Source organism: Chryseobacterium sp. UF-81 (genome assembly GCF_058245105.1).
The window spans coordinates 576716-633639 of the sequence record NZ_JBSIBX010000001.1 but is presented as its reverse complement, the minus strand read 5'-3'; the positions used below and the strand labels follow the sequence as shown (position 1 = coordinate 633639).

Here is a 56924-nt window from a genome sequence, read left to right as displayed (position 1 = left end):
GGATTTTTAGGATCATATTTCTTGGGATTAGGCAGTACAGCAGCAATCCAGGCTGCGTCCGAAGCACTTAAATCCTTAGAAGATTTTCCAAAATAATACTGAGCTGCCGCTTCCACTCCGAACACCCCCTGCCCCATTTCAATGGAATTCAGGTATCTTTCCAGAATAATGTCCTTGCTCCACACTTTCTCGATAATGAAGGTGTAAACGGCTTCCAGTCCTTTTCTGAACCAGCTTCTGCCCTGCCAAAGGAAAATATTCTTTGCAGTCTGCTGGGAAATGGTGCTTCCGCCGCGGATCTTCTTTCCTTTCTCATTATTCTTCATTGCCTTCTCAATGGCTGTATAATCAAACCCGTTATGAGTAAAGAATTTCTGGTCTTCTGAAGCAATAACGGCTTTTTTAACATTATTTCCCATTTCATCATAGGAAATATAATCCCTGTGCAGCTTTCCAAATTCGAAAAGACCTCCAATCTGCGTAATGGTAACCGGCGGATTAAAGAATCTGCCCCAAATAATAAAAACTACATTCAGGACAAGAATAATAAAGACAGCCTGTTTAACTTTTTTCCACATAATTTTGTCTAAAAAGAACTGCAAAAATAAGCAATTCGCCCGAGTTATTGAAGCGCTTTCATATAGGTTAACTGATATTCCGGAAGAAGTTCGGGATGAAAGATCCTGATGTAATCTTTCAGAATAAGATCGGCCCGTACAGCACCGCTTTCGAAAAAGTCATTGGCTTTCAGTTTTTCTTTTCCGGCAACGGTATAGATCTTTCCTTTGTTGAATACCTCCAGCTTTCCGTAGAAAGGATTGCCGGCCAGCATTTCTTTTTTTGAAGTGTGATTTCCTGCATTTACCCAATACTGTACCTGGTGTGATTTGGCATACACTTCTTCAAAGCTCATCGTCAGAGCCTTTTCTTCTTTATTATCTTTCATGATGTAGGAAGCATTGGCATCTGTAATATAGTTGGCCAGAGACGTTTTTCCTCCCGGAAGATACCATACATCTCCATACATTTCATTGGCCAGCACCACAGGTTTTTCTTTGCCTTTCAGTGCCAGCTGCTTCAGGTCGTTATAATTTTTTTCAATTTTCTTATATTTATCTTCAGCCTCTTTCTCTTTTCCGAATAATTCCCCGAAAATTTTGATATACGCTGTTTTTTCTAACGGAAGCTGTTCCATATACTCATCCAGAAAGACCACCTGAATTCCGTTATTTTTCAGGAGCTGATAGGTATTGTCAAAACTTGCAATATAATTGGTGAAAACAGCATCCGGTTTCATGGAAACGATCTTTTCTACATCATATTTCTGCTCGCTTCCTACATTCTGTATCTTTCCTGCTTTTAAAAGGCTCTGGATTTTTTCTGAATAAATATATTCCGGACTGGAAACTCCTACAATCAGATTTTCGGCTCCCAGTTCAGAAACATATCCCGCCATGCTCGCATTTAAAAGGATAATTTTCTTAAACGGAGTCTGATTGGTCTTAAAATTATAAGTGAAATTTCCTGATTTGAGTTCCAGGATACCATCATGTTCTTTAAATTGGGTGCGGCCGGATATATTGGTCCAGTCCGAAGACGAAATTTTTTGTTCTCTTTTACAGGAGATTAGCGCTACAACTGCAAATAAAAGTAAAATTCTCTGTTTCATCTTTCAAAGAAAAGAAAAAAGTGCTATATTTGCAAACCTTAAAACATTAAGAAAACAACGGCCTCGTGGCGCAACTGAATAGCGCATCTGATTACGGCTCAGAAGGTTACAGGTTTGAATCCTGTCGAGGTCACAAAAACAACAGGTTAACAATTAGATCAAGCTCATTTCAACGTATGAAGTGTCGAGATTTAGGGGTTAACCTGTTTTCTTTTATCCCATTGTCATAAAGCCGTCACAACGATTCTGGTCATTTCTATTAATCTTAAAACAATTAAAATTATGACTCAAAACCGACCTTCATTCCTTGTCACAAAGCTTGTCACAAATACTAAATTTATGACAATTACCACACATTTTTATTTAAACAATTACAAAAGAAAAGATGGCAAATGCCAAATTTTTTATGATGTTTCCATAAATGGGGAACGAGATCGTATACCAACCGGTCTTTATATAGATCCTGATCGGTGGGACAATACCATTCGTAGAGTTAAAAAGAAGTTTGATACTGAAGACATCAATCTGTCTCTTGATAACATGGAATCAAAAACAACAGAAATCAAAACGCATTATCGCTTATCTCGTTCCGCTTATTTAGATGTAAAAGGATTCCGAAATGAATTTTTTAATAAAACACCAAAGTATGATTTCATTTCATTTGCAAAAAACCAAATAGAAAAGACCCCAACAAAAGAATCAACTAAACGTATGGAACGCAGTGTTATTGCAAAACTTGAAGCTTACGAAAGTACTATTTCATTCAACAAATTAACATTGGGATTCTTTGATGATTATAAAGGCTATTTATATAAAAAAGGAAATAAAACAACAACAATAGCAGGCAATATTAAAACATTAAAAAAATATATTAACATGGCCAAAAAACGTGGTTTATTCATCAATTTTGATATTGACGACCTTAAGGTTGGATCAATGAAGGGATCAAAAACAAATCTCACAATCCGAGAAGTCGAAATATTGAAGCAGTATTATTTTAGTGATAATATAAATAATGAACACATATTGACATTAGGATATTTTCTTTTCTCATGCTATACAAGCTTAAGAATTTCAGAAATTCAAAGGCTAAACAGAATAGATCTCCGAGGTGATGCCGTAACTTTTCATTCAGATAAAACGGAGAAAGCTCATACAATAGTCCTCAATAATACAGCAAAAGGTATTATACAGCGATATGAGCCATTATTTGTAACGAAAATAACCCCTGAATACATCAATAGGACACTAAAAAAAATAATGAAGCTACCTACAATCAATATAAAGAAAAACGTATCAATGCATACCGGCCGGCATACATTTGCCACCAACTTTCTTCGTAAGGGTGGCAATGTACGAGACCTACAACAAATCTTAAATCATTCAAGTATTCTAACGACTATGATTTATGTTCATATTATAGAAAAAGAATCAAATATGGCTTCTTTTATAATGGATTAGCTAATAGTTTCGGTGACAATATCTACTTGATAGGTATTGTCACCAACTTTATCTTTGTTTAGACTCACAATCAGATGAATGTTGTTATTACAAAAAATATGATCTTTAATATTAACCTGGCTAAAACGCTCGGCATTAACTTCTTTTTGCCATTGATACTGAACCCCTCTGGTTCTTTGACGTAACCATTGTAGGTAGTTTTTGTTAAAAAGTTCAGGATGCGAACAACCCGGTACATTCTTTGAATTATTCTGACCGTCAATTAGTCCTTCATAGAAAACCAATCCAATAACATCAGACGACTCTAATGCATCAATCGCTGTTGGAACAGAATTTTCTTTAGGTTTTGCAACAGGTAGTGGATATCCATTTATTTCAATCTCTGTAGTATTTTCATTTTTAAGACCATTCAACTTTACACCTTTATAATCATAATATACACTGTCCAATTTATAAGGTGCCGGCAGGTCCGGAAACTTAATCAAAAATGATCTCTTTTGGAGAAATGTCTTTTTTGGGTTTTTTATTGAAAATTCATTAAAATCCTGCACATTAGAAGGCTCATTCTTACCCAATCTGTTCATATAAATTTTAGTTCCAACAACATCCATGTCGTAATTAAACCAGTTCTTTATTCCATTTACATAATCACCAAAAGTCATTTCAGGTACGGCCCGGCTTAAATCTATCTCATTAAGATTATTAACCACTTTAGTATCTTCTTCGGTCGCGTTATCATCAGTTAGAACATCTGATGTCAACCTAAAGCTTATCACATCATAATCAGCCGCATCTTGGTTTAATGGAATATAATCTACAAAAAAAACAATTTTATTTGTGTTCAAATTTAATGGAACAGAAATATCGATAGGGAAAACTTTATCAAGAAAACCCTGACTATAATATACATTGTGTTCCCATATTACAGTATCATTAGCAGAAATTCTACAAATTATTCTGCCATAAAATGATTGAATTCGAAAAGAGCCCTGAACTTTGTAATTACCGGGCTTTAAATTATCAAAACTTCTATTATACAATCTCCTTCTTTTTTTCCATACAGTCCCATTTATCATCCCGTTCCACGGCTCATCATAATAGTAATCCATCTGCGTTGCTTTAGCTTCCAATCTAGTTTGAGATTTCATAGTAAAATAATCAGTTCCTGAGAAAACCCATCGATTCTGTAGATCAGGATCTGACAATATATCTCCCAATAAATCAAATCCCGCATCTCTAAAACCAACTTTTAGTAAATAGACCGGATGCGGGCAAGGATGCATAATATTTAGATTGAAAATATTTCCAGATCCATCAATATAATTTCTTTTCATTTTCGGAAGTTTATTCTCAACTGTACTATCATTATAATAACCATCAAAACTGTCCCAAATATCATCCGTGCCAAATTTCTTAGTATAAATTCTGGGGAAGTTATAGTTTGTTTGAGGCCACTTTTTTAATACTATTCCTTCGGCAAATGTATAGATATCTTCAACTTTAAATTTTTCATATGGAAGCTCGCTGAGCTTTTTGTCAAAATTTGGAATCTCCTCAAATCCATAATCTATCTGGCCAGTTAATACATAACCTTCAACGCTTTCAACCGTTAATGCAGCTTTATATGTTTTGTTCTCGTGAAAAAGATGTCCATCTATGATAACATCAATATCTTTACTTTCATCACTCAGATAGTCTCCAAAGGTTTGAAAAAAAATATCATCAACATTAATAGTGAAAGGAAAAAAGAATTTAGTAAAAATTCTGTCACCCATCATTGAATTTTGTTCTTGTGTACTAAATTTCAGATTAGACAAGTCAAGAACTCCTTTGTTGGTATAAAATTTTATTTCCATTATTCTAATAATAAAAAATCTAAATCAAACTGAATTAATTCTAAACTGCTATCCTTTGCTACAATTTTTTGCGTTATAACAAACCCCCTATAAATCTTATCATTAATCTCAAGATAGCATAATTTACTCATGATAATTTCTTCTATTATTTGTGTGCATTTTTCCAGAATAAAACCTGTATTTATGGTCCATATGGTTACTTTAGTCACATCATACTTTTCTTTAATAGATGAAAGAACATTTTGATCGTAAACATGACTGTATTCAGGAGTTTTCTTTAAATGTCCGGTAAAGCTGAAGGATTCCGGGCAAAGATTCTGATTTTCATACTGCAGGTTGATTACGTGAGGCCCATTATTCGGGATTGTATAATAGATAAGCTGCTTATCATCTGTGATTTGAAAAATCTTTTTCCTTGGGAAAATTATTTTATCTTCATCATCTTCTATTTTAACACGTGTAACTAATCCATCCGGTAAAACGTTCGGGGCTCCTATTCCTATTTTATTTGGTAAAATCAAGCCTTGGATATAAGTGAAAATGTATTTTGATCCTTCTACTCTTTGCTTTATCAAGTTATTGGAAAGCAAAGGAAACGCTGTGGGTTTTTTACCAGGGTAAAAATGTATTGCAGCAACATTTTCCGAGTGAACAACATTATAATCAACATCTAATTCTTCAACAAGAATTTTAACTTCCGCAGGATACATCCATATTTTATTATCGAATTTCCCCGGTTTTTTTTCTTCTTTAAGTATGCTTTTTTTCAATCTTAAAAAATATTGGTGAATTTTGCCGCCTAAATCAAAAGAAGCCCTTTCATTATAATAAGGAACCGTCAGCGGCACTACCATACTTACTGTTTCATCTTCACTTTGAAATTTGATAGATAATGTAGATCTTACATACCTGGAAGTTAATTCTCGTTTAATAAAATTTATTATTTTATTATCTAAGCAAAAATTATAAGTCTCCATTCCTGATAGAAAAATAAAACTGATCACTGATAAACTTACAGGGATGCTTATTGTTTTATCTTCATATTTTATCAAAATATTATCACTAATATCGCCTATTGGTAAGTTTGATGAATTTAAAGTTGATATAGTTATTTCTTCAGACTGAGATCCCGAATCCATCGAAAATTCAAGCCAGTATGGTCCTTCTATTGTAAAATTTTTGTTATACGGATTTATTATTTTTAACACTTCCTCTTTTACTTCACCTGCTGTTTGTAGCAAAGAAAAATTGAGATTTTTAGGAGTTATCATCATATCTCCATTAACCACAATTAAATTAATAAGGAACGATTTCACATTTACATAGGGCCCCCCAACAATTTTTTTAAAGATTGCAGAACTTATTTCATATTCACCCTCAAGAGGAAGATTAGAATTAGATATGAGAGGAGTTTTCTCTTCTAAAACCACTGAATTATTTATAATTGGATCTACATTTTTAAAGATTTCTAAATAATTGAAAAACCGTAGCGGGCTATCATTAACATTCCCACTGATATTTATATTTAAATCTCCTATAAGACTATTGTTTTGCCTATTAAAAATTAAAGTGTATTCATCCTTATCGGTTGTAATATTATCTGGTATTCCCTGAACATTTAAAGTAAAAAAAACAGACGCCTCATTTAAATAGGTAAGTCCATTATTACTAACACCATAATATGTGAAAAAAATCTCAACTGGATATGACCCGGCATCTAAAAGTTGTAGTTCTTTAAATTTAACAAATACGTTTTTGTTAAAATACCCACCTGTACTTATTAATTCATAAATTACTTCAGTTCCATCTGTAATTTCGATGGCATCTGTCACCGTATTATTAATATTACCGTATAAAACAATCTTATAAGAACTGTACATCCCTATACTTTGAGGTGATGCTGTTACATTTACTTTTACATCTGTCGGAAATGTATTTCCATGTTGCCAATTTACGGAAGTAGTAAGTGTAGATGCTTCTATATAATCAAAGGAATCCGGATTTTCTGGAAATTGTGCTGGCATATTAATGTCTGTTTTTAGTTAATAAATTTTCATATTCGTTTGTCATATCTGTAATATCTTTACCAGTACGGGCGGATTTTTCAAAAACGCCTCTGACACCATTATTTTTTAAGTAAAGCATTACCTCAGTATTATCTCTAATAATTTCCATTGCCTTAATTAGCATTTCATCATTACCGGAAGAAACAGCCTGTTTTGGAAGAAGTCCATTTTCAAAGCCCTCAACCCTTCTGATTTCTTCCATATACATATTTTGGATCTTAGGATCAATTTTTTTCATTGTTTTTCCCGAAACAACTAATTCAGGCATCATTGGTCCAGCCTCTCCGACCAACATCGTCGCTTCATCATAAATTCCTGTTTTAGAAGTCTTTTTTCTAGCATTAAACAATTTATTATCCTGCGACCTAATAACCGGATAAAAGCCATCTTCTGCTCCCGGAGCAGCAGGTAACGGTGTACTCATAATCGTTGCTAATTGTACCGCTCCCATTGCACCCGCCAGAACCGTCATTGCCAAACCCAAAGGAAAGAATGGCTGTGTCTGAGCAGCATTAATTACTGCCATCGCAACCCCGGAAATAGCTTGAGCAATCTGCAAATCTCGTTGACGTTTTGCAGCTTTATATTCAAGCTCAGCCTTTTTTCTGTCCAACTCTGCATCAAGAAGTTCAGTTTCTTTTTTATAGGTCTCCTGAGTTATTAATCCGGAATCCAACTGTGCTTTTAATTTCTTCTTTTTCCGATCACTGGAAACCTCCATTTTATGAAGCATCCTTTGTTCATTAGCTTGCACAAATCCAGAATAAGCACTAAACATATTCTGAGCAATCTGAGTTGCAGCACCGATTTTCTGGATTTTTTCAGAAAGATTATCTGTGTTGGTGAACATTGCCTTCCATTGATCTTGAGTAAGACCAAATAAATCGGCATTACCTGCGCCAAAGGAGGTGAGTTTTCCGCCAAGCTTTTGCTCATCGCCTTTTTTAATCTTAGCAATATCACCAATGATAGCTGCCAACTTATCTTTATATTGCTGAATTTGTTCAAGCTGCTCATCAGTCAGAAATTCGGGAGCCAATTCAGCAACCATTTCAAACATCGCAATTTGCTCCTGGAAGAATGTTACTTGTTCCTGTAAACTTTGCTTCTGATAATATTTTTCAATCGCAGCTTTCCCTTCTTCCCAATTAGTAATTAATTGTAAAGATTCTTCTGTGTAGCCTTTGGATGCAAGAAAATCTTTTTGCTGTCTAACTGAGACATTGGCGGATATAGTTTGATTTTGTTCTCTTGTTATTAAATTTAACCGCTTCTGTAGATCCTCCTCATCTTTTTTGAGTCCGATTTCCGTATACTTATCATCCAGGGTACGGAGCTTATAATTGGTCTTTTCTTTTTCAGCAATTTTAGTGTCTTCAACTAACTTATTTTCTTTCAGCCACTGCTCCTTAATTGCTATGAATTGTTTTTGAAGATCACCTTTTTCTCTTTTTATAATTTTGTCTATATCATCAAAGTCAGACTGTTTGTACTTCTGTTTTTCAAGCTCAGCCAGTCTTTTATCACGTTCTGAAATTAACAGCGCTTTTTCCTTTTCGTAACCTTCCTTCTGAAGTTCTGCATTGGCTTCTTGTTTTTGAGCTTCTAACTCCAGTTCTTTCTGATCATAATCTTCAGCATGATCAAGAATCTTCTTCCTCATAGCCTGATATGCATTTTCAGCTTTACGGGCTGCCTTTTCTTCATCAGTAAGTTTTTTCTTTTTTTCTTTATCGGGAAGAGGTGTATAATTTGATGTGACATCTGGTTTGTCCACTTTAGCATCTGCTATTTTCTTGACAATATCATCAATATTTCCATCGATTTCTTCAAGATCTTTATTTGTTTTTTCAACAAGACTATTCACTAATACAATGCCTCCCTTAGCACTCCCGTCAGGATTACGCATTGTTTTATCAGTTTTGTTTTTTTCTTGAGTAGTTTTGAAAATTTCCTGCTTACCAGCTAATTTTTCCCTTTTTTGATATTGTTCATCCAAAATAGCCTGTAGCGCCCTAACCTTTGCTGCAGCTTTTATTTTATCAATCAAAGACGAGTAAACTTTATCAAGTCTGGAAGTTGCAATAAATTCATCATCCAAAGTTCCTTTAAACTCCGGCGCAATCTTAATAAGTTCATCATATGCTTTCTTACGTTCCTTCAGCTGCGTATTTTTGTCTTTTAGAACACTAATAAGCGGTTCAACTTTAGTTTTGAGTTCTGCTGCAGATTTTGATTCTTCATCATTTATTCTTTTAGAAATATCACCTTGTAACTCTAATGCTCTGCTTTGCTTAGAACTAGCGGCCGCAGCCTCTTCTGCACTCGATTTAAATAACATGTAAGCTGTTACCACTGCCATCACAACTGCAACAACTGCTGCCCACGGATTTGCCGCTGTAACAAGATTTAATCTTTCCTGAGCAATAGTTTGAAGGTTGGTAGATCCTGTTAAACGAGCCAATGCAAGAGTACTGTAACCAATAGTCGCATTCCAAATATTTTGCAGAGTTGTACTTGCTTGATTTAATAAATTAGTTGCCTTCTGAACTATTGTATAAGCCAATAACCTTTCCTTAACTTTGGCAAGCGTTAATTCAGATAATGCTAAAGCTGTATTATATGAAAATATAGAAACTACGGCAATCGTAAGTATTTTAGTAAGAAATAGTAGTGATTCTCTAAAAAGAGTCACGCCTCCGGTACTATCTTCAACAACTCCTAAAAACTTACCAATAGTCTGAATTAACCAGTTTAAAACTTTTGCAACTTTTTCACTTGTGTAAATTTCTTTCCACTTTTTTTGTAGTTTTTCATAAATAGCAGCTGCATTATTATTTACTTTATTAAATTCATTTTGCAAGGAGGTAGCTTCACCCATAGCCTGACCTGAAAGCTCAATCGACTTTCTAAACTTGTCAGTATTTTCAGAAGCGGCGCCAATTACGGATATTACTTCACCACTATTTAATTTCAGCCCATCTAATATTTGAGCTAATTTTACAGGATCTAAGCCTTTTGCACCTTCAGAGAATTTTAGGAAAAATTCCAAAGGATCTTCATTTAAAAGCTTTTCAACTTCTTGCTGCGAAATATGCATTACTTTAGCAAACTCAGCAGTTTCTTTTCCAGCAGTACGTACAAAAGTCATGTACCCTGAAGAGGCTCTTTCTGCATCAATACCACTTTCTTCGAATGAAGCTCCTAAAGCTAATGTTTCAGCTATAGTTGGCTTCAATGCTTCAGGCAGCTGCCCCATTCTTAATGCAAAATCAGCAATATTCTCTTCTGATGCAGCACCCTCCGCGCCAAGTTCGTTTAAACCTGATCCGATTTCATTGATTGACTGCGCAATACCTAATTCTTTTGTTTCCTTGTATAGTCCTTTAATCTTACCTATTTTTTCCGCTACTTTTTCAACACCTCCTGCGAAGGAATCTCCTAAGGCAACATAAGCCTTGTCTACTTCTCTAGTGAAATCTTGGATTTCTGCTTTTGGAACACCCAAACGACCTCCAATCTCAGCTATTTTAAGAAGATCTATTTGATTGGTACGTGTATCGAAATCATTATAAGCGGCTGTTAGATCCTTTACTTCTTCAGTGGTCATACCTGTGGTTTTAGCCACCGCCGTCTGAGCATCTACCAATTTATTATTTACATCAACTACTTCCTGCATTTTCATTAAGAATCCAGCGACTGAAGCAACCGCCGCGACTATAACGCCTGTATACTGATTGAAGGTATCTAAGAAAGAGTCTTGTTCCGGTCCGGAATTTAATTCAGCTATTCTATTATTAATTTCATCAAGCTCAGCCCTTGTTTTATTAAGTGTGTCACCCTCAGTCATGTGCTTCATCGCATCCTTGAGATCTCTGGCTCTTCTAGTCAACTGGTCGGTCGTCATGTCCATGATCTTCATGGCGCCGATTTCATCATTAATCTTTGATCTATTATCTCCTAATGCTTCATTGGTAGCTTCAATCTCTTTTCGTAGGTTTTTGTATGCTGTATTAGCCTTATCGAAATTTTCCTGAAAAATAGTTTGTTGAGAGGTTAGACTATTGATCTCCTCGTTAATTGCTTTAGCAGCATCGCTGGCCTTCTGCTTAACCTTATCAATTTGAGCCTGAAGCTTTCCATATTCTTTTGAGCCCTGTTCATAAGCAGATTGCTTTTGGCGCAAGGCTTTTACTTCATTGATAACAAAAAGTTCACTTTCCTTAAGTTTGGTATTATACTTACTTATCTTGTCAGTGTTAGACTTCAAGATCTTCTCTTCAGCTTTACGCTGCTTATCTAACTCCTTTTCCTGCTGAATAAGATCCTTAAGCCTTACCGATAATACTTTGTTGGCCTGCTCAAGATCAAGCACCCTCTTCTGGGCCTCATTGCCATCGACAATGATCTTGAGCTTAAGTATCTCATCCGAAATCACATTTGCCATCTCTTTTTTTATGGGCAATGTTAGGCAGATGACCGTACAACCAACGTTACATCAAAACAGACAGGCTCCTAACTATCTATGTATGATGATGATAGGCATGCAACCTTACCAAAATCGTCAAATGTTGCAAAATCGGCCTTTCGGGGTATTTCACAGGGGTATTTTCTGCCCAATCAGCCATATTTCCAGCAATCTGGCCGATTGCAACGGCAAATTCGATTCTTGGCGGCGTCGGCCTCCCGCTGTTTCAACTTTATTTAATTTTTTTTGAAATAGGTTAGAATGTTGATTTTCAGAATATTGATAGAATCTATCAAATTTTCATTTCTCATTTTAGCCATTTTTTGATTCTAAAATCAGTTTTTTGCTAATTTTTATAATCTGATAAAAAACAGAAAATTGGCTTAAAAAATGAGAAAAGCAACTGCAATATAGTATTGCTAAAACACTATAAATGATATGATTGAAGTAGAATATTTTAAAATATTCTTAGGTTATTTTCGTGCAACAGCTCTAAATGTTGCAGAATACTATTTTTTAAAATCTTCTTTAAAAATTGAGTTGCTGGTATTGAAATTAATAAAATTGGGATTTCCAGTTTGGACAAAAAAAAACACTTCTACTGTGACGAGTAAAAGTGTTATAAATAATCATTATTGCTTTTGCAATCATGACTTCAACTTTTGCAAAAATACAAAATTATTTATGGCTGAAAATCATCATTTATTATCTTAATACAAATTAAGTGAATAAGGAATATTAAGCAGGTAGCATTTTTCTAAAATATTTATTTCTCTATCAATAATCCCTTTTACTTCGCAAAGAGCTTCTTTAAGACTTAAACCTTTTTTAATAGAACGAGAAAACATTGCATAATATTGAGCATCGCCTTGATATTGAAAAATCCTTGTATTAAATTGTTCTCTCCAATATTCTAGCCCTTCAGAAACAATGAATTGTTTATCCTCAATTTTTAATGCGATAAGCAGATACTTAAGAGATTGATAAGTTTCTTCATTATAATTAGCCTGAATTGCCATTTCTTTTTGATAATCATTCAGAAATATTGTTGCTGAAGCCGATAAAAATTTAAGACTTTTCATATCACGTAATTTTAAATCCATAATCACGAATTTACGAAATTATCAATTATCAGGCCCTGAAAAAGTTGATTTTTTATTTTGGTAGATTCTTAACCACGGACGTCTACATAATAGGTATTTAAGAGCATCTGATAAATTTGTAGAATACATCGGAAGCTTTTCCTTAGGAAGTTTCTCAGAAGATTTATCCTTGTAAATTCTGGAAATTCCTTTTGCATTTTTCTTCACGATCTGCTTAGCCACATTCATTGAAGAGATAAGCTGTCGGCATTGATATTTATCAATCAGTAAACGAGGCAGTTCACGGTAATTTTCATTCATTAAAGCCTTGACAAAATTAAATTCAAGCTGCTGCTCAATATTCCCTTGATTTCTTGACATCAGATTTACCGTCCAACCCGTAGAAGTTCCGTCCGGCCATGCCTCCAGAAATTTCTTCATTTCGTTTGCCCAGTCCCGCCCTACATCCTGGTAGGCGTTAGCGGATCTGTCAAAATAAAAATCAATGACTTTCTTTTTATGGTGCGCAAAGAACTTCAGAAAGCGTTCGCATATCTTTTCGGTTTTCTGACTTAGAGAATAGATATTCTTTAAAACCCTGATTGTTTTTCCCTGATGCTGAGCTACAACCATCGAAATCATATTTCCGAAATCGGCTCCTATTTCTAAAGGTTTATCTGCAATACAATATTTCAAATCTGTTGAAAATGTTTCAGCATCATCACCTGTGCGATAACGGTAGTAATTCTCCCTGATAATTCCATCATCGTAAATATGCCGATTATCAAATGCCAGATAGAACCTTTGTCCTGCCTCTACCATCGGAGCCTGTGAAAGTACGGCCGTATTAAATTCAATTTCTCCCAGAGCAGCTAACGCCGTTTTGAAATAATCAAGCCTTAAAATATTAACATTAACAAATGATGATGCTCTATAGAAAAATGTTGAATTTACACGCAGTCTTGTTTTCAGAACAGATAATTTCTTCATCTTATTCTGAAGCGTGGCTAATAATTTTTTGTTTCTTTTCTTCGCAGCCCGGATCGTACTGGCTAAAGTTTTATTAAGTTCAAGAGAAATTTGCAATAGATATTTAATCTGCTGCAGCTTCATCTCTTTTTCTTTATCCAATATCCAGTCATATTCTCCCGGCATTATAATGTTCGGATAATCGGTTGTAAAAGTTACTCCCAGGTAATAAGGAGATTTAGCAAACATGGTAGCATCACCACGGAGTGCCGGGAACAATCTGTCAATTCTATTTTTTTCCAGATATTTTGTTTCATCCCCAGCCAGATGCTGGTAAGAGTTACCGGCTCCGGAACTGGGAGTATCCATAGAAATATAATTGAAAAAATTACCGGTAAATGTAGAAATAGTGTGCTTATACTCGTAAGGGGTCTTGTACGGCTTTTTAAAGTGATCTGGTGGCGGTTGATCTACAACGTAGTGAATACCCTCTATCCACCCTTTACGATTCCAACCTTCAATAATAGCCGGAACAACGTTTTTTAAAAGATTGGTGTAAGTGTTACCCACCAATGCAATGTAGCTATGAGGCATCTCATAGCATATATTCATTAACCTTTCGGAAAGATAATCTGTCGTTTTTCCCGTTCCCCTTCCAAGTACCAGGAAAAGGTTCTGCGGCTCCATAAGATCGGTGATCATTTTAAGCCAGGTAGAATACCTGACTTCAACATCATCATAGACCGAAAGCGAATCAATTCGAACCGTCTGGTTTTTCATCATCAAATATTTTAATCGGCAGAATCATTGCTTCCTGCTTTATTCTATCAATAGCTTTAGGAGAAAGTTCTTTTGTATTTTCGTCTATCCAGTTTTCAATATCAGTAAGGTCTTCATTAACTACATCAAACTGCTTCATGTCCATGGTGTAAACTTTAAGAGGTTTTTCAAACATAGACTTAGGAAGTTCAGGCGGATCTTCTTGATCCAGCTGGCGAAATTTATAAGCTTTATCTGCAATTCTTGAAGCTTTTTCAAAATCAGAAGCATCTTTAGACACAGCTCTTGCCATTTCATAATCCTGATCAAGTTTTGCAGCATAAAACTTTCTCCAGGCTTTTTTTGATATCTTATCATCGGCATTAAAATACTCGAAAGACTCATTGTATACGTCAATTGCTTTAATTCTATTTCCCTTAAGAGATTCTTCAAAAGTAACCAAGTGTTTTACAATTGCTTCTTTGGACCCGTAGATATCTACCCGGTTCATCATCTGGTAAATTTTCTCCAAAAGATTTACATATTGAATAAACTCTTCCGGAGCAGATGTACTCTGTCCGGCTTCAATCCATTTATATAAATCACCTAAATTATAATCGGTCAATCTCTTCGCCATACATTATTCTTTTCCTTAATTCTTCAAGTTTCTGAGAATCTCTAAGTTTTGCTAATTGCTGTATTGCAGTAATACTTCCCGCAGATGCACTTTTTGAAAGCTCTATTCCAGCTTTCGCATCAACCAATAAAATCCCACGATCATAATGATAGCGTACCCATGAGTCTTCATGTAAGTACTCAGATTTCATTGTTTTTTTAGGAACATCAAAATACAGGGCGATCTTCTCAATGCAGTATCCTGCACCGGAAAGATCTTCCAACTCCTCAAGCTGTTCCTGCGAAAATCTTACCTCATAATCTCTCATTAATTCATATTTAATCCTTTATAAGAGAAGAAAGCCGGTCCCTTTTTAGGAACCGGTTTCTTTGCAGCGAATAAACTTTTAAGCATTTCCAGTGAAATATCAACCTGCAGATCATTTTCACAATCCGATCTATGTTCCAGAGATTTTTTCAACTCTTTTATGCTAAAAAACTTGTGCATCATAATTATTTTTTGGCTTTCAATGTTTTATCAACCAAAGCTTTTTCTTTTTTAAGTTTTTCAAGTCTGATCTTTGCAGCATCGACTTCTTCCGGATTCTTGCTGGTATTGATCACCTTATTTGCTTTTGAAATATAGGATTTAAGATTACTCCCGCGCGTAGCCAATTCTTCTGCAGTAAGCTTTGAAATTTCAAGCTCAAGATTATAATCATCAAAAATTTCATGCTTTCCAAGGATCTGGCCAGTATCTGCGTAATGCTGTAGTTCTGCATGAATCTCTCTGTTTAATTCAAAATCCTCCAGAACCTGATTGGCAATTTCAAAGATTTCATTATCGTCAAGTAATGGATCTGCCAGGGAAGCCACTTTAGTAAACAGTTCCTCGTGACCGGCTTTATAGTTTTCGAACGCTGTAATCGCATCACCAACTAAAATTTTATATTCTTTAGGGCAATCCGGAGAACGAAGGAAAGTATATTGACCGTAGAGCTTCATTCCTTTTTGCGCATCCTGAGAAATCTCAGATAGCAGCTCCTGTACCTTATCTCTGTTTTCTTCCATGAAACCTTCAAGCGTTCTTTCTTCAATAACCGGAGTGGTCTCTTCCTTATATTTTCGGATATCCTGATCTTTTATCCCAAAAGATTTTTTCAGATCATATTTTAGATTTTCTAAACCCTGTTTGGAATATCCTTTATTATTGTAGGATCTTACAGAGTTCCGGCTTGCGGGGTTCTGCATTAACAAAGCTAAGCCTTGATTATATTCTTCCTGCGGGGTAAGACCTTCAGCAGTTAGGTATTTCAATACATCTTTACTCATAATTATTTTTGTACAAATTTTGACAATTGCTTGCAATTGCTGTGTTACATTAAAAAAGCCTGTTAAAAAAACAGGCTTCATTTTTATGCATCTTTCAGTTTCCTGAGCAGATCAGGATGTTTGCACAATAATCTTAAAATTTTTCTGCTTGCAATATGAAATTCTGATCTCAGTATCTTTTCTTCCAGCGACAGATCTCCCGATTGTAAATTAGCATCTTCGAAAACATGAAAGATCATATCTTCCAATTCTTCCGGAGAATTTCCGATAATTAAATTTTGAAGTATTGAATAAACTTCATTTTCAGCAGGTTTTGTTAGTTCTTTTCTCATGATTTAAATCAAATTTTTGTGAGTAATAAGAACGTACAAGTTTAATATACGCTAAAGCAAAATTTCGCTGTATAGCATAATGTTCAGAACCAGATGGTAAAATTACAGACAATCTTACATCTCCCTTTTTTAAAACTTTATACCGGAAAGAACTGAGTTTATTTTTGCGAAAGAATTCGCATGGTGTATCTAATTTTTTAGGTTTATCAATAAAACCTTTGAAAGCCTCGACGCTGGCCAGACGGAAAACATCCATGTTCGATGGATTATCTTCTAAATTGATTGTGTGAGTCATACGACAATTATTTAAAAGTTTAAACAAAAAATACCCCCGGGGGAGTTGACTCACCGTTACGAGAACGCGTTAGGGTATTACTACTCCTATACTCCTGGGGGATTATTATATCGAAAAAATATTTGCTGGGTTTATTCCCGTAGCGATGAGTCGGTACAAATATAGAATGTTTTTTGATAAATACAAAATAATAATTATCTGTATTATTTTCTATTATTAAAAATCATAATATCTTCATACTTTGCATTAAGTGTTAAAGTAGTATTCACTGAAATAGTAGTTGAGCCTGCAAAAGGGTTTCTACAATAACCGTTAATTTCCATCCAATCACATAATTCAATAATCTGGCTTTTATTACTGGTAAAATAAAAATATGGACTGTCTTCAATTGTTTTTAATACATTCAAATAATCTGACAATTTCCAATAATCTGTACGAGTATAGGTACTAGAATCCGTTGATAGGTAAGGTGGATCAACTAAAAAAACTACATTCTCTTTATTTTTATATTCGACATGTAAATCTCTATAATCCTTTTTTACCCGATTAACTCCCTCAAGATATCCATCCACAACATAATCAGACAATCGAACTTTATTATAAAATGTCTCTTTTTGTAGTTGTTCAAAACTTGTTGCATAATTCATTGAAAAGAGCAAACTTGAGGATATTGTAACCCAATCTATGAATCCTTCTTCTTTTGAGATTCTCCCGATTATTTCTGAATGAAACAGATCATCCAACCGTTCTTTTCTTTTCTCAGATTTTACGCAAATTTTTCTTATGTCCGACAGCAAAGCATTTGTTTTGTCTACATTTTCCAAACGATGCGTATACCCATCAAAATCATTATAAATAACTTCTGAATTTGGATAAAACTGTTTTACAGTGTGGCTTAATAGTCCTGACCCCCCAAACAAATCCACATAGGTAGCATCTGCAGGAAAATCTTTTAGAGCTTCTCTAAATGTTTTTAAGAATTTTCTTTTTTGCCCCTGAAAAGGCAGTGGCGCCTGTACATAATTGTAAGTCATATTTAATTTATATTTAATAATTGTATATTTGCAGCTCCTACGGTATTAAGCAACAAGCCAGCAAAAGAAGATTTTTTGTCCTCCATTGCTGGCTTGTGCTAATTAAAAATACCGTAGGAAGTTTTTTAATTTTGGAGGACATTTTTTAGGTCCCCACTTTTTTATTTACCGTTCAAAAGATTATTTTCCTGAGCCATTTTTTCAAAGATTCCACGAATCTCATCCGTAAAACCGAACGATAACCTTTTCTGAATGTATCTTTTATGCCTGAAAATCGGCTTATTGTGAACCGGTAAGGATTTCTTTTTTACTTTTCCAGCTTTTCTTTTTTTCGTAGCAGGATTATATCCTTTTCGTGAAACTCTGGCTTTCATATCGAGAAATCTGAAATTAATATTATGAGTGTAGGTTAATGTATCCCCCGAAACATTCATACTTCTTTTGTTCCACCTGGCGGACCGAAAACCCTTCATTTCACGCTGAGTATCTGCAAGAATAGAGTCCGCCTGTTCCTGCAGTATTTTTGTTACAAATAAGCCTTCAATAATTCCGATATCAGCGGTTCTTCTTTCAGATAGTGACATATTATTCTGTTAAAATATCCATACTCCAGCCATTACACTGTGCTTTCTTCTTTACAGGATCAATCGTCATTGAGGTAACATCAATATTACTCAACATGGGATAGCATCCTTCTTCTATTTTTTCCAAAACAAAATTGCGAACCTTAAACATTATCCTCAAAGTCCTGTCATATAATGCAACATACTCATCATTATTAATCGCAGAATAATCTGTTTTTTCAACAATATCCAACTGGAATATAGGAAGTGTTTTGAACGCTCCAATTTTCCCCACATGCTCATAAGAAGGGATTACTCCTACCAAAACCATTTCAGAGGTCATCATTTCAGCAGCAAAATCTGAAAGGTCAGAATCGTCGATCAGACTTATAGTCTTGACAATTTCCGGGATTTCAGATTTTATTTCTGCAAGCATTTCCTTAAGCTCTATTGGTGTCATTGGTTTTATTTTTTTCTTTGTCGTCTAATTCTTTTTTCTTCAATTCATAGAGCCTTATTAGGACCACCCACAAATTTGTTCTCTCTACTCCCTTATAAGGACCGAAGACCTGGCTTTCCGCCATATCGGTAATTATGTTCCTAAAGCCGGTACCTGGAATCGTACTTTCGAAACCTCCTGTATCTGGTTGAAAAATAATAGATAAATCAATAGAGTTCCCCATTACCATAATTTCGCCTTGGAGTACAAATGACTGCATAGAGGAAAAGAATAAAAAGAAACCGTATAAATGACGGATATCAACATACCTGAAAATACCTTCAGCTCTTTTTTTCGATACGCGGTAATTATAATCTTCATTTTTTTTCAGATAAAAAATAGAAAAAAGCATTCGTAAAGATTTTATATCTCCCGTTTTTGAGTAATAAATATATTCATCAAGACCATCAATGTATTGACCAAAAGTAACATCACTAAAGCCGTCTTCCGGACCATAATAAGTGTAAAACAATTTGTATTTCGGAAGATAGTTTTTCGTGAATTCTAATTTTATTCCGGTAAAATTTCCGTCGTCATCCTTATCAAAAAAATTGTCTATATATTCAGAAAGCCTGATTATATTTTCATATTTTTCAGGACTCTTTTTTTTAGATTTCCTTAGGTTTAACAGTGGATAAACCGCCATATAACACAGCTGATCATAACTGATCTGCTTTTCCTGCGCCATCCATAGCAGTTTTGAAAAATCTGCATATTGTTTAGCATCACACTCCGCCAGGTTCTCCGGCAGATAGAGAAACTTTTTCTTCTGAGGTATTTCAATTGCTATCATGTTGATATAAAATTATCGTCAATATCAAAATCCAAATCAGGGAGTTTAAAATCATCCCCCAGAACCGTCACCCGAAATGAAGTCATTTCATTCTCTACTTTCTTAAGATATCGGTTACAATCTTTTTCGAAAACCAGCGCAAGATCTGTCGGTAACAACCCAGACTTTGATTTTGATTCGGAAGACACCGTACTTTTTAAAATCGATTTCGGAAACATCTGGATATCCAAGTGTTTCAATCCCCATTCTATAGAATAATAAACCGCTGCTTTCTGTAAATAATTATAGAGAACTTTTTTATCCTTCAATGCATTTCTATCATTATAAAGAGATCCCCCAATTCTTGACAGCATTTCAAGATCCTCAAATTCTCTTAACCCAGGTAAAAGATTCAGGTATAGAAAATAAGACTCGTTTAAACCATAATGCGCTTCAAACTCTGCCAATGTCGGCACTATGAGGCTGTTATGTTTGTACTTTTCAAGATTAATAATAAGGTTGTTCTTAACCATGAATTTAAAAAGGAGATTCATATGTTTATAAAAAAACCTCTCTAAAGACTCATCGTGATTGGAAATCTGCCATTCAAAGGCTCCAACCTCATATTCGTCACGTCTCATTGTTCTCCCCTTATTGGTCATTGCAAGATCTCCGGTAGGAGCATAATGCATATATGCTTTAAAGGCGATAGCAAACTTCACTAACTCATAAAATCTTTGCTGGTCTTCGGGAACTGATTCAACACTTATAGCAGAATAGTTATTTTCACCAATAATATCTACTATTTCATCTGTGGCAATCTCAAGCGATGGCCGCATTTTGTCCCAAGATAAATCTGTATCGATTATACCTATCACTTTTTTAAGTGCTGGGGGAAATCCTTCCTGCTTAAATAATAACTTCATTATCTTGGAACTTTTAAATTTCTTTCGTTTTTAGACATTTCTTCCTGTCTTTTCGTTTCATCGTGGTATAATCCCATTTTTAGATTTTTACCGGGAAAATTAGCCTTTATAGCAGCATTCATACACTCCATTATGACCATTTCCGGAAGATCGATGCCGGTTTGCAGATAATTGTTTAGTGCGTAATACTGCTCAGATCCACTATTACTTCCGGAATCAGAAACATTTCCTATGGCATTATGCACACCTACACCTGAAGCAGTAGACGTATCTGCTTTATTAGCAATGGAAATCTGAGCCGTTACAGTATCGCTCATCTTCTGGTCAATCACCTTTATTTCCCAGCCCATTTCAAGGACATTGGCTCCTTCTACCACAAGAACCTGCTCGGAATGCCAAAACTTCCCGGCATTCTCTAACCCGGATAAAACAACCTCTATAGATTTCAGCATTTTTTTCTTGAAGGACTTAAACATTGATTCTTTGTAATCAACACCTTTTGCCTCACATTCATCTTTGATTTCGTCTCTTTTCTGATCCCAATATTCTTTTGGTGAAGTGATATGATATTTTATATTTATTGAATTTTTACTCAAGGCAGCCAGAAACTTCGGAACATTCGTGGATTGTATAATCCATGGAATAGATCCTAAAATATGTGGTATACTAAAAAATGAAGATGCGAAAGTATAAAGGTTGGAATACTTCATACTCAGCGGGTATTTAAAAGGATCGTACTTATCAAAAAAAGGAAAGGCATCATATTTCTCCGGAAAATCTTCCTGAGCTAACAAAATATGAGTAGGAGTATTTTTCTTTCCCGCAACGATCGGTTTTCTATCCGGGGAAATATGCTCTAAAGATTTTATCATCGGAGCCCTTCCTATTCTCCAGGCTCTATTTTGGATTACCTTTGTAAAGCAGCTTTCGATATGCGAAAAATCTGTTGTACAACGTGCAATATAATTTTCATAATCCCAGGTATCCAACCATCGCTGAACTTCAGGATCGGTTTTATAAACCCTTTTAAGCTGACCTTCTTCATCAAATGTTTCTTCGTATAGTTTAGGGCCTTTTCCCCAATTCATACCTGTTTTCTTATTCAGAATGCCCGGGGCAATTGAATTAGAATATACAATATTTCTGATTTGTACCGGAAGATCGTTATTTTCACCATACGGAAAAACCCTCCAGTCTCCATGGACAGCCATAAAGGGAGAAGAGGAAAATACATCCATTGCAAAATAAGGGTCATTTTGCTGTCTCTTTTTGTCAATTACTTCAAATGTAAAAGCACTCTGCCCCCCGACTATGGCATCATCTCCTAAAAACTCTATCATGGCTGATTCGTAAATTATTATTAACTGTCATTAAAAGCGGAACCCAGAACTGCCTGTACTCTCCTGTCCTCAGGTTTTGATACGCTATAAGATTCTTAGCGTATTTTGATTTATTTTTAGGTAATCCCTTTGTTAAAATCGCCTCTTCCACGACCACCAAACCTTCTGATGATCTCTTCGACCTGTCACAGCTTATGAAACTAAAACTGAAAGGAAAATTTTCAGCCGAAAGTCTTCTCATTAATTTTAAAGCATCGTAAACATTTATTTGTTCCATAGAGCAAAAATATCCTGTACATGCTCACTTTATTGTTACATCAAAAAAGCCGCATTTTTAATGCGGCTTTTAAATATTAAAATAAATGCGAATTATTTTCTGGAAGCTTCAACCAAATAAGTTTTATCAGCTTTTACTACCCTCAGATTAATTACTGAATCCTTAAGCGCAATCCAATTCGTTGCTTCTTTTAAGAATACTGGAACAGCTCCCGCAGGAGTGTTTTTCAATACTAAAGGAGCAGTACCCCCACCACCGATTAAGGTAACAATCTGGTCATGATCAAAGTCGGAAGAAACAAATTCAATATCTGCAGTAACAGTTGCTGCTGCCAATTGATAAACAGGACCATCAGCTTTCGAAAGTGTTACATTTTCATCAGCTACAGCTTTTGGCTCTGTAAATGAAACATCACCAGTATAAAATTTGATAAAATCTCTGTTTATCTGTTCCTGCTCAAAAGTTAAAGTATTAGTGTTCCCGTCTTTATCATCTTTTCCTGATACAGAAAGAACCATAGGATGACATTCTGACCCCATTACCTTCATTTCTTCTTCACCACCACAACCTCCATAGATGATCACAAAGCCTTCTCCCGTGAATTTTTTTATAAAAGAAATAGCTTCTTTAGTTGTTCCCGGATGCTCACCAATATATTTATTCATAGCACCCTTTCCATCAGGATTCCCGGAAGACTCAAAAGTAGCAGCCTGAGTAGGAGCTGTCATATAAATTTTGAAAAAATTGGTTCCTGGTTTGAATCCGAAGTTTCCAATTAATGTAACACCATCGGCATCAACGGTCGGCCACGAAATAATATCTTCAACCAATGCTGCAATAGCATTAGCTTTCTTTGGCGTGGGAGTACCGGCATTATTTTTTGATTTTTTTAAATCTGTTCTCATATTAAAAATGCGATTAACCTATACTTCGCGAGGTTTTTGGTTATTATTATTTACCCTCTTTCAACCTCATTCCAAGTTCCGTTGATGAAAATTAAGTCAATCCATTTAGCATGACCTTCCATCACATAATCAGAATTTACATTAATATTTCCTGCATCTTTTACTGTTAAAGCAGAACCAGCAGCTTCTCCTCCAAAAATTCGGATTGTATTCCCTTCAGAACCTCCTTTGATTTCAGCTAAATCAACAGCAGAATCACCCTTGTATATAAATTTATCTGAGTCTGAATAATCAATAGTAGCATCGGTAAATTCTACCTGATTAGAAACAGTTTCCGGAGCTTCAGTTCTTGCGATTTCTTTCCAGGTAGCTCCAACTTTGATCAAAGTCAAGGTTCCGCCGGATTTCAAATCGAAATCTGATCCAAGAAGCAATTCGGCATTTTTCTTCACCAAGGTATTTCCTGCCATGGAAATATTTCCTCTGATGAAAAGATATCTGCCAACATTTCCTTTGATGGAAGTAATATTTGTGGTAAAGTCTGCTGTTGGTGCAATTCTGTTATGATTCGCATTCACTACTCCGTTTCCGAAGTCAAAAACAGGAATGAAAAAGTTCTTATCAAAAAGCGGCTCCGTGTTCGACCATACTGCCTGAAGTTCATATTTTAACGGATTATCATCCGCAGTTTCCAAACCAATATGATTGATACCGATTCCCAACTTATAGTCTGCAAAAGCATAAACATCTCGAAGGAATCTTTCAAATGTTAACTTTGATTTTTCTTCAGGTTTAAACTCCAGCGGCTTCACATTATCCTTGAATGTGATAAAGAAGAATTTAGACCCTTCCATTTGGACCACCGGAACAAATTCAATATTCGGATAGTCACGAGGATTTTTTACTAAACCGGTGTAGTCATTATTTCCACCATAGATCTCACGATCTCTCGTTTGGTATTTTCTGATCCAATATGGTGACCAGTCAAATTGCAAGTCCATATTTCTTACATCCGGAGGTAATGCTTGTATAGCCGCATCTACGTAGTCACAAACGTTCTGCTCAGTTAATTCCCCCAGGTAATACGGTCGGAATTTATGGGTGATATCTCTGGCATCAAACAACTGTTTGAAAACGCCATTATTTCTGATTAAATAGGTAACCGGCTTATCGTAATCCGCCGGCTTTTCAGAGAATACACCTCTTACAAGTACATCAGCATCTTCAGATCTTGCTTTCTCAAGATATTTAACGATCACGAACTCAATAAAGCTCATTTTATAAGCCTGTGAACCCTCTCTGTTGAACTGATGCATCCAGGAAGTTTCCAACGCCTGAAGCTTCCAGTAGTTAAACTGTAAATCGATTTGAGTAGGACGAACCTCCATAACTTCCGGATGAATGGTCACGCCTCCTTTAGCCACCCAAACCGCTTTTCTAGGCTGAGTAACTTCTTCAACTGAAATAATAGCTGAAACCAACCGATCGGCAACTCCAAAAATCGTGTTTTGTTTCCACAGATCCGGCAGGTTATATTTTTTTTCAAAAAGAGATTCAAACTTTGAGGGGTATTCCGCCACAAAGCCTTTGATATCTTCATTCAAAGTATTAATTACCAAATCATTTTTGAAGTCAGTTTGTGGAGCTGACATTCCAGCAACAATCCTGGAATTCCATGGACGATCCATCGCAAATACCGCACCCTGCATACCCATAAGAAAACCTGCTACCGCAATAATTTTACCAGCACCAAAAACAGGGGCAGCTATATTAGTCGCTGCAGCAACGATGGTCTCCGGAGAATCTGCTAATTTTTCAATCAAACTATCTCTGGTGGCAACTTCCGCCCGAAGGCCGGTCACCTGAGTTTGAAGGTTTTCTACCTGAGCAGTAGCCACCGCAGTCTGCGCAGTACTGGCAACCAGTTCCTGCTGAACTTCCTGAAGTTGTGTTTTCGCATCGGCGACACCGGCGAGCTCTGCATTCGCCTGTTCAATGAGCGTGGCAGCTTCGGCTGTTCCTAAAAGACCAATGATCTTTGAATTTTGCTCTTCAGAAAGATCAACTTTGTTATCCTTCTGCTGTACTTTTGCGAGGCCTAACAACCCCGCCAACATAGTTAAAAATTTCATATTTATTTAGACTTTAATTTTTTAAGTTCTGATTTGGCGACTACCAGATTATAGGCATCATTTATATCGCCGATACTGTCTGCCAGTTTATTCTTGATGGCTTCTTCGGCTCTGTATGTAGCCCCTTTCAGCACTTCCGGTTTCACGCCTTTACGCGCCGCCATAACTCCGGCTTGGAAACGCTGGGCTAAAGGGGAAAGCTTTTCGATAAGCAGATCATATTTTCCGGCTAAAGCATCAATAAAATCCTGGTTCTTCTCTGAAGACTCTGGTGGGCGCACGATGATCAGTTCCCTTTCTGGCTTTTCAAATGAGATCATCGCGCCGATGGAGCCTACTTCAGCTGTAAGGTCATTGGAAAGCATAAGATGGTCTCCCAATAAGCAGGCTGCCCAATAATGCGCAGAATAAGCCTTGTCGATAAGACATACTACAGGTTTTGTTATTTTTTTTGATACATCTATAAAAAGAGGCATGGCATCGGCATTACCTCCATAACCATCAATGTGAGCAATGGTACCAAGTGAGTCAGGATTTGAATCGATTTTGAGAATTTCCTGGCAAATAGCATCGGCACCGTTTGAACACATGCCGGTATATTTTGTCATTACTCCCGTCATAGAAACAAATCCTACTTTATTTACCATTTTAACTTCGCCGGTGGACGGATCTACCTCGTTTTCTCCCATATAATAGGAAAGCTCCGGACGCTCCTCGTTGAGTTGGCCTCCTGAAAGCACGGTATCAAGCATTGATTTTAAATGACCATAGTCCTCCGTATGGAAGAGCCAAGTGCCGCCTAATATTTCAGACAATATTTTCATATCGCAAAACTATCGTAGAGCCTATGAAAAGTTTGTTACATTAAAAAATCACGGGATGTATTCTGGATGTGAAAAATTTCAACACAAAAAAAGTGCCTGACAGGCCAGGCACTTTATTCGCTTACTTTTTTCATTGTTCGATTACATAGAAACTTTTTCTATCTTTTTATTTATCGGATTTATTTACAATTCGTTGACATGTCTCAGAAATAGATTTAAAATCCTCCTCTTGTCTGCTTATCAGATCCTGTTGATCTTCTGATAATTTTTTATATTTTTCAATTATTCGATCCTGTCGCCTTGATTCCAGGTAAAAGGCAATTATCACTATAGAAATAAAAATCCCTGATATTATCAATAATTCTGTATTTGTCATAGTGTAAAAGTAAATGTTATTATTAATTTGCAGTTATGGTTATCCGTAGATATTATGTTGGATTAATTCCAAAAAGATTTAATAAAATTATTACTTTCAGACCAACTCAAAACTTTACACCTTTTTCATTCAGCAAATAAATTTCACGGTGTAATATTTTCTCTGTTAATTCTTCACTTTTGACAAGTTTCCAAACATATTGTAAATAATTGAATATATCTTTATCAAGTAATGCAGCTAAAAAAACATACAACTCTTGCCTTTCTTTATTTTCGAAATATTCGCTATCAAATGACATTAAATTGTTAGATTCTATTTCCCATTTGGAACGAAAATAACCGTCAAATTCGATCTTCCTATCCACAACTTCAGATTGGATTACTCCTATTGATGTTTCGTAGAAATCCACTATATCATCCGGGGCGTCCATTGCAAGATTTTCAAGTATCTCAAAAATATTATTGCTATCCATTAGAATAAAGTATTTGGCATTTTTTGTGGTTCCAGATTTACTGCAATTAGTTGAGGGTCGTAAGTTGGGAAAACGAACTCTTCAATAGTTTCGTCATTTAGAAACTTATCTGCCATTCTTGCATCCAGACAGATCGGCATTCTTAATTTTGAATTGTGTACAATAGACATGAGTTCATTTGCTGCAGTAGTGACTACACCTACTCCAATTTCCATATTTTCCCAAACGTCATAAAAACCCGCTAAATATAGATGGTCAACATCCTGCCATACAACTTCATGTTTAACCTTTATCGGAGTTTTTTTCCCGGGGTTTGACACATGCATATAATCGTAAAAACCTGTTATAGGTATGACGCATCTGTTATGTTGAAAAGACTTGTATAGTGAATGTGTTTTTTCTGCAGTTAGGTTAAGCCCTTTCGCAGGTTTATCTTTCGGAATTTCAGCATATAGCCCCCAAGTTCCGTGCGTGATCTTCCGGCCATTATGCTCCAACACTATTGGCATTGCTGGTCTTGAAAATGCTGACACAATCTCCGATTGCACATAACCGGATTCATAATTTTCCGCATCCAATTCCTGAGCAACTTTATCAAGATCTACTTTATTATTGTTGAATGAATAGCACATAATGAATATTTTTGATTCAAAAGATACAAATAATGTGCAATATCCTTTTATGCTTTCAATATTATTGATTCGTTGAAGCTAGAGGTGTACTTTGGTGAAAGATGTTTCTGCTCCATTTTCCAGGTAGTTTGGACATCCATTGATGCCAGTTTTACTTTTTGTTTTCCTAACCGATTATTCATACTATCCATTGCTTTCATAAGCGGAGAATGTATTTCATGATAATCAATATCAAACATGCTTGTCAATCGTTCAGTTTCCGGAACAAAGCTTCCCGTGATCACACCTGCTTTTCGGTACCGGAAACCCGGAATGAAAATCTTGTCAAGTGCTTTTTTCGCAAACTTAGAAATCTCTATTGCTGAGCTGCTTGGATTTGGAAGAGTAACAGTAAAAGAATTCGTATATTGCTGCTGATCCAGCTTGAATCTATCTGTCATCACAAAAACCGTTACATGTTTACAGCACGATCCCTGATCTCTCAACTTACGGGCACACTCTGAAGCAAAAGTAGAAACCCGCTCGTGTATATAATCATATTCAGCATGCCCACGATCAAACGTTCGCGTTGTGGCAATATTTTTCTTTGGCTCATGTATTGACATTTGGTATTGAGGTTCTCCAAGAAGTTCCTTTTTCATCCGGACCCCTAGGATTCCCATTTCCTTACGCAGGAAATCATCCGGAAGCTGTGTAAAATCCCATGCCGTATGAGCACCATAAGATTTAAACTTATCATGATACCTCCGACCGATACCCCAGATATCTTCCAAAGGAAACCATTTTAAGGCTGCTTCTATTTTTTTGGGGGAATCGATCATATAAACAGACCCCGTTTTGTCAGGGAATTTCTTTGCGATTTTATTAGCTACCTTGGCCAGTGTTTTCGATGGTGCTATACCAATACTCGTTGGAAGGTCCAAACCATGCAGCACATCTCTTCTAAGATCTACCATTCTTTGAAATGGGTCACTATATCCGTCAAGAAATAAAAAACTTTCATCTATCGAATAAACCTCTATATCATTACAGTATCTCTTTGTAATCTGCACTACCCTATTGCTGATGTCACCATATAAAACAAAGTTAGCCGAACAAACCACAAGACCATGTGTTTTTTCAAAGTGCTTTACTTTAAAGTAAGGCTCTCCCATGGGTATTCCCAAAGCTTTAGCCTCATTACTTCTGGCAATAGCACACCCGTCATTGTTTGATAATACAACAACCGGGCGCCCCCGCCATGCATAATTGAAAATCCGTTCACAGGATACATAAAAATTATTTCCATCAATTAAAGCTATCATAGTTTTCTCCAATTTCTAAATGTCCACGTAACCACACCCCAGAGAAAAAACTCTGTTTCCTCAGTAATATCAAAATCAGAATAATCAACATTTGCTGATTGAAGCTTTAGTTCCTTTAAAGTATTTCCGGCTCCGTACCTCGGCTTGTACCTCTTAATGAAATACTCATCCTGAATAATTGCTGCAACAAGATCATTTGGCCGGGCCTCAATTCCTTTCTGAATAAGGCACCAGTCTTCACTGAGAATGCCAATATCTTTCAATGAATCTCCGGAAATCCTTCCCGGAAATGTTGTAACTGGATCTTTAACCAAAAGTTTCAAGAAATCAATTTCACCTTCCGGAAAATCAAGAGCAGCACTGGGAAATGCTTGATAACCGCCTGCTTTCAGCGTCTCTCTAAACGGCTGTAATATAAGCGGCTCAATACTTTCCAGGTTAAATAACTCTAAATTTCCGATACTTTTCATATCACAAAATTATAAACTTTCTGATCTTATTTGTAACATTTTTATGTTAAATTATTGTCAAGCAAATCAAAAACCTTTATACGACAGAACTTGACGCATTAAAAAGTTATCCACAAAAAAAAATCCCCGCTCGTGGGGATAGATAAATACATCTCATTTTTTTAGTTAGACGAATACTCTTCATAAGCTTTTTTCATGCTTATGTTGTAAGGTTCCCGACCGTATTTTCTGGCAATTTCCATGAATCCGGAACCATTATAAATTTTTGCGATTGTAAACCAATCTTTATCTTTTATGGCCTGCTTTAAATTCCTGTCAGTATCAATGAATTTTGCAATTTGCCAGATCTGATTTTCTAATGATTCTTTTGCATGATCCCACATTTCCCCAACTGTAGCAAAACCCAGCCTTTTAAAATGGAAACCCATAACCTGGCCAATCCCTATTGAAGTGCTTTCCATGGCAGCATCTGGATTTTTTTTAAATGCATCATTGAAAGCCTGCCATTCTTTACTCTGTACATCTACTTTATTAAGGGACCAGACCCCGGACGGCGCATAAGGCGCTTTCTTTCTGAACCAGGCTGGCTCAAACTGTATAATTATTTTTCCACTAATTGGGGCAAAGCCCCGCCCACCAGTTTCAACTTTAATAAACGCAAGCATCGCCGATGAATCAAAACCGAACTCTGATGAAACATTTTCTGTTAATTGTATGATTTGTGTATTCATTTTTTTATTTTTAATTAAAAATATTCAACATCCATTTAGGAATATAACTTTTAAGTATTTCCCATAAAGCAGCACCAGCCATCAAAGAAATAATTACAATCCAGATTAAAGTACCAAATGAAATTCCCTTCCTGTCAGAAGATCTTTTTAATTTTTGACTGGTCGTTTCTAAAAGAGACAAAGATTTTTTATTAACTTTTACCAGCTCATTGTTGTTCCGGACAAGCTTTAAGTTTTGTTTATAGATAGAATCCTGAATTTTTACTGACGCCCTAAGCTTTTGTTCCAGCTGTTCAGACCGAATTTTTAAAAATTCTTTTTCATTGGAAATCTTAGAATAATTTTCAGACATTTCCATTTCTGATTTCTTTTGCCCATTTGGGTAGTACTCAGTTTTCTTTAGTGATTTTGAATTGTTCTCAGATTTTTCTTTCTGATAATTCGATTCCCTATCTTCCACACTGCTTTTATTTTCAGCCTCCTTTTCCTGTGAAATTTCCGTTTTCTTTACTTCGGTTACAGATTGTTTATCTGAAGATGAGTAAACCGCTTTACTGTTGTTTTCTTCGGATTTGTTCTCCTGCTTCGAGTGTTGCAGAGTTTTTTCATTCTGAACATTCCGGGAACCACATCCCACCATAAAAAGAAATAATAGACTAATCCAGATACACCTTTTCATTACCTATAATTTTAAATCTACGTATTACAAAATCATTTTTATGGAAAAGCCGGTATAACCAGCCGGCCCGGATCGTGTCTTGACCGTCATACACTTCGATTTCTTTCACTGGATCTGTTCTATTTTCCTCCTTTACGGCCTTAGAATTGTTGAATGACCCACTCCGGCTTGTTTCTTCCTTAAAGTACTCTCTGAAAAAAAGTTTAAGCCTGGAATAGAGAGAAGATCTAATATTTTTTAACTCTTCATTTTCCTTTTGGGCTTCAGAAAGTTTTTTTTCCAGAGCTACAGCTTTAGTTTTTTCAGCTTCGATGCTTACTATAGCTTCTTTTACCTTATCTGGTAATTTCGATGTGTCAGGCTTTTGCGGTTCTTGTGCAAAAGCAAGACAACTGATTAATATTAAAATCAAATTTTTCATTGCTTTTGGTTTTTAGGCATTAAATTTTCAAGTGTTTTAATTTCTTTCTTAAATGCATTATTTTCGATGTTTACATTTTGTAATGTTTGATTTCGTGATTGGTTTTCTTTTTGAAAATAAGCCTTCATACTTTCCACATATTCAAAGGTTTTTTTATTTTCCTCAATACAGTCTATATTTTTAATAGTGTCAAGCTTTGCCTGGAGCTCTTTTTTGTCATACTTTAAATCCCGGTTTACCTCAGAGAGTTGTTTTATGTATATGCTATCAGCGACTTTCTGATTTTTCATGCCTTGATCATACCCTGATTGGCTTTTAAAATCTCCATAAATAGCAGCACCAATTACAGTAACTAAAACCATCATAATGCCTCCCAATGGCTTTAGAAAAAATGCAAAAACCTTCTGGATCATTTCCCAGATCCAGTTCCCGTATTCTTTTATATTAGTAGGATTTTGCATTGTTTATAAATTCTTTATCATTTATTTTATTTATTTTTGTTAACCATGAAAAAATTATTTATTCTCTCAATATTAATGTGTTGCTGCTCCAAGCAAGAAAAAAAAGATAAAAATCTTGTCACGATTACATATAATAAAAAGGATTTGGATGATGCAAAAATCCAAATGCAGAATGCTTTCCCAATTAAAGAATCTGACATTGTACTTCTGGGTGATAGTAAGACAGAAGGCTTTCCAACGCAGGAAATTTTTAATGACTTGAACATAAAGAATAGAGGAATTGCTGGAAACACTACAATTGATATATTATCCCGTCTCCAAAATATTGTTTCAGGAAAACCTAAAAAGATATTCTTAGAAATCGGATTAAATGATCTGAGCGGGAACGATGAAATAGAGAAAGTTTTTTTTAATTTCTCTAAAATCTGCAGCCAAATAAAAAAAGTCAGTCCCAATACCATAATTTATGTTCAATCTGTTTTACCTACAACCTTTGAAAATAGAGGTTTGAATTCCAAAATCTTTTCATATAATAAATTGCTTAATAAGTTTTGTTCAGATAATGGCATTCAGTACATTGATCTGAATTCTCATTTTTTATTAAATAAAGAATTAAATCCTAAATACACTATTGATGGTACACATCTTAATATTAAAGGATATTTACTTTGGAAAGATTTACTGAGTCCATATTTAAAATATTAATTGTACCATTGCATTAAAATACTTGCAATAAGCGAGTTATTCCTTGGTGAATCTATTGGATTAAATGTATAATTTGGTGAACCCAAAACATAATTTGCTATAGCTTGATGTCCTGCATTATTCGGGTGGACATTGTCTCCTGAATTATACTCCGTTTTCAGATTCGAATTACCAGACTGTTTTGTAATTGAAAACAGATCAAAATACTTTGTAAAATTAGCAGTGATATATGTTTGATAAGCCGTCATATTTCTTACTGAATTCGCATAAGGAGTAATAGGAATAAAAACAATATTTCTTTGTTCGACAATTGTTTTAAACTGCTGTAGATTTGCTTTCCAATTATCAATATTTAAATCATTAGTTCCCATGCCATAAATAACCCGTTTTGGCCTTATTATGTTGGTAATTTCATAAAGTAGTTCCAATGCTTCTGAACTTGTATCTCCTGCCGACCCTTCAACCGAAAATCCCGCAATTGTTCCCCAGCGATTAACTGGAATAGATGCAGAACTTCCATATGCAATCGAATCTCCTACTAATAGATTTAAGGGCTGAAACTCTTGGTTACTTGTCTTTTGAATGCTGATTATATCAACTTCAGAAGAAGCGAAAAATCTCAATTTATGTGCAGTAATTGCCACCGGGGCCGCTACATTACAAGTGGTATTTTTCGTAATATTTTTAACCTGGAAATTTACTGACCATTGTGTTTTAGTTATAATAAATTCTAAAATATCGCCATTGTCTATAATTATAGCAGACGTAGACGTTCCGCTACTATTATCATAAGCGAACTCCCATTTTGCCTGTCCGTTTTCAATACTGAATGTTGTTCTAATATTGTTTTCTACCTTAATTCCATAAGTTTGTATATTTAGAAACTTAGAAGTAGTTCTCACTTTGACCTGGAATTCATCAAGAGCTGAAGCCCGCTTATATTGCAATACACTATTGGAGCCGGTAGAAATTATTTTCCCGGACAATAACTCCCAATTTCCTTTCGTATCAAAATCGGAAAGGTCAGTGAAATTACTTTTATTATATATTGTCCCTATTTCTGCCATTACTACCTACCTATAGATGTTAAAAATGTTGATAAATCTGAATATAGATCAGTAACATTAGTATCTGATAAACCTTTCCCATAAAAAGCAGCCTTATATGTTCTTGATGATGCAGATACAGCTGTCCCATTGTTATTCATAGCCCCCAAGTACATATTTAAAGAGGGATTTTGACTTATATTAGTTTCAGTCTTCTCAATCAATAAAGTCGCATTTCTTGACGCCTTTAATGAAGTAGGAGATGATCGATTAATTATCCATAACCCATCAGAACTCTGAGAGTGAGTCAAACCTATTTCAGATGTTCCTGATCCTGCATCATTGCCTGCAGCGTATAAAACTGATCCATATTTTATCCCAAAATATTGAAGAGACCCTGTTATTTGCGCTCCCATGTCAACCGTAGGTTCATTAACGTTTGTTCCTGAATAAACACCAAAAGAAAAATCAGAATTTGTCGTTACAATCGATGGATTCAAGTTCATATTAAAAACTCCTTTAAGTCCTGTATTGTCAATTGAAACTAAATTCACAACTGTTAGAGAGTGCGCCTGCTTTATCGCATTTAACAGTTTGGCATCTTGGTTGCTACCAATGCACAGATAAAGTGATATTAACTTGCTATAATAACCTTTTGTTGTTGCTGAATTCTTAAATGTTGTCCAAGCATTCTGCTCTATTGTTGTTAGTGTAGCTCCAACCTGTGTAACTCTCTCTTCAAATGTCCCCTCCGGTTGTGGTGTAATTTGCCCAGATTTAGCAACATTCATTATTACTGCCGGGACTTTAAATTCTACTACTTCAGGTCTTGAATATATAATTTCTTGATTCTTTGTTTTGTCAATTTCAGACAGTCCAATTACTTCGAAATCTGAAGAAAAATTAATTTCGCTAGTACCGTCAGAAATAATTAAATGCTTAACCATAGAATCTTTCGCTGTTCCTGTTGGATCATATGTTACATTTATGTTTCCTACTTGATTGACAACAGAATATTTTCTTTTTTCATCAAATTTCACAATACTATTAAAAGTAACTTTAACCGCCTCCGAATCTCCTCCTACTTTTTTCGTCCATTTTGATGATAAGCCTGGAACATCTATAGAAGTTACACTTGTAGTTGCTTCATAAATCTGGCCCTCATAAAAAACCTGATTTCCTGAAACATAAGTTTTAGCTGTCCAAGTTTCTATTTTTGACTCCGGAAGAACAACTTCAATCCCACTCCAATTGTTACCGTCATATGATATTATCCCTAATCTATTTATTACTACTCCACCAGCATGATCATATGTACCTGCGTCAGCCCAATACCACTTAGCATCACCTGGCTGAATTACCGGAACATCAGCCGGCCGTAAAATACCCGCATGATCAGATTGCTTATTAATAATCATCCACGTTCCGTTTTTTCGATTTATATTTATCGAACCATCAGGGAGAATGAACATGCCCTGGCTACCTTCTAATGATGCAATATCAGGTAAAGCATTAACTGTTACAGGAATTAAAAATTTTGTCATAAAAATAAAATTACCATTCGTTACTAATTGGGAAAAAATCTGCTTTTATAAATTTTGTTTCTAACAATTGTGCCCACTGATCAACTTCATCATCATTTAAATTACTGCCATCCCGTCTCGCAAACAGACCATCAAAATCCACATCAGGATCTTCAATTGCAGATTCATCGAGTACAATTGTTCCGTTATAAAAAAGAAGGGGGTTTTCATCTGCAAAATTTTGCTCAAATGTTAACTCATATCCTTTTCCAGAATCATCATCATTAAAATCCCCGATGAAATACAAGGGATTTTCAATACTTCCGTAAATGCGATGGTATTGTTTGTCATAAGAATTCATAATTATGACAAACCCCTGATTAATATTATTCTTAACGAATTGGTGGATTTCCAGATCATCGCCTGGGAAATTCCCGGTAACTTTCTTTTTAAAACCTCTGGAGTCGATGTCTCCGTCAGATTTTATATTTCTTTTTTGAGTACTGGGAGTTAGATAAAGTATGTGAAATCTTCTTCCATTTTTTAAATGAATATCTCCATTACAAAGAATACCTTTTTCAACAACCGGAGGTAGTGAAACAATATCCTGTATATAAAGAAGATAAAGCTCTCCTTTTGGTGTAGGAAGCCCCGCACTGTTTTTCGGTTTTCGTGCATTCAATCTGAAATTAGACATTCAATTTTTTTTACAAAAGTCCAATTCAGAGAATGATTATTATGTTACACCAAAAAAGCCGTAATTCAGTTTATTGTTATTTTGGAATAACGAAAGGACCCCGTTGTTGGTATACCGGTAATATAATATACGCATCTGGTTCTGCGAATATCCATATTCGTAAAGATCATACATATCGCAAAACTCATCTATAGCCTTTTTAATCTTGCTTTTGTAAACATTTCCCTTACAATAACCTTTTATAAAAAAACAAAAATAGGTCCTGAAGTAAGAGTCAATGAATTTGTAAAAGCTCTCCAGATCATCAAAAGATAGATCTATTGAAAATTCTGCAGCATTGTAAAAATTTATTATTTCCGTGGAAAAAACTTTCTTTTTGCCTTCGGTATTCGCATATATTGTGAGACAAAATTCACGTACCGGCTTTTGATACTTCAGCCTTGCATACAGGAATTGCCCCAGGACGCTTTTAGGCTCAATAAGAATTTGCTTGTACTCTCCGCCATCTTTTAGAATTGAAATACCGTCACATTCCTTCAAAATAAAAGGAATTAAGTAACCTGGAATTTCTATAGGGCGAAGTCTTATCATTCTATAATACATCCAAACTGGAAAGTGAAAATTTTATACGTGTGCGGTCAGTGGTAGAATCAATCTCAGGAACCATTTTAAGATTGTTAAAATAATCATTTCTATACATGACTATTTTCCTTCCATCGTTAGTGATTGCCACAAGAGCTTTTGTCTTATTCAATTCAGCAATGGAATCACTATCACCAAGACCTGGCTCCGAATAGACAATTTCATTAACATAATAATATCCGGAAGAAGTATTTTTGCGATCCCATGTGTAAAAACAAGTACCCGGCGTAAAGTATACCGGATCTAAATTTTGAGTTTTAAAAATAATTTCTTCGTCCTGAATACCATCATACAGGTCAGCAGCAGAAATTAGATATAACTTACTGATATATAAACGTTCTAACATCATCTATTAGTTTTTCACAAAGATACTATTTATATCCTATGATATGATAGATATCCTAATAAAATACTAAAAGTTTGTATTTTTTTTGTAAGACTGTAATCCTGTAATAAATAAATGATTATCAACAACTTAAAATCAATAAAGATCTGTAATACCCTCAATTTGGATTTGTAATGGATTTGTAATGCTCTTTTTTATTACAATTTTTTTGTAATTACTAATTAAGTATTACAAAAAATAAAATACACTGTAAGCCCTTACAATTCGGGATTTTTGGTTCTTCATTACAATATTACAAAAATTAATAAAATTTTATGGCGGGGTGTGGGGAGGATTGAAAGGCGGCCCTTCCCCTTTGTTTTAGGAGGAATTTCGGAAATGTAACTTAAACCCCTGAAAATCGTTTAAAAAAAATCCCGGTGATGTAAATATCACCGGGAGAATTCTCACTCGCTTAAAATTAATACGGAAGATCTTCGTCTTCTGCTACTGCATCGGAAATTGATTCAGAGCTCGCCACAGCAGTTTTGGGTTTCTTATACTTGAGATTGCCAATATAAGCCTGGTTCTCATTTTGGAATTCAGATTTGTTCTGAACCTGGATGGCAGCATTGTTATTGTATTGGTCAGCTTCATCTTTAACCCAGACATTAATATCAACCATAAGGTGCCGGCCTTTCTTTAAATCGACCCAATTTGCTTTAACTTTCCCAGTTTTCAGGGCTTCCTGGAGCTCTGTGAAATCTAGTTGCCCATAGAATGATAACGGTTTATTTTCGCTCATAATTTCTTTATTTTTAGATATTTAATTTTTTAAGATTGTATAATTATTTGACTTTCATAGAATTTCGCTTTTTTAACTTCGCCTTCCCAAAACCATTCTACTGAGATAATGTTATCTTTTAAAGGAGTTGGATTACTAACTGGCATCTCTTTTTCTGTGAATATTTCTGAAATAGTCATGTCACACGATCCCGATTTCAACTGCACAACATCACCTCTTTTTAAATTTGTATTTGCCATAATTTTAACTTTTATAAATATCCAAACGCACGGGCTGCTGCTAGGCCGATATCAAGAAGATTACCTTGTTCTTCTTCATCTTCAGAATAAAACTTGGAAATTTCTTCATCGAGCTTGTCCCATTTTTCAGCTTTACCCGTTAAACAATTTTTATTTTGATTTTCTTCCTGAAGATCAACCCCTAATTCTGTTAATCGTTTTCGGTAAAGTAGGAGACTGGCTTCTGCATCTGCGAGATTATCTTTACAATCTTCGATTTCTTCATCCTTTTCAATTTCCTTTTCTTCTTCCTCATGGCATTTCGCGCAAATTGTTGTATTCGGATGCCATTTATCAGATCCGTAACCGTCATTCAAATCAAACCATTCCCCACAATGGACGCAGGGTGTTGGCATTTCCATTTCTTCAAATTCTTCCATAATTATTGTTTTAAAGTATCTAAAATGTTATGTGCTGATTCAGGTATATGAAAAGTATATTTATAGTTTAAAATTCTACAACCAGAATCGTCAAATTGCACTTCTTTTTTTTCAATAAGAGAGGCAATATTATTAAAACTAACTATCGATTCATCTGACATTGCCTTCTCTGTTCTTATCTCTGCTAAATGAAATCCATCTTTCACAGGGTGTATAGTTGAGTTATAGCCCTCGATCTCATTTATTCTTCTTAATTTTTGTGAAAATTTTTCATGATTTTCCATTGTTGTAATATTGTTTTAAAGTTGTTTATTTAGTAAACTGGATGTTTAGGCTGGTGTATAGGTCTATAATGTGTAAATCCTTTCTCACTCCATTCTTTAAAAGCTTTTTGCTTTGAATGATCTTTCAAAAATTCCAATAGCAAAATTTTACCATTCCAAAAAACATGATTTAGAGTGCCTTCATCTGGCAAATCATCTTCAGTTTCAATCTTTATCCAACCGTTGTTGTTTTCGATTCCGGCAAGTGATTTTGGTCGCCAAAATTCATGATGAATTTCACATTCTGTTTCTTCATCAAAACCCAAATCCAAAGGAGATACAGCCATTCTATTTAGAGATCTGTCAACCCAATGATGCACATTTAAAATATGTTGTTGCATTGAATGAGATAGTAAACTCCAGCTTTTCCCAAAAGCTTCTTGTATTTTCTGTTCTTTTGTCATTGTTTTATTTTTTAGATTGTACTAAAATCATTTCAGTTGTTTTCCCGGAAATATTCCGGATAATTCTTTCTTCAGAATTGAAATAAAGATCTTTTAACTCACAGAAACTTTTTAATTTAGTTTTGAAATTAATTGAACTTAAATTTTTCATAAAGGGAGAATAATTAGCTAAGTTTTCTAACATCAAATTTTTAGGAATCTCAATATTGAGAGTGTTTTCATTAAAATATTGTTCCCCCCACTCAATGAAAATTAAGCCTATAGTCTGCATATTTTCACGGCTTTTATCACGGTTTTCATCAAGAAAGGTAAGAAACCATAGCAGCATTCTTTCGGCCTCAAAAAAGCTATTAATAGGAACACCTATAAATCCTTTAGCTTCATTATCGTAAATACCGTAATCAGCAACCCAATATTCAATAGAATATTTTGGATATTTCTTTTGTAGGTCATCTAGTATTGTCATAATTAATATTATACTTTTAATTTAAAAGATTATAATATGGCCCCGAAGGGCCATGATTATTAGGTCATTTGAGGACAGTACAATAAGTTATGAGCATAAGCATCAGCCGATTGCAACCAGCAAGGCTGCCAGATAGTCATATCACATACATTTGTACTTTGGCACTGGGTCCACTTTAGACCAGCTTTTACCGATTTCAAGTCTTCTCTTGAAAGTTTTTTGAATTTTTTCATTGAAAATTAATTTTGATTTACCGGGAAAGAAGCGGTCCCGATTTCCGCAAATTATTCGTGTTAAAAATCTAAAATAATATTACCAAGTTTAGGTTTTCCATCATACAGCTTTCAGAAGCCGCTGGGAAAATAATAAAAATTGCTTTTTTCATAATTTTTTGGATTTTTGATTTATTTATTACTTATAAAGTTTTGAGATTTCTTTTTTAAATTTTAATCGTATTCTTGTTTGATTAATAGTGTCAGGCTTATGTAGACCTGCAAGCCATTTATCTACTGTATTCCTATTCACACCAATTTCATTGGCAAATTCTTTTTTTGTTTTTCCGGAAGATTCAATAATCCGGGTGATAAACTCTTTTCCCATACTACAAAGTAAAAAGCTGTTGACTATTATAATTGGTTATCAAAATTTCAGTTCTTCTATTTTTAATATTTGCCCTGCTTTTTAGAGGGATAATATTTAAATTTCTCGCTTCTGCCTCTCTAATTATAAAATCACTATCAAACTCGGACATAGCCGCTCTAATACCGCAATTAACCATTAAATCCAGACAGTCAATCGAATCTTTTTCAGCCCATTTTGGTACACTGTAATAGTGCTCAGTGTCGTGATAAATCGGGTCTAAATAAATAAAACATTTATCTCGATCGTTTAAGCCTTTACTAAAACTGATCGCCGGTAAGACTTCTCTAAAATCCCGATTCATTATTTTGACATTCTGGAGAAGATGAAATGTTTTATCAAGATTTTTTAAAACACTTTGCTTTGCATTATCCAATCCTAATCTTAAAGTATCCCCTTTTCCCATGTATGAAAAATTTGAAAGAAATATGAATCTCAAAGCTTTCTTTATAGGATCGACTTCTTTATTTTTTTTCCAATATTTCATTAAAGTTTCTGATAATGGAACAATAGTAATCTGTTCTCTAAATTCATTGAGGTGGTTTTGTACAACCATGTAAAGATTTGTTACATCATCGTCTAAATCATTAACGATAGAATACTTGGCTTTAGGTAGATAAAAAAAACTACCTCCAGCACCGAAGAATAATTCTATTCTCATCCTATGCTCTGGAAAATGCCTGATTAATTCCTTGCTCATTCTTCTTTTATTACCTAATCTTGTTAATATCATTTATGCAGCTTTTCTTGATTCAAATATTCGCAATGCAGTTGCTTCACAGATTTTTCGGGCCATTGTCACTTCCACAGCGTTTCCAATGAATTTTTTTTGATCAGCCTGGGTCCCAATCAAAACATAATTTTTAGGGAATCCCATAATTTCTTTTAGTTCCTGGATCTTCAGCATACGCATTTTTATGTCCATCAACCCGTAAAAAGCCATGAATTCTTTGATCTTCTGAAGCATTGGTGAATCCGTCTCATATATCTCATAAACCACTACATTTCCTTCAATGTAAATGAAAGGTAGCGTTTCCCCTTCTTGACTTATTTCTACTAGGTAAGGCGGTGTTTTATCCATTCTAGCGATTAGAGTAAAACACGGCTGGTCCAGATCATTTCCGATTCTGCTATATTGAGCATCCATCAGGTAATGCCATTTTCTATTTGCCGTTATTGTTGGAGCAGAATCTTCAACTGAACTTCCTATGTTTTTGAAATTTGTGTTCATGATCCATTCTGCAGAAACTTTTGCATATTTAGGGTTGGTGGTTACAGCTCCCAGAACCGTTTCAACAGATGTTGGTTTGCTATTTCCGAATTGTTGATCAATAAATGTTACATGACCCGAAAATCCTCCACACTTTTCACATTGCTCTTTTGTGTATTTGTTTTCAGTTGTAATCCATTTATGTCCACAATTACAATATAAAATGACTGATTCATTAATTGATTTTGGATTTACCAACGCAAAACGATCTTTTGTTAAGACAGTTGGGCAAGGCTGATTCAAATCTTTTGGTTCATCCCTGTAATTATAAGAAACAATATATTTAGGATTAATAAAAGCAATGCGATCTTTTGTAGTTACAGTTGGAGAAGGATCTTTCGGGGAGTGGATTCCTCCATTTCCGTAATATGTTGTTAAGAATTGCGGCTGCACTAAAGAATGTCCTCCGAAAGTCGTTACTGTATGAGAAGGTTCGTTAATTGAAGCTAACTTATGTTGAGGCCGCCCGGAATAATACTTTGTTATAAAACTACAATTTACCTTAGCAAATCTATTGTTTGTTGTGATTGTATTACAAATCTCTTCAATGCTTTTAACCCTATGTTCAGGATTTCCTGAATTATATTGTGCTAAAAACTTATCCTTTCCACCAGCAACAAACTTAATAAGTCCGTGGTATATCCTTTCAAGCGTTGCTTCCACAAGGTCTTTTTTTCGTCCGAAAATGGATACTCCTTCATCATCAAAATCCAGAACCTCTTTAACAGGCCTCCATTTTTCCAAACTTTCAAACGTTCCGGAAACTGGATTTTTTGCGTGGGTTGGTTCCGGCCAAACTATAGGGAATTCCGACTTATTGAATTGACCGAAAAATCTTTTACGACTTGTCAGTGCTCCAAAGTCAGCAGAGTTAAGAATTCGGTGATCAAAATCATATCCAAAGCCTTTGATGTGATCAACCCACTTTGTATAAAGCCTTCCTTTGTCTTTACTAATTGGCTTTCCATTTTCGTCCAAATCCCCCCAGCTCATGAATTCTTCAACATTTTCGATTTGAATAGAATCCGGACTGATTGCATCAATGTATCGGTCCAGGTGTTCGGCGAGTGTTCGACTATCTGCATCGCGAGCCAGACCTCCTTTTGCTTTACTGAAATTCGTGCATTCTAAAGATGCCCAAAGAACAAGTTTTGCAAAAGGGTATTGCTTTTTCATTTCTCCCACGTATTCAACCAGCGGGCCTAATTCCAAAGTTCTGATGTCCTCTGTAAAATGTAAAGATTCGGGATGATTTTCAGCGTGTGAGGCTATTGCATTGGCATCATGATTCACACAAGCAATAACTTTTGCGCACTTTTCTCCGTGGATTTTTGCAGTTTCAACTCCGGTAGAAGTTCCCCCGGCTCCACAGAATAGATCTACATATAAGAGATTTATGGCTAAGATTCCTAATTTTATAATTTTTTTATTCATTACAGTATTACATTTTTACATTAAAAAAATCTATTTTTTCACTATTTCCTGTTCATTAACAAAGACATAATTGTCTCTTGGAGGTGCCAGAATTTCAATGCGGCCGAAGTATTCTTTTTCGTAGTCGATAAGCTCATTATAATTATCCGGAACATCGGTATAAGCGCGGAATACTTGCTTTGAGTTTAGTTTGTCACCTTCATAGAAATAGCCTACTTTATGCGCTCCCCGGTAAGCAATTACAACTACCTCTCCGGAGCTTACGAGTCTGATTCCGACTATATCCAGATTGATAAGCGTACAATTAAAACTCAGATATCCAAACTGCTTTCGTAAATCGGATCTGAATGGTGGCCATTGTGCAAATTTTGTTTCCATTATATTATTAATAAGGGTAATCATTATCATTATCACTATCACTGTCTTTTATTTCATAAGCTTCTCCTACTCCAAAAGGTCCCTCAAGAACAGCTAAGTATATATATTCTGTAGCTTGTCCGCTAATGCTTCTCATGATTCGACCGTCTGAGGTAGTTAATTTATCTGCTGGATTTAAAATATATCCTTTCAGTTCGCAGAATTGTTTTAGCTTGTTTTTAAACAATGTTGCCGAAATATTTTTTACTGAAGGATTATATTCTATCAAGTTTTTAAATGCTTCTTTTTTATTAACCTCACTGTTAAGGTTTCCGTCTACAAAATAACCTTCTGCCCACTCCAGGAATACTGGACCCATTTCCGTGATAAGATTTCTTTTCTTGATATTCCCTTGCGGAGCACCTACCTTATCTTTTGTAGACAAATAAAACTGAAGACATTGAACTGAAAAGTTTAAAAAGAGGTTCCATTGTTTATCATCCCACTCAGTGAAAAATCTGTTTTGAAAATCATTCAGCGGGGATCTTGCTTCCATATCTTCTTTTGCCCCGTGATACCAATCTGAATAGGAAACAAACAGAATCCTTTCCATTGTTGATGAATCAAGACCAAAAGGAGCATAGTTTGTAGTAATGCAAAATTTTGGAGATTGATGAAAGGGAATTAAATATGCATTTTGGTTTTTAGGATTGACATTAAGATCTCCAGTGATATCGGTAAACAATTGATTAAACTGAAATTTTTTATCTGCATCATCAAAAAGAACATAATCGGTCTGTTCGGTTATCCCGTCATATAAGAAATCACTTTCTAGTAAATTTTTCTTTCGGGCCCCCATGTATTTTGAATTCATGAAAAGACGGATACCGTTATTAAAAAGCAAGGATTTCCCGGTTCTACCGTGCGATTCGTTATCATCAACCACTTCATTATCCATGACGTAAGTACACCATGCTTTCGAGGGATCTTTAAAACGGTGGAGTAAGTAGCCAAACGCATAAACTTTATTTGCAAAATGTAGCTCCTGCTCGTAAACCTGATCATCATCTAAACCGACGTCAGAACCTTCGATTTTATATTTATCCAGAACAAAATTATTTTCTTTGAAATATTCTTCTCGTTTTGATGGTGGTAAATTTCGAACTTCTTCTTTCCAATATACGCGGCTTGCATTGATTAGATAGTTCATAAAATCGCAATCCTTTCTATAAATATTTACTTCCCAATTATTATTTTGATCTTTTTTGATTTCAAAAAACGGATTACCTTTATTAAGTTTCCCTTCGCTATCTATGTAATGTGCTTCAATCTTGATCGCACGGCTTTGGAGGGTATGTCTTGTTTGTTTTTTTATAATGTTATTGAGGATGTCACCTTCCATGACATAACGGCTGTAGCCCTTATTGATCTCCTCTACTTTATCTGCAGTAACCTCCCAGATGAATTTATCAAAAAACAGATATTGACTTTTGGCTGTGTGATCTGTAAAATCAAATTCCTTAGTTTCAAGATTGACAAGCTTTTTATCCGAAACTGCTTCAGAACCAATTAACATATTAAGCAGATCATCCGGATAAAGTGATAAACCTTTTTCCTTCTGCTTCTCGTCCAGGAAACTATTGAAGAAATCTTTAATCTCCTGTGCAGATACTTCCTTTAAAATATGCTTATCCTGTTTCACAAAATAAAATCCGTCTTTCCGGTTTTCATCTTTTATTCTATAGAAGCCATTAAGCTTTAAGAAATTGAATGCATTTTTATAATTGATTTTATAGTCCATTGTATTGCGATTCTTGTTATAGCTTCCGCTCCAGAATTTTCCCGGTCTCGCAAGCTCTAAGAACCTCTCAACTTTCTTTTTCAATTCTAATTGAAGATCATCATCATAACTGCTATTCATTTTCATGAAATCAGTAAAATCCTTCAGTGCATTTCCCCTAAAATCTTTATGTTTTGTTATTTCTTCAGGAAGCCAGGCTGTCTTCACATCCATATGTTCCAATGCTATTTTCTTACCGGCTTCGATTCCTGTCGGATCAAGATCAGGAACATTAATAACTTCATGAGAATGTTTAAATAATAATCCTATATCTGACTCTGTAATATCTGCAGTCTCTGAATTAAACCAAACTACGGCATCAGCCTTTCCCGTTGAAGCCATGTTGATTGAATCCCTATCACCAGAGCAAATAATCAATTTCTTTATTTTGGTGATTTTATCTTTAACTTCACCAGTAGCATGACCATCATCATCAAGAACATCTTCTTTTTCAACTGTCATACTTTTAAGTATGTCTAAACCGAAAATATGTTGCTTCGGCTTCTTTCCTAAATATGAAAATCTATATTTCTTATCAGAAGATTTCGGCTGATAAATTTTTAGCCATTCTCTCGAAGGATCTGCGGGCTCAACCATCACGTCTTTCTTTGGTCCGCGTAGAGACACTTTAGGTTTTCCGCCTCCTTCAGATATAATGAATGCAAGAATCGGATAGGTTTCTGAGCTGGTAACCGTGAAAACATCACAGAACTCTGTTTGTGTATTTTCAACTTTTTTAATCCAACTATAAGATTCTAAAGAGAAGAGTCTGTATTTTTTACAAATTTCAGCGGTTACAAGAGGGCCTAAAATCTCAAGCTCATAAGGTGTAAAATCTTTAGTAACGTATGCAAAACCATCGCTATTCAGTTCAACACCATCATATTCTGTAAACTTGCATTTGGTGATGTTTTTAGCCCTTGTTTTTGTTTTATCAATAAGATTAAGTTCCTCACCCAACGCAAGAAGACTTTCGAAATAAGTTTTTCCTGTAAAATGGGAATAAATATGAATTCCGTGCTTTGATTTAGAAAAAAAGCCTCCGGGATCTCCCCAATCTTTCACAAAATAGATTCCGTTATTTTTGGAGACATTCGCGCTTTCAGTGCCTTCCTTTCTTATTCTAAAGTGTTTATTTATGTTCGCTTCCGGAAGAAATCTTTCGATTAAATCCCAGCCCCCGTTTGTTGCTTCAAAAATCTGTTCCTGGTTAATTGGGAATGATGACATACGTAACTCTTGTTATTAGTTTTATCTATAAATCGATTTCTGGAACAATCGCATCCAGTGCATTGAGAAAAATTCCTACATAAAGAATTTCATTTAAAAATTGCATTCCTGATTTCATTTCCTCGATGGATTCGTTTTTAAAATCTGAGAAATTTTTAAGAGGATTTGCGGCTTTCCATTTTTTAAAATCCCGGACGATATCTGATTTGAGATTATTTACCTTTTCATTAAACTGAACCTCTAAACCTTCTGATTTGTAGTGTTCTTCGGTTCCTGATTTGATAGCGTTTATATTCATGGAGTATTTTTTTTAATAGTTCGGTGTTAATTCTTGCATCTTCGATATATTCTGTAATTTCTTTTATTGCCCTAATAAAATTTTCGCCGGCCTTAAAACCGTTATAGTAGTTGTTTCTCATCTGCCAATTAAATTTTAGCCTTTTACGATGTTTCTTGCTGCTCATTTCTCTTTACTTTTATCAATGTGGAACTCGTTTTTTATTTCAAGAAGTGAAAAATGTAAACATTCTATATTTCCTTCAAGACCGAAATCTTTGTTGGAAGTAAATTTTAAAAACCATTTAAAATTTATTGACTTACATCTCTTATTTTCTTGGCAAATAAAAATGAGATGCGCAATTATATTTTCTTTGAATATTTCAAGTTCTGAAGCGTTTACAACAACCCTGTCATTCTGCGCCAAAAATGCTTTTATTTCTTTCTCTAAGGTGTTTTTTGAGCCTTTCAGGATAGTAAGGCATGTAAGATATCTTTTCATTATTATTTTTGTTTTGGAGTAAAAAGAATGGCCCCACAAGAAGAACAATGCCATGTTTGACGGAGATCTTCCACATTACCACATTTACATTTTTTCCAGATATCGTGATTATGTTCTTTTAATAATTTGTTAAAAGAAACATTACCTGCTTTTGTTTTAAAATCAGATAGTGTAAACTGCTTTACGGGCTTTTCTTTATAACTATTAATAAAGGCTGATAGCTTAGAATCCATTAATTTGTATTTTAAAAATTTAAGAGAAAACCCAACCAGCCACTACTGGCTGGGTAAAACCAATAACCATGAACTCAATACAACATGAGTTACTGAAAACTTCTATATATTTTATCTAATTTGTCATTCATTGCTTCTCGAATATCATTTGAAATAATGATAATTCCAGCATCAAAATACATTCTCAATTTCCTTGAAAACGCATACAGTTCATCTTCGCTTTCAATATTGCGGATTTGTCGTATAGTTCCCCGCTCATCAAGCTTTATTGTAACTTTTTTTGTTATCATATTTTGTAAAACCCCCGCCGAAACGGGGAAAGGTTAAAAATTAGATCAAGCCCAAATTAAACGCTACGCTGGCCAGTTCTTGTTTTGTTGAAATTCTAAGTGAATTGTATAATTTTGTTCTATACACTTCGAAGGAACCTAATGGAATTTTAAGCTCTTCAGCTATTACCGTATTTTTTTTAGCTGATATCAAAAGACTAATTGCTTTTTCATCGAACGGAGCTAAAGGAAAACCCTTGTATTCAATATTCTTACAAACTTTCCCAAAACCTTTACATTGATTTTTTAAAGGACAATCGAAAGAATCGGGAGCTTGTATTCCGTTCACATAGTCTGGAGTGAAATTTAAGCCACCAAAGCGGCATTTTGCCAACTTCCTTTTCTGCTCCATGCGTGAAGGAAACCATCCTTCAAGTATTACTTTTGTGGCAAGTTCAGATTCAATAATGTGATCTAAAAATCTTGTGTCTTCCAGAGGAAGCTCTTCATAGTCTAAAACCCGACCACCCTTGATAGCCATGAGTCTGTTTTCTTCTTTGATGTAGAAGAATTCTAAGGAGCCGTCACGCATCCCTGGATATAACCTTGTTGAAGTCATTTGAATTATTTTTTTAAAATTGATTTACTGTCTTCTGCAACTTTTAGAAGTGCTGCAATGATTTTCAAATCACCTGATTTACGTGACTTTACCTGTCTAATTATAGATTCTGTAGTATCAGGCACTATTTCTAAAACTTTCGCAACATATCGTTTTGGCAAATAATCGTCAATGATTTGAAAGGATTCAGCAATATTGGAATCAATTTTTTTTACCTTATTACTTTTCATTACTTTTGTGACACTTCGTTACTTATTGTGACAAAGTTACTTATTATATCTTATGATGCAATAGGTAACGAAAATATTTTTTGATTAAAACCATAACTATATGACAATCAGTGAGAAAATTTACCATTACCTAAGAATCAATGATCTTCAAGTGAAAGATTTAGCAGAAAAATTAGATATAAACAGAGTAACATTATCTGCAATGTTGAATGGTAGAAACAGATTTTCACAAGATTTCTTCGAAGCACTGAATGAACGTTGCCCCGAAATAGATCTTAATGCGCTTGTCAATAAAAACGTTGATGTGGATTTTCTGAATGAAATAGGTCCGAGGAATCCGGACTCAGAGAGAATATCAGAACTAGAAAATACTCTTAAAGAGATTAAAAAAATTATCACAAAAACCAAAATTTGACACAAATTTGTCAAAATTAACAGCTAACTAACTGATTTACAACTATGAGAATAATTCTGTCGAGGTCACAAACGACAATATGCGCAAATTCAGGACAATTTGCGCATATTTTTTTTCACATAATTCATAATCAATTAGTTAGATTTCATCAAATTAAGACTTTCATTACAAAAGTGTTAATTCAAAAAAAAATTAGTTTGATTCTAAACGCAACATGATAATAAGAAAATGGTTTATTTTCTTTTACGTTTGGTGCCATAATTAATTTTAATGATTAACTATAATTTATTTGACTTATGTAAGCCCGAAAGAGTATTATTTATCAAGTTCTTTCGCAACAACTTTTGCCATTTCTTTTGAACTGAATGGATTTTGTCCTGTAATCAGGTTCCCATCCACTATAACATTTGAGGTCATGGGGATACATGCTTTCTTCAGATCTGCGCCACGCTCAACAATTGAAACTTCAAGATTAAAAGGAACTTCTCTTTTTCTTCTTGCGATGGTTTCCTCAAACCAGTCGAATCCTGTCATTGATTTTCCTGTAATCAGATAGGTACCATCAGAAAGCTTCACATTAATCAATCCTCCCACACCGTGGCAAATAGCAGCAACCATTTTTCCACTTTCGTACTGCCTTCTGATGATATTTTGCATCATAACATCATCTGGAAAATCATACATTGTTGCATGTCCACCTGCGAGATATACACAGTCAAAATCTTCATTTTGAACTTCCAGTAAACTCTTTGAATGATTGAGTTCGTTCATAAAAGCAGGGTTTTCATAGTATGATTTTGAAATTTTGTCCAATACAAGAGGCTTTAAACTCTCAGGGTCAATAGGTACATCTCCACCTTTAGGACTTGCAATGGTGACCACCCATTTCTTTTCCTTTGCTGTGTGGTAGATATGGGTAAGCTCACTCAACCATAGGCCGGTTTCTAAGCCACTTTTATAATGACTGATATTAGTTACAGTCAGAAGGATTTTTTTCATTTTTTATTTCATTTTTTCTATTATTTAAAGTTAATAATAAACGAATGGGTGTAAGTAACCCAATCAAGGAAGATTGTAACCGAATCTCTGTTAAGAAAAATAATTAGAATTACTGCCTAATTTCTTGATTATCTCTTAATATATACTTCATTAAATGACACCCTGCAACGTTCACCCCAAATTATTTCATTTCCTTTTCTGATTCCACAGGAGATAACCATATTAACCTGAGCGCCTCGGGGTAATTTCAGCACCTTTTTCAAGACCTTACTGTCAAAACCCTCTAGAGGACAGGTATCACCATTGGCCATAGCGATCATAAAAGTTTGAGCTGCCAGCGCACATGATTTGTGAACCATCACTCGCATATCATTCTCGGAAGCCTCTCTCGTAATTGTCCTGAAATCCCTATAGTCCCGGTCAATAACTTTCTGAAACCGCCCAGTATGCCATAGAAGCATAGTAAAATTCTCTGTCTTTGTTTCTTTTTTCCTGTTTCTCAACCGTACTTCGCATCGAACGTCCTACAGAGTTTGCTAGGGATACACCAAAAGGATTAGAACCAAGAAAAAAACACACAAAACACTATTACTCAAGCACATGTTTCTAATTTTTTTCTATTTCAGTAAAAAAAGAGTTTGGATAGTGTCCTGTCGAGTTCACAAATACCTAAATGGCTCCAATTTATCTAAATTGAGCCATTTTTTATTCTTGATTCCAAAATAAGCCAGATGTTTTGGCAGTAGATATTACAGGTTTTCTTGCTGCAAGATATTCCGGTGTTTTTGTAGAACTGATAAATTCTGTTGATTCATTTAAAGCAATAATATCAAAGTAATATCCCAGTGAGCGATATACTAAGCTACTTACATATACGATTTTGAACCTAAAAAGACCAGAGAAGGAGACAGAAAAGCAGCGTACAGCATAATTTCATTGGATCACAATCAATTTTTGTGATAGAATATTTACTGATTGTACAGCCTGAGAATCTCCACCAGTTCAGGTATGGACCGTATTTTCAGCTTTTCGAACAACCTGTTTTTGTAAGTGCTGATCGTCGATGAATGGAGATTCAGCTGATTGGAAATTTCTTTGAGGGGAAGACCTTCTGCAAGCTTATTGGCAATTTGTAACTCGCGGTCTGATAACGTTTCAATTGGAGAATTTTTGGCAGCACCAGTTAATGATTCTAAAAAAATCGCTTCTTTTATATTATCACTCACATACCGGCCCTTATTGAGCATCGCCGTTAAAGCTGTCTCAATGACTTCACTGGAGCTTAGCTTGCTGAGATAGCCACCGGCACCCATTTTTAGATAACGCATCCCATACAGCTCTTCGTCCTGTGAAGAAAATATCAGAGTTTTTAAATTAGGTTGATGGATTTTTATGTAATCTATTGCCTCCTGAACAGTACCATTAGGCATATTAACGTCCATAATGGCCAGATCGAATTCTTCTTTCTGAATTAATTTGTATAACGATTTATAATCTTCGACTTCTGAAATGACGGCATCGGGAATTAATCGTTTGATGGTTTGTATCAAACCCATCCGGACGATACCATGATCATCTGCTACAACAATACGAATGTTTACTTTTAAACCCATCGTTCTATAAATTTATGTAAAAAAAGGGAAACCGTGGTGCCTTTATTTTCAGCGGAAATGATTTGGATATTTCCATGCAGCAAGGATATAAAATTTTTTACAATTTTCAAACTTAATCCAACTCCTTTCTCGCCCGCAGTTCCCAGGAATATGGGATTATCATAAGTGTAAATTGCAGATAAATACTTGTCATTCATTCCCGTTCCGAAATCAATCACAGAAAATACAACCTGGTCACCTTCTGTAATTACCTGCAAATAAATATCTTGCCCCGGCAAGGAGTATTTTACCGCATTGTTAAAAATTTTGTCTAAAACATATTCAAGCAAGAGGCGATCGCTTGTAAGAAATACATTGTGATCTCCTTTAAAATAAAATTGAATGTTTTTTTCTTTTAATTTAGCTGCGTATTTTTCTTCTAAATAGTGAAAAAGATCCGTCACCATGATTTTAACGGGTTTAATCTTAAATTCCCCGTATTGTGTTTTTAGCCAGGCGCTGCTGTCCTGGACAGTTTGCAGATTCTTCCGGGCATCGCTTTTTACCTGCGGCAACAGCTTAAAAAAATCTTCCTCATTTATGGTCTTTTGTTCCAGTGATTCTATAAGCCACAGAAAATTTCCAAACAGTTCTTTTGAATCATGAGACAATATTGAGATCAGTCCGTTCTTGAAATTGATTTCGTTTTCCAGTCTTTCGATTTTTAATTGTAGTTCGTTGATCAAATCATTCATAAATTCAGTATCAAATGTTTAAGAAGCTGTTTGAATTATTTTTTTTGAAAAAAGGCAGAAAGGGTAATATTGTTTAAATGTGAATAAAAACATATAGCTCAGACCTTTCTGTCAGAAGCAGGCAAGTTATAAAAAATATCATATTAGTAAAAAGAAAAATTAAATAGGATTTACCTTAAATAATAAATCCCCTATTTTCTTTAACTAAAAACAGCTTTGTGTGGCATAATATTCCGACAAACTTCCACCCTGTAAACTGTTTACTGGTATTACCGAGAATGGGTAAAAGATGGAACATGGACAATATCAGGAGATAACTGATCAAATGATGTAAGATAAAAAATGACAGCCTGAAGCGTCAATAATTGATAGCCAGACTACAAAAATACATCTACAAGTACTGAAAATAAAGGGATTGATGGAAGAAAACTCATCAAAGGAAAAAAGGTTTCTGTATAGAGATCCTTTAGGAAGTCTTTTGGACAGTTTTGTGCTTTCGGCCAATTGTGGAGATGGAACCACAGCCATACAACATTGGTATGAAATATACTCCCAAAACGAATTACCGGAAGCATGAACACATACTTGCTCTTCAAATAAAATACTTATGGTACAAAGCTCCATAATCAATCAATACCATGCTGATCCGGCGATTGATTATTGCTATTAAAGTGGTCCATAAGGAAGAATTATTTCAGAAAGTATTGTTAAATTGCCGTAAAGCTATAATAAACATTGATAGAGTACGTGGTATTTTCCTTCCCTACCAAACTTTGGGCACCCGCAGGTGGTATGGTGTATCTTATGTTCAATCCCCGGTCCAAAACCGGTGCTCCGTTAAAGAGTATTTTTTGAGGAGTTTTGGATAAGGGAACATTTACAGAACCACCATCCACGCCAATCTGTAATATGTTGGAATTGATGTTGGTCTGCAGGCCGCCTTTCTTGAAATAATTTTCGTCCGATTTTACATAGAGCTCAAAACTTTCATTATTGGACAACATAATTTGGTTGGGAATCATTTGTGACTGACCATCGGTGTAATGGGCAGCTGTATTAAAATTGAAGTTGACATTGCGCCCGGAACTGGGAATAGTAATCTCCGACAGAGGAAGCACCTTCAACTGAACAGCCGTATTTTGCAAACTGTTAATTGTGTTATCTGTACTTCCGGCATTGAAGTTCAATTCAAACGTATAAGTTCCCGCTTCAAAAAAGAAGTTTTTAAAATCTTCCGCAGACACATAAAGTTGCGGAATGAAGCTGCTTCTGTTTCCCGCTACAACACTGAAATTGGCAGCAGAAAAATTCTGAAAATCGGAAGATAAGGCTTTGGTCGTGAGTGAAGATCCGTTACTGCCCAATTTAATACTTGCTATATTTCTGGTTCCCGGAACACCTTTAGAGGACGTAAACTGAATGTTTGTGCCAGCAACTTTCGCCCAAAAATTAAAATCAACCGTATTTGCGATTTCCGTATTCCCCAAATCCCACACCCGCGTGCCTGTATTGCGGTAGTCATTTAAAGAAGATATTTCAATGTATTTCGTTAAAGAGTTTGCTATCCATCGTATAGATGAAGGAATGACTAAAATTGTTTTAAAATTACGTGGGGTAAAGTCATTATAATTCTGAGTGATATCCATAGAGTAATTTCCGGCCCGGAAGGCATTGGCAGTAAATTGTGCGGCAGGAATTTTAAATGTAAAATTGATATTTCCCCGGTTGAATCCTCCTCCGAGACTGGTCGATGGCGGTTCAAACCATTTTATAGCGCTTGTACTGAACGACTGAAAACCTGGTAAATAACCTGAAAGTCCAACAGATGGCAGCTGTCCGCCCATACTTTCTAGCTGCCACAGAAGAGTGGAACCGGGTAAGGTAAATGAGGAAGAAGAGTGGGTAAAAGTTGGCCCGGAAACAGAGGTAAATGTAGGAGCTGTTGGGAGTAATCCCAAAAAGGCATAATCCCAGTTTGTTCTGTTGGCGTTCGTCATTACCCTTGTAGGTACTGAGGTAAATTCGCTCCTGTTAAAAATATTATTTTCAGGAACCGACAGGTACACATCCTGAGCTTTCGTGGCTGCAGACCCACAGAACATGGTAAAAATTCCTATTAGAAAAATCCTCATCTTTTTCATACTTTTAAATTTAAAACTTTTTCACCTTAATGGTGGTGTCTTTCTTCTTATATTCAAAAACCACGGTTTCTGAATACCCTTCTTTTGTCACCTGAATAGTTTGGGTGGGTTGTGTATAGCTGTATTTGTCATTTTCAATATAGAGATTGTATTTTCCATCTTTCAGGAAAAACTCAAACTCATTTTTTTGGTTAACCACGGCAGTATAGATCGTCCCATCTTCACTTTTTGCATACACCACGATTCCGGTTACATCCGTTTCCACAGTATCATAGGCTTGCCTGATCTCTGTTAATTTCCCACTTACCTTAATGTTTTTTACCAGGCCTACTTTGCGGTTGATATTGTTATGTACCATGATGACAGGATCCATCATCAACCGGGCACCCGCACTTTCGTTCACCTTCAGGGTGTAAGTACCTTCGGGCACATTCTGAAAAACTACTTTCCCATTCTTATCTGTCATCGCTACATAATTGTCCAGTTTTACAATTTCATTAGCAAGTACCGATTCGCCGGACTCCAGAAGTCCATTGGAATTTTTATCTTCAAAGAACTGAAATGCCACTTTATGATTTCCGAGAGCTGTAGCTGTGGTAAAATATTTTTTAATCCCCACTCTGAACTGGTAATAACTGCCACTGCTTGCATATTCAGCCGTAGATTTATAACCGGAAAGATTAAAATAACCTGTGGTGGACCAGGAAGGCGAAATCTTATATTCCAGATTACCGGTGATATTGCTGTTTAAATTTTTATAAAGTTCCGAATAGAAGGCTCCTGCTGAAAAAGATCCGGTCAGATTATGATTAAGCATCTGGAAATTATACGAGGCGTATACATTGTAATTGGCGAAATTACGGTCTGCATTGTAATAAGAATTTAAATCAAAGACACTGATTGCGTTCCATTGGGCTGTTCCGTTGAGGGAGAATGATTTATATCTGTAAGATAAAGTTGTTTTCAAACTGTTGAACCAGTCCGGTTTATTGTTCTCTTTTGAATAAGAATATTCCGCCGTCAGGTTCAATCCGTGGGCACCTAATGTAGTGCTGATATTGGCTTCCAACCGGTATGAAAAAAGTTCCTGCGATGTGTAAGAATTAGCTGTTTTTTGCCTTTCAACCTTTGGAGACAGTAGAAAATTCCACTGCTTTAAAGAAAACTGGTAACCTATTCCCAAAGCTTCTGTACTGTTGAAATAATAACGTAAATTAGAGATATTCCCAGGTTGGGTTGGCTCACTCTGGAAACTCAGGAACTCGGGTTCTACCTGCGAATTCTGATATTGTATAAAAGCACGCTGAGAAGCAGAAAATTGGCGGCCGATCCGCTGATTTAAGAAAAAGGATCCCCGTTTGATCCCTGCATAACTTTTGGTGGCAAAGGAATTGACAGATTGGATATCCCATTTCCCTATTTTTCCATCGTAATTAGCTCCCATGGAAGCTCCTGCGTTTTCATCTTTGTTCACAAGGCCTTTTTCGTGGCTAAGGCCCACCTCCGTGCGGAGGGTGTGTTTATCGTTAATTAACAATGATGTTACCGCATTCGCTACCTGCGTATCTACGTTAAGGCGCGGATCATGGTCGAATATATAGGACACTTTCCCATTGAAAGATTTAGCATTCCCAAAACCATATTTTGCACCCACCATGGTAGATCCTTCTGTTTGTTGGAAATAATTACCGTACAGGTTATAATTATTTTCCAGCGCAAGAATTTCAATCTGATTATTATTACCAAATTTGGTAGAAACCTTCCCTCCTCTTCCGAAAACAGGGTAATCATAATCGCTGCTATTAACATTTCCCACCCTTAATACCGTATTTTTTCTCTCCAGTTCCAGCCAGGTATCATACAGGTTATAACGGCCGTCTTCAAGATAGTAATCTGCACCCATATTGAAGCGCGATTTCAAATTTTCAGTCACCCGAAACGCTGTGTTTCCCCTCAGCTGAAGATAATTGAACCCTGAACTATTTTCATTATAGCTCATCTCCGCAAAATTACTTCCGCTCACCGCTTCGTTTCCCCGGGCAATTTGTCTGTTGTGCGATAAAATGACTAAGTAGAGCGTGTTGCTTCCCACGATTTTATTATCAAGCAGATCTGTGACGATTGCGTTAATATTAAATTCCGGATAAAGTGTATTCTGTTTTCTGACCGCAATTTTGATCTCAACCGTTTGTTTTTCTAAACCTTCCAGAGATAAGGTTTGCTGTTTTGGTAAAATTTCCAGACCATCAGGAATAGATTGCAAATCAATCCTAACAGTTCGTTTACTATACCCCTGGTTTTCTACAGTCAGCAGAATTGAGGATTGGGGCAAAGCGGGGTTAATGAAATTTTCGTATGTTGCCGTATAAATTGCAATGTTTTTGTTCTCGCCTTTAGCAACAAAGAACGAGGCGCTTTCAGTTCTGGTGACCGTTGGGCTGGTATACGAAACCTGGAATTGGATCTCATTGGATCTCAGCTTCATAAAATCCACGTTAGCGATCAGTTTCACAGGAAGATTTTTAGACTGACCCGCACCTAAGGTAAAGTCATTTTTGGGATAGAAAAGCAATCCCGGATATTTTTCCTGAGGTATGATATTCTGAATGGTAATCTCTTCAGAACTTTTATTCTCAATAACCAGGAAATTAGTAAAAGTAGAACCCTTCTCAACAGCTACACTGTCATTTTCAAAATGGATTTGGATATCCTTCTTTTCCTGCGCAAAGGCCAACGAGAAGTGCAGAAGAACAAATACAAAAAATAAGATCGTTCTTCTTAGGACTGATATCGATATTCCATTCTGT

The 56924-nt window shown here is 35.4% G+C and carries 64 protein-coding genes and 1 tRNA gene (2 of these 65 running past the window's edge); 6 read left to right on the top strand and 59 right to left on the bottom strand.

Annotation, left to right across the window (positions count from 1 at the left end):
* Positions 1 to 578: the 5' portion of a monofunctional biosynthetic peptidoglycan transglycosylase gene (gene mtgA, locus AC4IFE_RS03060; protein WP_490754780.1), read on the bottom strand. It extends 67 nt beyond the left edge of the window; the window shows 578 of its 645 coding nt (coding positions 1-578); its start codon is at positions 576 to 578; the stop codon falls past the left edge of the window.
* A gap of 44 nt (positions 579 to 622) precedes the next feature.
* On the bottom strand, positions 623 to 1669 hold the full coding sequence (locus AC4IFE_RS03055) for an ABC transporter substrate-binding protein (protein ID WP_490754778.1): 1047 nt from the start codon (positions 1667 to 1669) through the stop codon (positions 623 to 625).
* Between the two features lie 59 nt (positions 1670 to 1728).
* On the opposite strand from AC4IFE_RS03055, the gene AC4IFE_RS03050 reads away from it, so the two are divergent.
* Together AC4IFE_RS03050 and AC4IFE_RS03045 are read left to right on the top strand one after the other, a co-directional pair.
* Positions 1729 to 1802 (top strand) — tRNA-Arg (locus AC4IFE_RS03050).
* Between the two features lie 206 nt (positions 1803 to 2008).
* A complete protein-coding gene (locus AC4IFE_RS03045; RefSeq protein ID WP_490754776.1) occupies positions 2009 to 3130 on the top strand; it encodes a tyrosine-type recombinase/integrase in 1122 nt (373 codons plus the stop codon).
* Here AC4IFE_RS03045 and AC4IFE_RS03040 read toward each other — a convergent pair.
* The 3 genes from AC4IFE_RS03040 to AC4IFE_RS03030 are packed head-to-tail and all read right to left on the bottom strand — an operon-like array spanning position 3127 to position 11499.
* Entirely contained in the window at positions 3127 to 4986 is a 1860-nt protein-coding gene (locus tag AC4IFE_RS03040; protein ID WP_490754774.1) for a hypothetical protein, read from the bottom strand. The genes AC4IFE_RS03045 and AC4IFE_RS03040 overlap by 4 nt on opposite strands.
* Positions 4986 to 7010 (bottom strand): hypothetical protein, encoded by a 2025-nt coding sequence (locus tag AC4IFE_RS03035; RefSeq protein WP_490754772.1) that lies wholly within the window; start codon positions 7008 to 7010, stop codon positions 4986 to 4988. Before AC4IFE_RS03035 ends, AC4IFE_RS03040 begins: the two co-directional genes overlap by 1 nt.
* Position 7011: 1 nt before the next feature.
* Positions 7012 to 11499 (bottom strand): phage tail tape measure protein, encoded by a 4488-nt coding sequence (locus AC4IFE_RS03030; RefSeq protein WP_490754771.1) that lies wholly within the window; start codon positions 11497 to 11499, stop codon positions 7012 to 7014.
* Between the two features lie 459 nt (positions 11500 to 11958).
* Here AC4IFE_RS03030 and AC4IFE_RS03025 point away from each other — a divergent pair, with 459 nt between their 5' ends.
* Positions 11959 to 12234, top strand: a complete 276-nt coding sequence (locus tag AC4IFE_RS03025) for a hypothetical protein (protein WP_490754769.1) — start codon at positions 11959 to 11961, stop codon at positions 12232 to 12234.
* Here AC4IFE_RS03025 and AC4IFE_RS03020 read toward each other — a convergent pair.
* The 25 genes from AC4IFE_RS03020 to AC4IFE_RS02900 all read right to left on the bottom strand — a co-directional run bounded on the left by AC4IFE_RS03020 (position 12231) and on the right by AC4IFE_RS02900 (position 31722).
* Positions 12231 to 12623, bottom strand: coding sequence for a hypothetical protein (locus AC4IFE_RS03020; protein WP_490754767.1), 393 nt, complete (start codon positions 12621 to 12623; stop codon positions 12231 to 12233). The two genes, AC4IFE_RS03025 and AC4IFE_RS03020, sit on opposite strands and share 4 nt — an antisense overlap.
* A 21-nt stretch (positions 12624 to 12644) precedes the next feature.
* A complete protein-coding gene (locus tag AC4IFE_RS03015; RefSeq protein ID WP_490754766.1) occupies positions 12645 to 14351 on the bottom strand; it encodes a hypothetical protein in 1707 nt (568 codons plus the stop codon).
* The gene (locus tag AC4IFE_RS03010) at positions 14326 to 14967 is read right to left on the bottom strand and encodes a hypothetical protein (protein WP_490754764.1); all 642 of its coding nucleotides are present in this window, start codon (positions 14965 to 14967) and stop codon (positions 14326 to 14328) included. The genes AC4IFE_RS03015 and AC4IFE_RS03010 overlap by 26 nt, the downstream gene beginning before the upstream one ends.
* Positions 14942 to 15274 carry a hypothetical protein gene (locus AC4IFE_RS03005; protein ID WP_490754763.1) on the bottom strand — a complete coding sequence of 111 codons (333 nt, stop codon included), beginning with the start codon at positions 15272 to 15274 and terminating at the stop codon, positions 14942 to 14944. The genes AC4IFE_RS03010 and AC4IFE_RS03005 overlap by 26 nt, the downstream gene beginning before the upstream one ends.
* Positions 15274 to 15453 carry a hypothetical protein gene (locus tag AC4IFE_RS03000; protein WP_490754762.1) on the bottom strand — a complete coding sequence of 60 codons (180 nt, stop codon included), beginning with the start codon at positions 15451 to 15453 and terminating at the stop codon, positions 15274 to 15276. Before AC4IFE_RS03000 ends, AC4IFE_RS03005 begins: the two co-directional genes overlap by 1 nt.
* Positions 15454 to 15458: 5 nt before the next feature.
* On the bottom strand, positions 15459 to 16277 hold the full coding sequence (locus AC4IFE_RS02995; protein ID WP_490754760.1) for a hypothetical protein: 819 nt from the start codon (positions 16275 to 16277) through the stop codon (positions 15459 to 15461).
* Positions 16278 to 16360: 83 nt separating this feature from the next.
* Positions 16361 to 16609: a hypothetical protein gene (locus AC4IFE_RS02990; protein WP_490754759.1), complete on the bottom strand. Its 249-nt coding sequence runs from the start codon at positions 16607 to 16609 to the stop codon at positions 16361 to 16363.
* 498 nt (positions 16610 to 17107) lie between these two features.
* The gene (locus tag AC4IFE_RS02985; protein WP_490754757.1) at positions 17108 to 17938 is read right to left on the bottom strand and encodes a DNA adenine methylase; all 831 of its coding nucleotides are present in this window, start codon (positions 17936 to 17938) and stop codon (positions 17108 to 17110) included.
* A gap of 161 nt (positions 17939 to 18099) precedes the next feature.
* The gene (locus AC4IFE_RS02980; RefSeq protein WP_490754755.1) at positions 18100 to 18522 is read right to left on the bottom strand and encodes a hypothetical protein; all 423 of its coding nucleotides are present in this window, start codon (positions 18520 to 18522) and stop codon (positions 18100 to 18102) included.
* A gap of 1 nt (position 18523) precedes the next feature.
* Entirely contained in the window at positions 18524 to 18961 is a 438-nt protein-coding gene (locus AC4IFE_RS02975; protein ID WP_490754754.1) for a hypothetical protein, read from the bottom strand.
* Positions 18942 to 19793: a hypothetical protein gene (locus AC4IFE_RS02970; protein ID WP_490754753.1), complete on the bottom strand. Its 852-nt coding sequence runs from the start codon at positions 19791 to 19793 to the stop codon at positions 18942 to 18944. The genes AC4IFE_RS02975 and AC4IFE_RS02970 overlap by 20 nt, the downstream gene beginning before the upstream one ends.
* Positions 19790 to 20698, bottom strand: a complete 909-nt coding sequence (locus tag AC4IFE_RS02965; RefSeq protein WP_490754751.1) for a DUF6712 family protein — start codon at positions 20696 to 20698, stop codon at positions 19790 to 19792. The genes AC4IFE_RS02970 and AC4IFE_RS02965 overlap by 4 nt, the downstream gene beginning before the upstream one ends.
* Entirely contained in the window at positions 20698 to 22038 is a 1341-nt protein-coding gene (locus tag AC4IFE_RS02960; RefSeq protein ID WP_490754749.1) for a hypothetical protein, read from the bottom strand. Before AC4IFE_RS02960 ends, AC4IFE_RS02965 begins: the two co-directional genes overlap by 1 nt.
* Positions 22016 to 22315 (bottom strand): hypothetical protein, encoded by a 300-nt coding sequence (locus tag AC4IFE_RS02955; protein ID WP_490754747.1) that lies wholly within the window; start codon positions 22313 to 22315, stop codon positions 22016 to 22018. Before AC4IFE_RS02955 ends, AC4IFE_RS02960 begins: the two co-directional genes overlap by 23 nt.
* A 92-nt stretch (positions 22316 to 22407) precedes the next feature.
* Complete coding sequence (locus tag AC4IFE_RS02950; protein WP_490754745.1) at positions 22408 to 23220, bottom strand: hypothetical protein; 813 nt, start codon at positions 23218 to 23220, stop codon at positions 22408 to 22410.
* A gap of 50 nt (positions 23221 to 23270) precedes the next feature.
* Positions 23271 to 25352: a hypothetical protein gene (locus AC4IFE_RS02945; RefSeq protein ID WP_490754743.1), complete on the bottom strand. Its 2082-nt coding sequence runs from the start codon at positions 25350 to 25352 to the stop codon at positions 23271 to 23273.
* Between the two features lie 2 nt (positions 25353 to 25354).
* Positions 25355 to 26176 (bottom strand): Clp protease/crotonase-like domain-containing protein, encoded by an 822-nt coding sequence (locus tag AC4IFE_RS02940; RefSeq protein ID WP_490754742.1) that lies wholly within the window; start codon positions 26174 to 26176, stop codon positions 25355 to 25357.
* Between the two features lie 482 nt (positions 26177 to 26658).
* A complete protein-coding gene (locus tag AC4IFE_RS02935; RefSeq protein ID WP_490754740.1) occupies positions 26659 to 27024 on the bottom strand; it encodes a hypothetical protein in 366 nt (121 codons plus the stop codon).
* Positions 27024 to 27656, bottom strand: a complete 633-nt coding sequence (locus AC4IFE_RS02930; protein WP_490754738.1) for an SOS response-associated peptidase family protein — start codon at positions 27654 to 27656, stop codon at positions 27024 to 27026. Before AC4IFE_RS02930 ends, AC4IFE_RS02935 begins: the two co-directional genes overlap by 1 nt.
* Positions 27657 to 27703: 47 nt before the next feature.
* Positions 27704 to 28960, bottom strand: coding sequence for a Y-family DNA polymerase (locus AC4IFE_RS02925; RefSeq protein ID WP_490754736.1), 1257 nt, complete (start codon positions 28958 to 28960; stop codon positions 27704 to 27706).
* Positions 28957 to 29430 carry a LexA family protein gene (locus AC4IFE_RS02920; RefSeq protein WP_490754734.1) on the bottom strand — a complete coding sequence of 158 codons (474 nt, stop codon included), beginning with the start codon at positions 29428 to 29430 and terminating at the stop codon, positions 28957 to 28959. The genes AC4IFE_RS02925 and AC4IFE_RS02920 overlap by 4 nt, the downstream gene beginning before the upstream one ends.
* A gap of 161 nt (positions 29431 to 29591) precedes the next feature.
* Positions 29592 to 30161: an N-acetylmuramidase domain-containing protein gene (locus AC4IFE_RS02915; RefSeq protein WP_490754732.1), complete on the bottom strand. Its 570-nt coding sequence runs from the start codon at positions 30159 to 30161 to the stop codon at positions 29592 to 29594.
* 10 nt (positions 30162 to 30171) lie between these two features.
* Positions 30172 to 30840 carry a hypothetical protein gene (locus AC4IFE_RS02910; RefSeq protein WP_490754730.1) on the bottom strand — a complete coding sequence of 223 codons (669 nt, stop codon included), beginning with the start codon at positions 30838 to 30840 and terminating at the stop codon, positions 30172 to 30174.
* Positions 30818 to 31261, bottom strand: a complete 444-nt coding sequence (locus AC4IFE_RS02905) for a hypothetical protein (RefSeq protein WP_490754728.1) — start codon at positions 31259 to 31261, stop codon at positions 30818 to 30820. The genes AC4IFE_RS02910 and AC4IFE_RS02905 overlap by 23 nt, the downstream gene beginning before the upstream one ends.
* Positions 31258 to 31722 carry a hypothetical protein gene (locus tag AC4IFE_RS02900; protein WP_490754726.1) on the bottom strand — a complete coding sequence of 155 codons (465 nt, stop codon included), beginning with the start codon at positions 31720 to 31722 and terminating at the stop codon, positions 31258 to 31260. The genes AC4IFE_RS02905 and AC4IFE_RS02900 overlap by 4 nt, the downstream gene beginning before the upstream one ends.
* 45 nt (positions 31723 to 31767) lie before the next feature.
* Between AC4IFE_RS02900 and AC4IFE_RS02895 the strand changes: the two genes are divergently transcribed.
* Positions 31768 to 32427, top strand: a complete 660-nt coding sequence (locus AC4IFE_RS02895) for a GDSL-type esterase/lipase family protein (protein ID WP_490754724.1) — start codon at positions 31768 to 31770, stop codon at positions 32425 to 32427.
* Here AC4IFE_RS02895 and AC4IFE_RS02890 read toward each other — a convergent pair.
* The 23 genes from AC4IFE_RS02890 to AC4IFE_RS02780 form a co-directional block, all read right to left on the bottom strand.
* Entirely contained in the window at positions 32424 to 33494 is a 1071-nt protein-coding gene (locus tag AC4IFE_RS02890; RefSeq protein WP_490754722.1) for an SGNH/GDSL hydrolase family protein, read from the bottom strand. The genes AC4IFE_RS02895 and AC4IFE_RS02890 overlap by 4 nt on opposite strands.
* Positions 33495 to 33496: 2 nt before the next feature.
* Positions 33497 to 35017: a hypothetical protein gene (locus AC4IFE_RS02885; RefSeq protein WP_490754720.1), complete on the bottom strand. Its 1521-nt coding sequence runs from the start codon at positions 35015 to 35017 to the stop codon at positions 33497 to 33499.
* Positions 35018 to 35027: 10 nt separating this feature from the next.
* On the bottom strand, positions 35028 to 35693 hold the full coding sequence (locus AC4IFE_RS02880; RefSeq protein ID WP_490754718.1) for a hypothetical protein: 666 nt from the start codon (positions 35691 to 35693) through the stop codon (positions 35028 to 35030).
* A gap of 39 nt (positions 35694 to 35732) precedes the next feature.
* Complete coding sequence (locus AC4IFE_RS02875; protein WP_490754716.1) at positions 35733 to 36284, bottom strand: hypothetical protein; 552 nt, start codon at positions 36282 to 36284, stop codon at positions 35733 to 35735.
* Position 36285: 1 nt separating this feature from the next.
* Complete coding sequence (locus AC4IFE_RS02870) at positions 36286 to 36684, bottom strand: hypothetical protein (protein WP_490754714.1); 399 nt, start codon at positions 36682 to 36684, stop codon at positions 36286 to 36288.
* Positions 36685 to 37141: 457 nt separating this feature from the next.
* On the bottom strand, positions 37142 to 37465 hold the full coding sequence (locus tag AC4IFE_RS02865) for a hypothetical protein (RefSeq protein ID WP_490754713.1): 324 nt from the start codon (positions 37463 to 37465) through the stop codon (positions 37142 to 37144).
* A 29-nt stretch (positions 37466 to 37494) separates the two neighbouring features.
* Positions 37495 to 37704, bottom strand: a complete 210-nt coding sequence (locus AC4IFE_RS02860; protein ID WP_490754712.1) for a DUF2158 domain-containing protein — start codon at positions 37702 to 37704, stop codon at positions 37495 to 37497.
* Positions 37705 to 37715: 11 nt separating this feature from the next.
* A complete protein-coding gene (locus tag AC4IFE_RS02855) occupies positions 37716 to 38123 on the bottom strand; it encodes a hypothetical protein (protein ID WP_490754710.1) in 408 nt (135 codons plus the stop codon).
* Between the two features lie 2 nt (positions 38124 to 38125).
* Positions 38126 to 38407: a hypothetical protein gene (locus tag AC4IFE_RS02850; RefSeq protein ID WP_490754708.1), complete on the bottom strand. Its 282-nt coding sequence runs from the start codon at positions 38405 to 38407 to the stop codon at positions 38126 to 38128.
* 29 nt (positions 38408 to 38436) lie between these two features.
* Positions 38437 to 38850 (bottom strand): hypothetical protein, encoded by a 414-nt coding sequence (locus AC4IFE_RS02845; RefSeq protein WP_490754706.1) that lies wholly within the window; start codon positions 38848 to 38850, stop codon positions 38437 to 38439.
* Positions 38851 to 38854: 4 nt separating this feature from the next.
* Positions 38855 to 39316: a hypothetical protein gene (locus tag AC4IFE_RS02840; RefSeq protein ID WP_490754705.1), complete on the bottom strand. Its 462-nt coding sequence runs from the start codon at positions 39314 to 39316 to the stop codon at positions 38855 to 38857.
* Between the two features lie 59 nt (positions 39317 to 39375).
* Positions 39376 to 39549 (bottom strand): bacteriocin-like protein, encoded by a 174-nt coding sequence (locus AC4IFE_RS02835; protein ID WP_490754703.1) that lies wholly within the window; start codon positions 39547 to 39549, stop codon positions 39376 to 39378.
* Between the two features lie 178 nt (positions 39550 to 39727).
* Positions 39728 to 39916, bottom strand: a complete 189-nt coding sequence (locus AC4IFE_RS02830; RefSeq protein WP_490754701.1) for a helix-turn-helix domain-containing protein — start codon at positions 39914 to 39916, stop codon at positions 39728 to 39730.
* A gap of 1 nt (position 39917) precedes the next feature.
* Positions 39918 to 40688 (bottom strand): DNA adenine methylase, encoded by a 771-nt coding sequence (locus tag AC4IFE_RS02825; RefSeq protein ID WP_490754699.1) that lies wholly within the window; start codon positions 40686 to 40688, stop codon positions 39918 to 39920.
* Positions 40689 to 42659: a DNA cytosine methyltransferase gene (locus tag AC4IFE_RS02820; RefSeq protein ID WP_490754698.1), complete on the bottom strand. Its 1971-nt coding sequence runs from the start codon at positions 42657 to 42659 to the stop codon at positions 40689 to 40691.
* A gap of 30 nt (positions 42660 to 42689) precedes the next feature.
* Positions 42690 to 43037, bottom strand: coding sequence for a hypothetical protein (locus AC4IFE_RS02815; protein ID WP_490754696.1), 348 nt, complete (start codon positions 43035 to 43037; stop codon positions 42690 to 42692).
* A 7-nt stretch (positions 43038 to 43044) separates the two neighbouring features.
* Entirely contained in the window at positions 43045 to 46086 is a 3042-nt protein-coding gene (locus tag AC4IFE_RS02810; protein ID WP_490754695.1) for a primase-helicase family protein, read from the bottom strand.
* Positions 46087 to 46111: 25 nt separating this feature from the next.
* The gene (locus AC4IFE_RS02805; protein ID WP_490754694.1) at positions 46112 to 46384 is read right to left on the bottom strand and encodes a hypothetical protein; all 273 of its coding nucleotides are present in this window, start codon (positions 46382 to 46384) and stop codon (positions 46112 to 46114) included.
* A gap of 162 nt (positions 46385 to 46546) precedes the next feature.
* Positions 46547 to 46864, bottom strand: a complete 318-nt coding sequence (locus AC4IFE_RS02800; RefSeq protein WP_490754693.1) for a hypothetical protein — start codon at positions 46862 to 46864, stop codon at positions 46547 to 46549.
* 2 nt (positions 46865 to 46866) lie between these two features.
* Positions 46867 to 47097: a hypothetical protein gene (locus tag AC4IFE_RS02795; RefSeq protein WP_490754692.1), complete on the bottom strand. Its 231-nt coding sequence runs from the start codon at positions 47095 to 47097 to the stop codon at positions 46867 to 46869.
* Between the two features lie 89 nt (positions 47098 to 47186).
* Complete coding sequence (locus tag AC4IFE_RS02790) at positions 47187 to 47387, bottom strand: hypothetical protein (RefSeq protein WP_490754691.1); 201 nt, start codon at positions 47385 to 47387, stop codon at positions 47187 to 47189.
* 40 nt (positions 47388 to 47427) lie between these two features.
* On the bottom strand, positions 47428 to 47985 hold the full coding sequence (locus AC4IFE_RS02785) for a helix-turn-helix transcriptional regulator (RefSeq protein WP_490754690.1): 558 nt from the start codon (positions 47983 to 47985) through the stop codon (positions 47428 to 47430).
* A gap of 5 nt (positions 47986 to 47990) precedes the next feature.
* Positions 47991 to 48215 carry a hypothetical protein gene (locus AC4IFE_RS02780; RefSeq protein WP_490754689.1) on the bottom strand — a complete coding sequence of 75 codons (225 nt, stop codon included), beginning with the start codon at positions 48213 to 48215 and terminating at the stop codon, positions 47991 to 47993.
* Between the two features lie 100 nt (positions 48216 to 48315).
* Between AC4IFE_RS02780 and AC4IFE_RS02775 the strand changes: the two genes are divergently transcribed.
* Complete coding sequence (locus AC4IFE_RS02775; RefSeq protein WP_490754688.1) at positions 48316 to 48630, top strand: helix-turn-helix domain-containing protein; 315 nt, start codon at positions 48316 to 48318, stop codon at positions 48628 to 48630.
* 315 nt (positions 48631 to 48945) lie between these two features.
* Here AC4IFE_RS02775 and AC4IFE_RS02770 read toward each other — a convergent pair whose 3' ends face one another.
* The 4 genes from AC4IFE_RS02770 to AC4IFE_RS02755 form a co-directional block, all read right to left on the bottom strand.
* Positions 48946 to 49629, bottom strand: coding sequence for a type 1 glutamine amidotransferase domain-containing protein (locus tag AC4IFE_RS02770; RefSeq protein ID WP_490754687.1), 684 nt, complete (start codon positions 49627 to 49629; stop codon positions 48946 to 48948).
* A gap of 128 nt (positions 49630 to 49757) precedes the next feature.
* Positions 49758 to 50090 carry a nitroreductase family protein gene (locus AC4IFE_RS02765; protein WP_490754801.1) on the bottom strand — a complete coding sequence of 111 codons (333 nt, stop codon included), beginning with the start codon at positions 50088 to 50090 and terminating at the stop codon, positions 49758 to 49760.
* Between the two features lie 507 nt (positions 50091 to 50597).
* A complete protein-coding gene (locus tag AC4IFE_RS02760; RefSeq protein ID WP_490754686.1) occupies positions 50598 to 51242 on the bottom strand; it encodes a response regulator in 645 nt (214 codons plus the stop codon).
* Positions 51233 to 51976, bottom strand: a complete 744-nt coding sequence (locus AC4IFE_RS02755; protein WP_490754685.1) for a sensor histidine kinase — start codon at positions 51974 to 51976, stop codon at positions 51233 to 51235. The genes AC4IFE_RS02760 and AC4IFE_RS02755 overlap by 10 nt, the downstream gene beginning before the upstream one ends.
* A 418-nt stretch (positions 51977 to 52394) precedes the next feature.
* On the opposite strand from AC4IFE_RS02755, the gene AC4IFE_RS02750 reads away from it, so the two are divergent.
* A complete protein-coding gene (locus AC4IFE_RS02750) occupies positions 52395 to 52553 on the top strand; it encodes a hypothetical protein (protein WP_490754683.1) in 159 nt (52 codons plus the stop codon).
* A 130-nt stretch (positions 52554 to 52683) separates the two neighbouring features.
* Here AC4IFE_RS02750 and AC4IFE_RS02745 read toward each other — a convergent pair whose 3' ends face one another.
* On the bottom strand, positions 52684 to 54117 hold the full coding sequence (locus tag AC4IFE_RS02745; RefSeq protein ID WP_490754681.1) for a hypothetical protein: 1434 nt from the start codon (positions 54115 to 54117) through the stop codon (positions 52684 to 52686).
* Between the two features lie 10 nt (positions 54118 to 54127).
* A protein-coding gene (locus AC4IFE_RS02740; protein WP_490754680.1) for a COG1470 family protein crosses the window boundary here: on the bottom strand, positions 54128 to 56924 show its 3' portion. The gene runs 8 nt beyond the window's last position; only the last 2797 of its 2805 coding nucleotides appear in the window; the start codon falls outside the window, past its right edge; it ends in the stop codon at positions 54128 to 54130.

Coding starts and splice junctions, on each gene's coding strand:
- AC4IFE_RS02835 (WP_490754703.1), bottom strand. CDS start 39,549: ATGAAAAAATTCAAAAAACTTTCAAGAGAAGACTTGAAATCGGTAAAA.
- AC4IFE_RS02745 (WP_490754681.1), bottom strand. CDS start 54,117: ATGAAAAAGATGAGGATTTTTCTAATAGGAATTTTTACCATGTTCTGT.
- AC4IFE_RS02815 (WP_490754696.1), bottom strand. CDS start 43,037: ATGGAAACAAAATTTGCACAATGGCCACCATTCAGATCCGATTTACGA.
- AC4IFE_RS02930 (WP_490754738.1), bottom strand. CDS start 27,656: ATGTGCTATTCATTCAACAATAATAAAGTAGATCTTGATAAAGTTGCT.
- AC4IFE_RS02980 (WP_490754755.1), bottom strand. CDS start 18,522: ATGTCACTATCTGAAAGAAGAACCGCTGATATCGGAATTATTGAAGGC.
- AC4IFE_RS02960 (WP_490754749.1), bottom strand. CDS start 22,038: ATGATAGAGTTTTTAGGAGATGATGCCATAGTCGGGGGGCAGAGTGCT.
- AC4IFE_RS02935 (WP_490754740.1), bottom strand. CDS start 27,024: ATGGATAGCAATAATATTTTTGAGATACTTGAAAATCTTGCAATGGAC.
- AC4IFE_RS02950 (WP_490754745.1), bottom strand. CDS start 23,220: ATGAGAACAGATTTAAAAAAATCAAAAAATAATGCCGGTACTCCCACG.
- AC4IFE_RS03015 (WP_490754766.1), bottom strand. CDS start 14,351: ATGAAAAACCAGACGGTTCGAATTGATTCGCTTTCGGTCTATGATGAT.
- AC4IFE_RS02770 (WP_490754687.1), bottom strand. CDS start 49,629: ATGAAAAAAATCCTTCTGACTGTAACTAATATCAGTCATTATAAAAGT.
- AC4IFE_RS02925 (WP_490754736.1), bottom strand. CDS start 28,960: ATGATAGCTTTAATTGATGGAAATAATTTTTATGTATCCTGTGAACGG.
- AC4IFE_RS02880 (WP_490754718.1), bottom strand. CDS start 35,693: ATGTCTAATTTCAGATTGAATGCACGAAAACCGAAAAACAGTGCGGGG.
- AC4IFE_RS02945 (WP_490754743.1), bottom strand. CDS start 25,352: ATGAAATTTTTAACTATGTTGGCGGGGTTGTTAGGCCTCGCAAAAGTA.
- AC4IFE_RS02955 (WP_490754747.1), bottom strand. CDS start 22,315: ATGGAACAAATAAATGTTTACGATGCTTTAAAATTAATGAGAAGACTT.
- AC4IFE_RS02915 (WP_490754732.1), bottom strand. CDS start 30,161: ATGAATACACAAATCATACAATTAACAGAAAATGTTTCATCAGAGTTC.
- AC4IFE_RS02765 (WP_490754801.1), bottom strand. CDS start 50,090: ATGCTTCTATGGCATACTGGGCGGTTTCAGAAAGTTATTGACCGGGAC.
- AC4IFE_RS02750 (WP_490754683.1), top strand. CDS start 52,395: ATGGAAGAAAACTCATCAAAGGAAAAAAGGTTTCTGTATAGAGATCCT.
- AC4IFE_RS02990 (WP_490754759.1), bottom strand. CDS start 16,609: ATGAGAAAAGAACTAACAAAACCTGCTGAAAATGAAGTTTATTCAATA.
- AC4IFE_RS02840 (WP_490754705.1), bottom strand. CDS start 39,316: ATGACAATACTAGATGACCTACAAAAGAAATATCCAAAATATTCTATT.
- AC4IFE_RS02900 (WP_490754726.1), bottom strand. CDS start 31,722: ATGCAAAATCCTACTAATATAAAAGAATACGGGAACTGGATCTGGGAA.
- AC4IFE_RS02820 (WP_490754698.1), bottom strand. CDS start 42,659: ATGAATAAAAAAATTATAAAATTAGGAATCTTAGCCATAAATCTCTTA.
- AC4IFE_RS02785 (WP_490754690.1), bottom strand. CDS start 47,985: ATGACTTCAACAAGGTTATATCCAGGGATGCGTGACGGCTCCTTAGAA.
- AC4IFE_RS03000 (WP_490754762.1), bottom strand. CDS start 15,453: ATGCACAAGTTTTTTAGCATAAAAGAGTTGAAAAAATCTCTGGAACAT.
- AC4IFE_RS03055 (WP_490754778.1), bottom strand. CDS start 1,669: ATGAAACAGAGAATTTTACTTTTATTTGCAGTTGTAGCGCTAATCTCC.
- AC4IFE_RS02780 (WP_490754689.1), bottom strand. CDS start 48,215: ATGAAAAGTAATAAGGTAAAAAAAATTGATTCCAATATTGCTGAATCC.
- AC4IFE_RS02810 (WP_490754695.1), bottom strand. CDS start 46,086: ATGTCATCATTCCCAATTAACCAGGAACAGATTTTTGAAGCAACAAAC.
- AC4IFE_RS02910 (WP_490754730.1), bottom strand. CDS start 30,840: ATGAAAAGGTGTATCTGGATTAGTCTATTATTTCTTTTTATGGTGGGA.
- AC4IFE_RS02850 (WP_490754708.1), bottom strand. CDS start 38,407: ATGGAAAATCATGAAAAATTTTCACAAAAATTAAGAAGAATAAATGAG.
- AC4IFE_RS02865 (WP_490754713.1), bottom strand. CDS start 37,465: ATGAGCGAAAATAAACCGTTATCATTCTATGGGCAACTAGATTTCACA.
- AC4IFE_RS03020 (WP_490754767.1), bottom strand. CDS start 12,623: ATGGATTTAAAATTACGTGATATGAAAAGTCTTAAATTTTTATCGGCT.
- AC4IFE_RS02905 (WP_490754728.1), bottom strand. CDS start 31,261: ATGAAAAATTTGATTTTAATATTAATCAGTTGTCTTGCTTTTGCACAA.
- AC4IFE_RS03010 (WP_490754764.1), bottom strand. CDS start 14,967: ATGGCGAAGAGATTGACCGATTATAATTTAGGTGATTTATATAAATGG.
- AC4IFE_RS02795 (WP_490754692.1), bottom strand. CDS start 47,097: ATGGATTCTAAGCTATCAGCCTTTATTAATAGTTATAAAGAAAAGCCC.
- AC4IFE_RS02805 (WP_490754694.1), bottom strand. CDS start 46,384: ATGAATATAAACGCTATCAAATCAGGAACCGAAGAACACTACAAATCA.
- AC4IFE_RS03030 (WP_490754771.1), bottom strand. CDS start 11,499: ATGGCAAATGTGATTTCGGATGAGATACTTAAGCTCAAGATCATTGTC.
- AC4IFE_RS02875 (WP_490754716.1), bottom strand. CDS start 36,284: ATGATAAGACTTCGCCCTATAGAAATTCCAGGTTACTTAATTCCTTTT.
- AC4IFE_RS02825 (WP_490754699.1), bottom strand. CDS start 40,688: ATGATATTAACAAGATTAGGTAATAAAAGAAGAATGAGCAAGGAATTA.
- AC4IFE_RS02870 (WP_490754714.1), bottom strand. CDS start 36,684: ATGATGTTAGAACGTTTATATATCAGTAAGTTATATCTAATTTCTGCT.
- AC4IFE_RS02855 (WP_490754710.1), bottom strand. CDS start 38,123: ATGGAAGAATTTGAAGAAATGGAAATGCCAACACCCTGCGTCCATTGT.
- AC4IFE_RS02920 (WP_490754734.1), bottom strand. CDS start 29,430: ATGAAAAGTATCGGAAATTTAGAGTTATTTAACCTGGAAAGTATTGAG.
- AC4IFE_RS02995 (WP_490754760.1), bottom strand. CDS start 16,277: ATGAGTAAAGATGTATTGAAATACCTAACTGCTGAAGGTCTTACCCCG.
- AC4IFE_RS02860 (WP_490754712.1), bottom strand. CDS start 37,704: ATGGCAAATACAAATTTAAAAAGAGGTGATGTTGTGCAGTTGAAATCG.
- AC4IFE_RS02760 (WP_490754686.1), bottom strand. CDS start 51,242: ATGGGTTTAAAAGTAAACATTCGTATTGTTGTAGCAGATGATCATGGT.
- AC4IFE_RS02800 (WP_490754693.1), bottom strand. CDS start 46,864: ATGAAAAGATATCTTACATGCCTTACTATCCTGAAAGGCTCAAAAAAC.
- AC4IFE_RS02890 (WP_490754722.1), bottom strand. CDS start 33,494: ATGGCAGAAATAGGGACAATATATAATAAAAGTAATTTCACTGACCTT.
- AC4IFE_RS02895 (WP_490754724.1), top strand. CDS start 31,768: ATGAAAAAATTATTTATTCTCTCAATATTAATGTGTTGCTGCTCCAAG.
- AC4IFE_RS03005 (WP_490754763.1), bottom strand. CDS start 15,274: ATGAGAGATTATGAGGTAAGATTTTCGCAGGAACAGCTTGAGGAGTTG.
- AC4IFE_RS02845 (WP_490754706.1), bottom strand. CDS start 38,850: ATGACAAAAGAACAGAAAATACAAGAAGCTTTTGGGAAAAGCTGGAGT.
- AC4IFE_RS02975 (WP_490754754.1), bottom strand. CDS start 18,961: ATGACACCAATAGAGCTTAAGGAAATGCTTGCAGAAATAAAATCTGAA.
- AC4IFE_RS02830 (WP_490754701.1), bottom strand. CDS start 39,916: ATGGGAAAAGAGTTTATCACCCGGATTATTGAATCTTCCGGAAAAACA.
- AC4IFE_RS03025 (WP_490754769.1), top strand. CDS start 11,959: ATGATTGAAGTAGAATATTTTAAAATATTCTTAGGTTATTTTCGTGCA.
- AC4IFE_RS03045 (WP_490754776.1), top strand. CDS start 2,009: ATGACAATTACCACACATTTTTATTTAAACAATTACAAAAGAAAAGAT.
- AC4IFE_RS02970 (WP_490754753.1), bottom strand. CDS start 19,793: ATGATAGCAATTGAAATACCTCAGAAGAAAAAGTTTCTCTATCTGCCG.
- AC4IFE_RS02775 (WP_490754688.1), top strand. CDS start 48,316: ATGACAATCAGTGAGAAAATTTACCATTACCTAAGAATCAATGATCTT.
- AC4IFE_RS02885 (WP_490754720.1), bottom strand. CDS start 35,017: ATGACAAAATTTTTAATTCCTGTAACAGTTAATGCTTTACCTGATATT.
- AC4IFE_RS02985 (WP_490754757.1), bottom strand. CDS start 17,938: ATGACTTACAATTATGTACAGGCGCCACTGCCTTTTCAGGGGCAAAAA.
- AC4IFE_RS02755 (WP_490754685.1), bottom strand. CDS start 51,976: ATGAATGATTTGATCAACGAACTACAATTAAAAATCGAAAGACTGGAA.
- AC4IFE_RS02965 (WP_490754751.1), bottom strand. CDS start 20,698: ATGAAGTTATTATTTAAGCAGGAAGGATTTCCCCCAGCACTTAAAAAA.
- AC4IFE_RS02940 (WP_490754742.1), bottom strand. CDS start 26,176: ATGAAAATATTGTCTGAAATATTAGGCGGCACTTGGCTCTTCCATACG.
- AC4IFE_RS02790 (WP_490754691.1), bottom strand. CDS start 47,387: ATGATAACAAAAAAAGTTACAATAAAGCTTGATGAGCGGGGAACTATA.
- AC4IFE_RS03040 (WP_490754774.1), bottom strand. CDS start 4,986: ATGGAAATAAAATTTTATACCAACAAAGGAGTTCTTGACTTGTCTAAT.
- AC4IFE_RS03035 (WP_490754772.1), bottom strand. CDS start 7,010: ATGCCAGCACAATTTCCAGAAAATCCGGATTCCTTTGATTATATAGAA.